The organism is Marinobacter sp. F4206, from assembly GCF_019392195.1.
Taxonomy (GTDB): Bacteria; Pseudomonadota; Gammaproteobacteria; order Pseudomonadales; family Oleiphilaceae; genus Marinobacter.
In genome coordinates, this window is the sequence record NZ_JAHXKI010000002.1 from 57,263 (window position 1) to 114,933 (window position 57,671).

A 57,671-nucleotide genomic window follows, 5' to 3' on the forward strand; every position below is an offset into this window, starting at 1 on the left:
TCGCGAATGGGACACCTTCCTCCACGATGAGGAATGGAAGAAAAAGGCCGACTACGACGATTGACGGCGGTTAAACCGGGCAGCTGGACCTGCCCCGTTAACAGGGACAGTAAACACTCGTGATCAATAGCTTCAGAAAGCGACTCTCCTTTCGGCTGACCCGCGATACGGTTCTGGTCGCCATGGCACTGGGGCTCGCTCTCAATGTCATTCAGATCACGCTGGACTATTTTAACGCCCGGGAATCCATGGAGGAGGAAATCCACGCCCTGCTCGACATCAGCGTGAGCCCCGCTTCCCAGATCGCTTATAACATCGACGTCCGACTCGCCGAAGAACTACTGGACGGCCTGCTGCGCCATCCGGCCACCATCGATGCCAGAATCATAGACAACGATGGCCAGACCATGGCGGCCGCCAGCCAGAGCAGCCCGGGCTCGCCCTATCGCTGGGCCAGCGATCTGCTGTTCGATTCAAGCCGGGTTTTCAGTCAGGAGTTGCGGGTCCCACAACTCGAAGAGCTTCCCCTCGGGCAGCTCATCGTCACCATCGACACGTACCACTACGGTCTCCAGTTTCTCGAGCGTGCCACCTACACGCTGATTAGCGGCCTCCTGAAGAGCCTGACGCTAACCGCCGCCCTGCTTGGTATTTTTTACCTGGTACTCACCCGGCCCATGCTCAACGTAATCAGCGCCCTGTCGCAAGTTAAGGCAAGTTCGCCCGAGAAAGTCCGACTCCCGGTGCCAGCCAACCATCAATATGACGAAATCGGCACCATGGTCGGCATCATCAATCATCACCTTGAGACGATTGATTCCAGTCTCGCCCAGCTTCGCACCGCCGAAAGTGCGATGAAAAACTACTCCTTCCAGTTGGAGCGTGAGGTTGAAGACCGGACCCGCGAAATATCGGAAAAAAACGATGCACTCCAGCGAGGAAACCGTGCGCTGATCAAGGCCAAGGAAGATGCCGTTCGCCGGGCCAGAGCCCGCGCCAACTTTCTTGCCAGTATGAGCCACGAAATCCGCACCCCACTCAACGGGGTTCTGGGCATGCTCGGGCTGGCTCTCGAGGGAGACCTGGACTCAACCCAGCGCAATCGGCTGGAAATTGCCTTTAATGCGGGCGAAAGCCTGCTTGGCCTACTGAACGATATCCTTGATATCTCCAAGGTCGAAGCCGGCAAGCTCAGTCTCGAAAACATTCCCTTCAGCATGCGCAATCTGATCGAGGAATCGGCCACCCTGCATGCACAGCAGGCCCGACGCAAACGGATTGATCTGGTGAGCGAAGTCGACCCGGCCCTGCCGGAGAGTTTTCTGGGCGACCCTACCCGTGCGCGCCAGATACTGAACAACCTTCTCAGCAACGCCATCAAATTCACAGACGAGGGCTCGGTTCATGTCAAGGCGACCTATTCGGCCGGCAGCCTCAGGCTGGACGTCATCGACACGGGCATCGGCATGTCAACGGAGGGACTCCACAGGATATTCTCACCGTTTTCTCAGGCCGATGCCGACACCACTCGGCTCTATGGCGGTACAGGCCTGGGACTGACTCTCTGCAGACAACTGGTCGAACGAATGCACGGGCAAATCCTGGTGGATTCCCGGGAGGGACGCGGCACCCACTTTACCGTGACCCTGCCTCTGCCAATGCATGAAGACAGCAGCCCGGATGGGCTGCCCCAGGTCGCGGCCAAGCTTCGGGATATTGGTGCTGCTCTGGCCATACCGGCGGACAATCCGCATCGGCGGGCAATCGAACGCCAGCTCGACGCTTGGCAGATCCCGATCCGGGATATCAGCGAGCCCCAGCAAGGCGTTCTCATTACGTTGTCCGAAGGTCCAGGCGAGGCGCCCCAGAGCCTTGCCCTGAACTGGCAGGGAGAAGGGGTTATCCTCGCAGACCCGACGGGTTCTGCAGTCCGCGCCAAACCTGAACATCAGATCCTGTCCCTGCCTGTGCGTCGGGACGAGCTATACCGCTGCCTCTGCCGGGCGGTCGGGATTCTACGGAACGAGGTGACGCTAAAACCGGCAAGGCCAGCCAGACAAGAGGAAGTCGAACGCCCCCTGAAGATCCTTCTGGTCGAGGACAATCAGGTCAATCAGATGGTGGCCAGCAGCCTGCTCAAGAAGCTGGGCCATCAGGTGGACCACGCCGAAAACGGGCAACAGGCGCTCGATTCCCTGCATGCCCGCAACTACGATCTGGTATTGATGGATTGCCAGATGCCGGTGATGGACGGCTATGAGGCAACCCGGCGAATCCGGAAGAACCCGGAATGGAAGGACCTGTCCATCATTGCAGTGACGGCCAATGTCATGCAGGGGGACCGCGAGGACTGTATAGCGGCAGGCATGAATGACTACGTCACCAAACCCTACAACCGGGACGAATTGCGGGCCGCCATCAGTCGTTGGGCCCCGTCTTACCCTCAAGAACCGTGAGAAGCGCCTTGAGCTCCTCGCGCAACGCCTGCAGCCGCTCTGGCTCAACACCAACCTCACAGAGCAGGCGTTCCGGGATTGATCTCGCCTTTTTCCGTAGCGTCCTGCCGGCTTCGGTCAACGTCAGTATAACCACGCGCTCATCCACCCTACTCCGCCGACGTTCCAGCAGCCCCCGATCGGCCAGCCGCTTGAGCAATGGCGTCAGGGTGCCTGAATCCAATCGAAGCCGACGCCCCAGGTCTGACACCCGCGTGGCGCCTCCCGAACTTTCCCGCTCCCAAAGCACCAACATCGTGAGGTATTGAGGGTAAGTCAGGTCAAGGTCGTCCAACAGTGGGCGGTAACGGGCTGTCACCGCCCGATTGGCCGCATAGAGGGCGAAACAGATCTGGTTGTCGAGAGATAACGCCTCGTCGGGTCCACCCATGGTTACAGCAGTTTTTCGATGTCTTTGCGAATGTCCTGAGGCTTCGCAGTCGGCGGATATCGACGAACCACCTGCCCGTCCCGACCCACCAGAAACTTGGTGAAGTTCCACTTCACCTTCTCGGAGCCCATCAGGCCCTTGGCCTCACGCTTCAGGAACTGATAGAGCGGATGCGCGCCGGAGCCATTGACCTCAATCTTCGAGAACATGGGGAAATCCACGCCGTAATTAAGGCTGCAGAACTCGCTGATGGCATCATCATTACCCGGATCCTGATTCATGAACTGATTGCAGGGGAACCCGAGCACCTCCAGACCGCGATCGCCCAGCTCCTTGTGCAGGCTCTGCAAACCTTCAAACTGTGGCGTAAAGCCGCACTTACTGGCGGTATTCACGATCAGGAGTACCTTGCCGCGGTAGTCGGCCATGTTTTTTTCATTTCCCTTGATATCGCTGACAGTGAAGTCATAAACGCTGGATTCGGACACACGACTCTCCTTGCACTTGGCTATTAATATTTTTAACGATTCAATTGTGCACAATCTTTATCAGAAAACCAAGGCTCACAGTAGTCGATTGATCCTGGTTTCAAGAGGGACTTCAGCTTTGGACGCTAAATCTGCCTGAACACGCCACAATTCATCATAATTGCCCTGTTGTCGCTGCCCCTCGCTCCGCTAGAATAAAGGGCTGTTAACCAACAGTTTTATTTTCCGAATTCAGACCAAGGAAGCCTGGGCCTTATGCAGAACTACTACAAATCCGCCAAGCTGGATAACGTGTGTTATGAAATACGTGGCGTGGTTCTGCGGGAAGCCCGTCGGCTGGAGGAAGAAGGTCACCGGGTACTGAAGCTGAACATCGGAAATCCTGCCGCATTCGAGCTGGACGTACCTGAAGAGATTCAGCAGGACGTAATATACAACATGCACCTGGCCCAGGGGTACGTTGAGTCCAAAGGACTGTTTTCGGCCCGCAAGGCGGTCATGCATTACTGCCAGCAGCGAGGCATCGATAAAGTCGACATTGACGACATCTTTCTCGGCAACGGCGTCAGTGAGCTGATCGTAATGTCGATGCAGGCGATGCTGAACACCGGCGACGAGGTGCTGATCCCCGCGCCTGACTATCCGCTCTGGACCGCCGCCGTCACGCTCTCCAGCGGCAAACCGGTCCATTACCGGTGCGACGAGCAGCAGAACTGGTTCCCCGATATCGACGACATTCGTAAGAAGATTACCCGCCGTACCCGGGCGATCGTTCTGATTAATCCCAATAACCCGACCGGCGCCGTTTATTCCAGAGAACTGCTGGAACAGGTCATCGAGTTGGCTCGCAAACACAACCTGATCGTGCTCTCGGACGAGATATACGACAAGATCCTTTACGATGGCACGGAGCACGTTTCCACTGCGTCCCTGGCAGACGATGTGCTGTTCTTCACCTACAACGGCCTTTCCAAGAACTACCGCGCAGCGGGCTACCGCTCCGGCTGGATGATCATCAGCGGGGCCAAGCACCGGGCAACGGATCTTATTGAAGGCATCGAGATGCTCTCTAACATGCGCCTGTGCGCGAACGTTCCCGCGCAACTGGCGATCCAGACCGCCCTTGGTGGTTACCAGTCGATCAATGATCTGGTCGTTCCTGATGGACGCCTTTACGAACAAAGAGAGACCGCCTGGCGTATGCTCAACGACATCCCTGGCGTAAGCTGTGTCAAACCCCAGGGGGCTCTTTACCTGTTCCCGAAGCTGGATCCGAAGCATTTCCCCATCGTCAATGATGAAAAGCTGGTGCTGGACCTGTTGTTGCAGGAGAAGATCCTTCTGGTGCAGGGCTCCGCCTTCAACATTGATGACAAACAGCACTTGCGCGTGGTTTTCCTGCCCAGGGAAGATGCCCTTGAGGACGCCATGTCGCGGCTGGGCCGCTTTCTAGGCAACTATCAGCAGTAAGGGAGTTTCCATGGCTGACATTCATGTGGAGGAATTCTACAAGGACGTTGCGATCGCTCTTGTCCAGCTCTACGGAGCTTTCCCTCGGCGCGTAAACCTGTTTGTGGAGGATATTGCAGGCCCGGACGAGCCGGATGAATTCGGGCTTCACAGCAAACGCCACATGGCGTGCTTTGGCGCGCTCCTCTGGCTGGAGGAAGAAGGCCTGCTTCGCTACGTTGACACGATCCGACAGGAAGCTCTCGACCAGGCGGTTCTGACCCATACCGCCTTTGTGCGCCTCAGCGCCCCTGCTCCGACAGCACTGACAAGGACACTGGGCCAGAGTCATGAACGCGCTGAAGAAAAACTGCCTCCATCGGTGCAAGAGGACCTTTCAACCCATATCCACCTGATTCGCACGGCGCTGAAAAGTGGCCATTCCGGACGCATCAGCCAGATTGTCCAGGCGACATTTTTCGCCGATGGCAAACATTAAACACCTGCAAAGACATTGAACTTGCGAACCGCGGCCACATAATCCGGTCTTAGGCACAGTTTTTACGTGTTTGACTCATCATTCAGGGATGTAACATGCGCATACTGTTGTTTCTGGCCACCAACCTGGCCGTTATCCTGGTCGCAAGCTTTACGCTGAGACTGCTGGGTGTAGACAGCTACCTCTCTCAACACGGCATTCAGTATGGCCCGCTGCTGGCCTTTGCGGCGGTGTTCGGGTTTGCCGGCGCCATCATCTCGCTTCTGATATCGAAGCCCATGGCGAAGTGGAGCACACGGGCGAAGATCATCGAATCCCCCCGCTCCCCAGCCGAACGCTGGCTGATGGATACCGTCGCCGAGCTGGCCAATAATGCCGGCATAGGAATGCCGGAAGTGGCCATTTTCCCGGCTTCCCAATCCAATGCGTTTGCCACTGGCTGGAACAAGAATGACGCGCTGGTCGCCGTCAGCGAGGGGCTGCTTCACCGCTTTAACAAAGATGAAATCCGCGCCGTTCTGGGACATGAAATCGGTCACGTCGCCAACGGTGACATGGTCACGCTCGCCCTGATCCAGGGTGTCGTCAACACCTTCGTGATATTCGCCTCCCGGGTCATCGGCTCGTTCGTTGACCGTGTTATTTTCAAGAACGAGAGCGGCCATGGTATTGGCTTCTTCGTCGTCAGTATTGCCGCGGAAATCGTGTTGGGCATTCTGGCCAGCACCATCGTGTTCTGGTTCTCCCGTCGACGAGAATTCCGTGCTGATATCGCCGGTGCGCAGTTGGCGGGCAGGTCCGCCATGATCAGTGCATTGGCGCGCCTGAAACAGGAAAGCGAAGTACCGGACCAGATGCCCGACACGCTGCAGGCATTCGGCATCAACCGCGGCGCCCGTGGCGGACTCAGCGCCATGTTCATGACGCACCCGCCGCTTGAAGACCGTATTCAGGCCCTGCAACAAGCCAGGCTCTAAACGCAAAAACCGGGGCAAACGCCCCGGTTTTTTAGTTCGGATGGTCGGTCAGATTTTCAGCTTGAACCCGATCGCCCGAAAGCTGTCCTGCAGGGATTTGCTGGTTCCCTTCAACTGGACTTTCAGGCTGGAGCATTCCCGGCGCACCGGATAGTCCCGCCGTAACCGGTCAAAGGCAGCAGCCCTCTCTTCGGCTGAACCGGCCATGGCCACTCGCAGACGGGCATCATCCTGCCTTGGATCATAGCACGCCCTCAAGGCAATCCGGATGGCCTCGTCCTCCTCCGCGGCGCTGGTGAACGAAACCTTACTCAGGGCGGGTTCCGGTAGGAACTGACCGGCCTTTTTCCGTATCGGCAGGCCCAGGTAGTCGCTTAGCGCCCGGTAAATCATCTCAGTACCCTGAACTTTGCCTTCAAGGCTGTAGCCCGCAATATGCGGCGTAGCAAGCCACACCCGGTCAACCAGCTCCGGATCGATGCGGGGTTCCCGCTCCCAGACATCCAGCGCCACAACCGGAGCGTTCCCCCCCTGCGCCAGACGGGCATGCAACGCCTCGGTATTGATCACTTCGCCACGACCGGCGTTAATCAGCAACTGATCCGCGGTCAACGACGCCAGCTGGCTTTCATCCAGCAAATGATACGTGGCATGTTTCTGGTCACGAGTAAGGGGCGTATGCAGTGTGATCACATCGCATTCCAGGGCCTCTTCGAGGGACACGAACTCCTGGCCGCCATCATCTTCGCGTTCGGCTCGTGGCGGGTCGCACAAACGCACCTCAAAACCCAGCCGTTCAAGCTTGTGGGCAAGTTCACCGCCGACATTTCCCACTCCGACAATGCCCACGCTCATGCGCGTCCAGTCGTCCAGCGCACGCCGTTCTGCATGGAGAGAAAGCACAGCAAGGACGTACTCGGCGACGCTGTCAGCGTTGCAGCCGGGCGCGGCAGAAAACCGGATACCTTTTTGTGCCAACCAGTCACGATCAACATGATCCGTTCCAATGGTTGCCGTACCCACAAAACGGACGCGACTGCCTTCCAACAGTTCCGGGCCGACACGGGTAACCGAACGTACCAGAAGCACATCCGCGTCACGGACATCGCTAGCTGTCATCGTCCGGCCGGATACCCGACGTATCTCCCCAAAGTCCCCGAAGAACGAATCCAGTAGGGGAATGTTTTCATCTGCTACGATCAACATGATGCTGTCCGGCCCTGTCAGTTCCTGCGCTGGCGCTGATTGCGGCCACCGGGGCCCCCGCGACCACCCTGGGGGCGTCGACCGCGCTTACGGGTAATCGGTGGATTTTCCATTGCCACCATCAGCGCCTCATCCGGCACCGCTGTTTTCAGCTTCTGGCTGATGTAGGTCTCGATGGCCGGCAGTGCGAAGGAATCATCCTCCCCGGCAAAACTGACCGAGACCCCATGCTTGCCCGCTCGTCCGGTCCGGCCAATGCGGTGCACGTAATCTTCTGCGTTGTCCGGAAGATTGTAGTTGAAAACGTGAGTCACGCCGTTGACGTGAATGCCACGCCCGGCGACATCAGTGGCAACCAGTACCTGAATGCTCCCTTTCTTGAACTGATCCAGTGTCTTCAGGCGTTTGTTCTGGGCAATCTCCCCGGACATCAACGAAACCTTGACGCCCTGGTTGCGCAGGTCCTCTTCGAGATCCCGGCACTGGTCGCGGCGATTGGCGAAAACGATGGCCTTCTCCACCTCCGGTCGCTTGAGGTAGTTCACCAGCACCGGCAGCTTTTCATCGTCACCGACCAGGTATACCGTTTGCTCGACCCGCTCTGCCGTCTTCTGTTCCGGCTCAATTTCCACAAACTCGGCGTTCTTGGTCCACATGGACGCAAGATTGAGAACATCCTGGTTAAAGGTGGCACTGAACAGCAGCGTCTGGCGATCTTCCTTGGCGGTACATTTGCGGATGATGCGTTTCACGTCGGGAATGAAGCCCATGTCGAGCATCCGATCCGCCTCATCCAGGATCAGGATGTCCAACTGATCAAGGAAGACGTCCTGGGAGCCCAGGAAATCAATCAGTCGCCCCGGTGTTGCCACCAGAATATCCACGACCTCATTCTGCAACTGGTCCCGCTGTTTGTCGTAGTTCATGCCGCCCACGACGGTCACCACATTATGGCCGGTGTGCTGACACAGTTGCTCCGCGTCCTTGGCGATTTGCATCGCCAGCTCCCGCGTGGGCGCCAGGGCGAGAACCCGGGGCTCAGAGGCAAAGCGTTCCTTCTCCGGAATTGGGGTTTCGAGCAGGGTCTGGATCGCGGTGATCAGGAAAGCCGCGGTTTTCCCAGTGCCGGTCTGCGCCTGGCCAATCAGGTCCTCACACGCAAGTGTCCACGGCAGGGTCTCCGCCTGGATTGGCGTGCAGTACTCAAATCCAATCGCCGTAATGGCATCCAGCAAACGTTTATCCAGATTCAGATCCTGGAATCGAAGATCGCCAGTGTGCTTTGGGTCAGATGTCATACAGTCTCAGTTTTCCTCGGGATGTTCAGTGCGGAACTCAGCGGAGCAATGCGTCGGGCATCCTGATACCAGGATTCGAGCACCGTATCAGCGGTTCCATAAAAGGTTCTCAGTGCGTCAAAAAATTGTCCGGCTCGTTGCGGCAACCCATCCGACAGGTATTGCCCAGCCTGCTCCCGGACCTTCCGCCGGAAGCCCCGCTCATCCGCTGGACCATCACCGGAGAGGTTATCCACACTGATATGAAACCGGGACCCGGCTGCCAGAGAGAACAGCCACTCCAGCGCCTGGGGTTTAACCTCCACCTGCTCGAACACCTGTTGCTGTTCCGGTGTTCGACCATCAGGACAGTACCAGTAACCGTAATCATGAAGCGTGCGACGGCGCTCACCGGCAATACACCAGTGGCTGATTTCATGCAAGGCGCTGGCATAATAACCGTGCGCAAAAACAATCTGCGCAAGCCCGTCCGGCGTAGCGGCAGGCAGGTATTCAGGCTCGTCACTGCCTTTGACCAGAATTGTCCGGTAGTCTTCCCGAAACAGGTCATTAAACAGCATGATAAGATCATTTGGACTGTGATTCATTGGCTCGCTATTGTGCGACTTTACAGCGATCAATACCAGAGGGAACTTTGAGGTCCCGACTTTGTCCACTGGCTTCGAAAGCCCCGGCGAGAACGGAACGGTCCGCGGGTGCACAGAACCCGAGTAAAACGAACAGCTAAAGGAATCAGAACAACCCATGACAGTATCCGCTGCGGTTTTCAAGAACTGTCGACGCGCCCTCACCCTGACCCACCTGCTGATGCTTTTGGCTCTTCTGGCGGTGACCGGAACAGCCTCCGCCCTGGGTACGAGCGGCAACTCCCTGTTTGGAGCTGACAACAACACCTTCCTGCCGGTGGACGAGGCCCTCCCGTTCAGTTACAGCACTGACACCGGCTCCGTTGTTCTGTCCTGGAACATCACACCCGGTCATTACCTGTATCGGGATCGCGTCAGTGTCACCTCGGTGACCGAGGGCGTTCAAATTGGTGAGCCCTCGTTCTCGCAGAACGGGCAGGTTGTTGAGGATGAGTTCTTCGGCGAAGTCACCGTTTTCTATGACCCAATAGAGGTGCGGCTCCCGGTTTCCCTGCCAGACGGGGTGCGCGAAGCCCAACTTCAGGTTACCTACCAGGGATGCGCGGAGGCGGGCCTGTGCTATCCGCCCCAGACTCGCGATGCACTTTACTACCCCGGCAATTCGGCCAGTCCGGACCCAACCTCTTCCCCTGCGGCGGGAACGGCGCCCCTCGGCCGGGACAGCGGCACTGCGGCTCCCGTGGACACTTCGTCAGCTACTGGCCTGGCAGGCTTTCTTTCCCGGCAATCCTCGTTCGTTATCGTAGGTGTCTTCTTCCTGCTCGGGCTCGGGCTGACGTTCACCCCCTGCGTGCTTCCCATGGTGCCCATCATCTCAACTCTGGTTTCCAGCCATAATACCCGCACCTCCGGTCACGCCCTGATGTTATCCATCAGTTATGTTCTGGGAATGGCCCTGACATACGCGGTCGCCGGGGTTCTGACGGGTTTACTGGGGGCAAGCTTCAATCTCCAGGCGCAGTTGCAGTCGCCCTGGGTCCTCGGCGTCTTTGCCACACTCTTTGTGGTTTTCGCCCTGTCCATGTTCGATCTGTTCGAAATCCAGCTGCCGCGCTTTATCCGTGAGCCGCTGGATGATGCCAGCCACCGACTGACCGGCGGCCGCGTGCTAAGCATTTTCGGTATCGGGGCACTGTCGGCTTTAATTGTTTCACCCTGCGTTTCCGCACCACTTGCCGGTAGCCTTCTCTACATTTCGACCACCCAGGACGCTCTGATCGGGGGCTCGGCGTTGTTTGCACTCGGTCTCGGAATGGGGCTTCCGCTCATACTGGTGGCCGTAGGAGGACGCAGGTTCCTGCCCAGCAGCGGGCATTGGATGACCACTGTAAAGCACTTCTATGGAGTGATGTTGCTGGCGGTTGCCATCTGGCTGGTCGAACGCCTGGTTCCGGCCTGGCTGGCGCTGACGCTCTGGGGCCTTCTGGTTGCCATTACTGGCGTTCAGCTTGGCGCCTTCGATGCAGCAAAAGCCGGTTGGGCACGTACCCGAAAGGGTCTGGGGCTGGTAATGTTCGCCTACGGACTGGCGCTGCTTGCCGGCGCCATCGGTGGCGCCAACGATCCACTTCGGCCACTGACGCCCTTTACCATAGCGTCGGGCTCCATGCCCACACTGAACAGTCCCGAGCATGCCGGATTCAAGCGGGTGGAAGCGCCGGCCCAGATTCGCGCCATGCTGGAGGAGGCGCAGGCGCAGAATCGCCCAGTGGTTCTGGATTTCTATGCCGATTGGTGCATATCGTGCAAGGTGATGGAGCGCAACGTATTCAGCGATCCTCAGGTTGCCCAGGCACTGTCTCCGTATACGCTGTTACAGATCGACGTAACGGACAATACTCCGGAACAGCAGGCCCTTCTTGATGAGCTTGGACTGTTTGGCCCGCCGGCAATCCTGTTCTATGGCCGGAACGGCGAGGAAATGTCCGGTCAGCGTGTATTGGGTGAAATGAACCGGGATGACTTCATCCGTCACCTGAACGGCCTTCGATCCGGAGCCTGATTCTATCAGGCTTGCCCTCGTCGAATCAGAAACACGAACTCCCCGCCCTGCTCCTCATCCTGGACCAGCTCATGGCCGAGGAACTGGCAGAATCGTGGAATATCCCGGGTGGTCGAGGGATCGGTCGCGCGCACTCGAAGCACCTGTCCCGGCTCTACATCATTGATACGGTTGTGCAGCATCATCACCGGCTCTGGACAAAAAAGTCCCCGGGCATCCAGCTCTGCATCGTACTCTGAAGCCGTCAAAACCTTCTCCTGTTTGAATACCTGATTTTTCCAGAAAACCTGCTAAATTATTGTTTATAACAGCGAAAAATTGGAGGCAAGCCATGATTCGGGTGCTGATTGAACGTCACATCGCCGAGACCCTTGAAGACGCCTATGAGCAACGTGCCCGCAAAGTCCTGCAGCAAGCCGTGGGCGCGCCAGGCTTTATTTCCGGTGAAACCCTGGCTGACAGCCATGATCCCAACCACCGTATCACCCTCGCCAACTGGCGTTCTGAGGCCGATTGGGATCGGTGGTACCGCTCCCCGGAACGCCGGGAACTCATGTCGGAGCTGGTCCCAATGATGGACCAGGACGAAACCATCACAGTCCTCCAGCAGAGCGCGGTCTAACCGGTCCGCTCAATAAAACAGGTGATCTCTTCCCGGTCGTGGTAGAGGTGGCGGGCCCTCAGATTATAGCCAATGCCCGCCTCTGCCAGACCGCGAACAATGATATCACGGCAGATCAGCCATTCATCGTAGCGCTTCTTCATCGGCAGCTTGAGGTTGAACACCGTATAACGGCAATATCCGCCAGTAAGCCAATCCACCGCCAGCCGCGCCGTTTTACGAGGCTGGTCGACAATGTCGCACACCATCCAGTCAATACCCCGTTTGGGCCGCCAGCTATAGCCATCGGCCTCAACGTGCTCCACCTGACCGGACGCCATCAGCTCGGGGTTCATCGGGCCGTTATCCACAGCCGTTACCAGCATACCCTGGCGCACCAGCTGCCAGGTCCAGCCACCTGGCGCAGCCCCCAGGTCGGCTGCCTTTTTGCCTCCGCCCAGGTAATCCAGCTCCCGTTCCGGCGGCAGAAAAACCTTCCAGGCCTCCTCCAGCTTGAGCGCCGAGCGACTCGGCGCCGATGCCGGCAAACGAAGCCGGGGGATCCCCCCCACATAGCGGGCCCGGTTGCCCTCGGGACTATACCCGACCACTGCCTCTGAGAAATCCGGCAACAGGATCTCGAGCCTGGCAGGGGCCGGGGCATTCTGATCGGCCTTCAGAAGGCCTGCACCACGCAAGCCCCGTGACAGCGGTGAAACCCATTTTCGGGCAAAATTGCCGAGATCGCCATCGGCGTTATTTTCTGACAGCCTGACCTCCAGTCGGGCACAGCCCGGGTAGCCCCGCTCCAGACTCCGGAGCCCATCGATCACTGCCCCCACCCGATCATGCTCCGGTAGCGGAAAGCGACCCAGCACCACGAACCAGTCCCGGACAAACACCAGATCGGCCAGCGCCAGTCGCGACAGGAGATCCTCCGCGGTCTCCGGTCCACCCAGCGAATACCAGACCATGCCCGTACCTTTATCAGGCTCAAAGAATCCGAAAAAGCCGTGCTCGGCGGCCCGATCCGTCATTTCACGGCCCGCTTCGGCTTCAAAGCCCGGCCGACAGAATGCAAGAAGCTGTTCCATTCAATACCTGTTTTCAGGGGGCCCAGTGCGACCCTTTAAATTTGAAACTGTTTAACATCAAAGTTTGTGTGCTTTAGCTACACTCTTCGCTCTACTGCTTGCGGGAAACCCCAGATGTCGCCTGTTCTGCGCCTGTTTGCCATCCTGAGTCTCAGCCTTCTACCGGCCATATCCTCACCCGCCGCCCAGGCGTCCGAGTCCGGATGCCCGGTTCTGGAGGCTATGGATACTGAATCCCGGCGATCCTTGATGCACTACATCTGTTTTTACAGCGCCGCACCCGGGGACCCGGCACACGACGCCAACTCCCCCGATGACCTCCCGGAAGATCTTGACTGGAGCCCCGCCAGGGGACACGACCTGGTATTCAGCCACACCTCATCCGTGTACTGGGTTCATCTTAACGTCAAAAACAGCGGAAACCGGGAAGCGCTCTGGTACCTGAAACTGAATTATCCCCTCCTGGACGAGGTAACCTTCTGGCAGTCCGGAAATGGCCCGAATACTCACCTTGCCACGGGAGACCAAAGACCCTTCGATGCAAGAGGCATAGACTACCGGTATTTCCTCCTTCCAGTCACGCTTGCCGAGGGAGAAACCCGGTCAATCACCCTGCGCGTTCAAAGCAGCGGCGCACTCAATGTTCCCCTGACCTTCGAAACGCCGGAAGAGGTCATCGCCCACAGCAATCACCTGACGCTGACACACGGACTTTTCTACGGCGCCCTGCTGGTTTTCGCCATATTCAACCTGCTTCTGTTTTTCAGCTCCGGCACCGCCTATTACTTCTATAACGCTTTCTACATGGCCGCCATGGGGCTCTTCATGTTCGCCATGGGCGGATTTGCCAACCAGTATTTCTGGCCTGACAGCACCGGCTTTGCCAACACCTCTATCCCACTCAGCCTGGTACTCTGCGCCCTTTCAATGACGTTGTTCGGCCGCTCCTTCCTTGAGGTCGAACAGAAAACCGTAGCCGGAACCGCCATAAAGGCACTGGCCTGGTTCTGCATCGTTTTTCTCGCCCTCACTCTGGTACTGCCCTACAACAAGACCATATTGCTCAACACGGTTCTGGCACTGACCGTTATCTGCAGCCTTTTCGTCATCGCGGTGATTCGATGGCGCCATGGCTACCAGCCAGCGATGTGGTACGTGCTTGCATGGCTGGTCATGTTGGTGGGTGGACTGATCTATGCCCTGGCGGCCTTTGGCTATCTGACGGACTTCCTCGCTCGCGAAGCCCTGATGCAGGTCGCCGTCGGGGGCCAGGTCGTTCTGCTTAACTATGCAATGGTCCAGCGCTGGCGACTGCTGAACGAGAAATTGCTTGAGGTGGAACACAGCGCCCGGACCGAACTCGAATTCAAGGTTCACGAGCGCACCTCGCAACTTCGAACCACCATGAGAGAGCTGGAAAAGGCCAACCGGCAACTGGCCACTCTGAGCCTGAACGATTCACTGACCGGCCTGCACAACAGGCGTCATATGGACAACATACTCCCGGAACTCTGTGCCGAGGCCAGACGTACCGGGCAGCCCCTGACCCTTGCCCTGGTGGACGCCGACCACTTCAAGGCCGTCAATGACACCTGGGGGCATGGTTTTGGTGACACCTTCCTGCAACTGATCGCTGACATCCTGACCCGGCACGTGAAGCGCCCCCGGGATGTGGCAGTCCGGTTTGGCGGGGAGGAGTTCGCGCTGCTGCTGCCGGGCACCGACATTGCGGGTGCACTCCGGGTGTGCGAGGCCATACTCCACGACATTGAAACCACCTCGCTGACCAGCCCGGACGGGCGCAAGGCGAAGATCACACTGAGCGCCGGTGTGGCGTCCCTGGCCCACGGCGAAGACCGGACACGTCTCTTTGACAGGGCCGACGAAGCCCTCTACCAGGCCAAGACTGACGGTCGAAACCGGGTCGTTGTCTCCGATTACTCCCCGGTGGACAGAGTCTGAGACCTGACGCGCTCGTTGATGAACACTCGCGCCTCCTGCGCAGCTGCCGCAATCAGCGCCAGCTGGCTGCTGTTCTGGCGGGCCAACGGCTGAAAATCGTGATTCCCGCCTTCCAGCCAACGCAGACGAACGCCTTCCAGCTCGGATTCGTGCCCCGTCATCTCCTCGGGTTTGCCAAACGGGTCCCGGGTTCCCTGCACAATCAACATCGGGCAACGCAACGAGCAAAAATGACCGGTTCGCCACTTGTCCGGCTTGCCCGGAGCGTGGAAGGGGTACCCGAAGCCCACCACGCCGTCGATACCGTCATACTCACTGGCCAACAGACTGGCCATCCGCCCACCCATGGATTTGCCGCCAACCACAATCAGGCAGTCGCTCCCCACTTCCCGTCGGACCTGCTCCACCACCTGGGAAAAACTCTCCAGCAACCGGGGCTGTCGATCGGGTGGCCGTTTCCGGCCGTCCTCACGTCGCTTCTGCATGTACGGAAACTCGAAACGAACGTTCGGAATGCCTTCCGCCTCAAGGTCATTGGCCAGTACCTCCATGAACGGAGAATCGGCGGGGGCCCCTGCCCCATGCGCCAGAATCATCACGATATCCGGACCGTTCTCGAAGCCTTTGGTCTTAATCAATTCCACTTCATTCACCTACCGTTTTTTAGGGACTATCATTAGAGGTCAGGCACCGGCATATGCCACACACAAAACGTCCCTTTTAGTGACCGGTGCAAGGATGCCATGTTGCTGATTTCGGCGCATTTGACAGGGTTCAGGAGTTGACCTGAGTCATTGCAAAGCGCTAATGCTTTCTCCATACTTGCGCCCGCATAATTTCTCACTCTAAACCCATTGGTAAGGCTATGAGCACAGTAAATGCAAACCTGACTTACAACTACAAGGTGGTAAGACAATTTGCCATCATGACGTTGGTCTGGGGCATTGTTGGCATGGGTATGGGCGTGTTGATCGCGTCCCAACTTGTCTGGCCAGCGATGAACCTCGACATGCCCTGGACACACTTCGGTCGTTTACGGCCGTTGCATACCAACGCCGTCATCTTCGGCTTCGGTGGAAGCGCCCTGTTCGCCACCTGTTATTACGTCGTTCAACGCACCTGTCAGGCTCGCCTGATTTCGGACGGCCTCGCTGCGTTTACCTTCTGGGGTTGGCAAGCGATCATCGTGGCCGCCGCCATTACCTTACCGATGGGTCTGACCTCGTCCAAGGAATACGCTGAGCTGGAGTGGCCAATCGACATCGCTATCACGATCGTCTGGGTTGCTTTCGCGCTGGTATTCTTCGGCACCATCATGAAGCGCAGCACGCCGCACATCTACGTGGCGAACTGGTTCTACGGTGCCTTCATCATTACCGTTGCCTTCCTGCACATCGGTAACAACCTCGCCCTCCCCGCAAGCGCGTTCAAATCCTACTCTGCTTACGCCGGTGTAACTGACGCCATGATGCAGTGGTGGTGGGGTCACAATGCGGTAGGCTTCTTCCTGACCGCCGGCTTCCTCGGCATGATGTACTATTTCGTTCCGAAGCAGGCCAATCGCCCGGTTTACTCCTATCGCCTGTCCATCGTTCACTTCTGGGCGCTGATTGCGACCTACGTCTGGGCCGGCGGCCACCACCTGCACTACTCTGCGCTCCCTGACTGGGCACAGACCGCGGGCATGGTGATGTCCCTGATCCTCCTTGCTCCGTCCTGGGGCGGCATGATCAACGGCATGATGACCCTGTCCGGCGCGTGGCACAAGCTGCGGACCGATCCGATCCTGCGCTTCCTGGTGGTATCCCTGTCCTTCTACGGCATGTCCACCTTCGAAGGCCCGATGATGGCCATCAAGACCGTCAACGCTCTGTCGCACAATACAGACTGGACCATTGGCCACGTGCACTCCGGTGCCCTGGGCTGGGTTGCCATGATCAGTATCGGCGCCATTTACCACCTGATACCCAAACTCTGGGGCCTGCAGGCCATGTACAGCACGAGCCTGATCAACGTGCATTTCTGGCTGGCAACCGTTGGTACTGTCCTGTACATCGTTGCGATGTGGGTAAACGGTATCATGCAGGGCCTCATGTGGCGCGCGGTCAACGCCGACGGCACTCTGACCTACAGCTTTGTTGAATCCCTGGAAGCTTCGTACCCGGGATATTTCGTCCGCTTCCTTGGTGGCGTCATCTTCCTGAGCGGCATGCTCATCATGGCGTACAACGTGTACATGACCATTCGCCAGAAAGATGCGGTTGCGGCAGATACCGCAGCGGCTCAGACGGCGTAAACGGAGAGAGGTCAGATGAACCACGATATTGTTGAAAAGAATATTGGCCTGATGATCGTCCTGATCATCTTGACCATCAGTGGCGGCTTTCTGGTTGAAATCGTGCCGCTGTTCTTCCTGAAAGAAACCAACGAGCCGGTGGAGGGTCTTGAGCCCTACACCGCTCTGGAACTGGAAGGCCGGGATATTTACATCCGGGAAGGCTGCCACGTTTGTCACACCCAGCAGATCCGTCCGTTCCGCGCTGAAACCGAACGCTATGGTCACTACTCCGTAGCCGGTGAGTTCGTTTACGACCGGCCGTTCCTGTGGGGCTCCAAGCGCACCGGCCCGGATCTGGCCCGTGTCGGCGGCCGCTACTCGGACGCATGGCAGCGCCAGCATCTTTACAACCCGCGCAGCGTGGTTCCGGAATCCAATATGCCAGCTTTCCCCTGGCTGTTTGAAAACCGGGTAGACCACACCGACACGGCAGCAAAGATGGAGACTCTGCAGACACTGGGCGTGCCTTACACCGACGAACAGATTGCCGAGGCATCTGCTCAGGTCGAGGGCAAGTTCGAAATCGAAGCTCTGGTCGCGTACCTGCAACAACTCGGTACCGTGATCTCAGAGAAACGGTGATCCCATGGATTTGAACGAGTTACGCGGTATTCAAACCCTTCTGGTCATGGCGGTCTTTTTCGGAATCGTCTGGTGGGCGTACAGCGCCCACCGCAAGAAGGCCAACGACGAGGCAGCGCATCTGCCCTTCGACGATGACGAAGTGGAAAAGCGTACTCTCGAACAGGAAAAAACGGAGAAGAAACAATGAGTACCTTTTGGAGCCTCTGGATCAGTGTGATCGTGCTCGGTACTGTTTTCGGCTGTATGTGGCTTCTGTGGGCGACCCGTAAGAACCAGACCACCGATACCGAAACCGACCGCACCACCGGCCATTCCTTTGACGGCATCGAGGAATACGACAATCCGCTGCCTAAGTGGTGGTTCTATCTGTTCATGGCCACCTGTATTTTCTCGCTTGGCTACCTGGCACTCTACCCAGGGCTTGGCAGCTTCAAGGGCTTCCTGGGCTGGACCTCAGCCAACCAGTGGGAAGCCGAAGTGGCCGCCGCCGAAGAAAAATACGGTGAGATCTACGCACAGTATGGCAACACCCCGGTCACTGAACTGGCAACCAACGACGACGCCCTGAAGATCGGTCAGCGTCTGTTCGCCAACAACTGTGCCGTCTGTCACGGCTCAGCGGCTCGCGGCCAGGTCGGGTTCCCGAACCTGACCGACGACGACTGGCTCTATGGCGGCTCGCCGGATGCCATCCTTGAGACCCTGCACAACGGTCGCATGGGCAATATGCCGGCAAAAGGCGTCATGCCCAACATGACCAACGAGCAGGTCGATCAGGTGGTCAATTACGTGCTGAGCTTCAGCGGTCGCGAAAAGGACGCCGAGGCAGCAGAGGCCGGCAAGGCCGTGTTTGCCCAGGGCTGCGCCGCGTGTCATGGCCCCGACGGCAAAGGCATGCAATCTGTCGGCGCGCCCAACCTGACCGACAACACCTGGCTGTATGGTTCCACTTACGAGTGGATCAAGGAAACGGTAATGAACGGTCGCCAGAACCAGATGCCCGCCCAAAGCGGTCGTCTGTCTGAAGACCAGATTCAGATTCTCGCAGCCTACGTATACAGCCTGTCGAACTGAGTCAGCCGGCCGGGGCTCCGCCCCGGCCTGGTCTTTTCCAGCCTGTGCCCTGCCCCCAGCCGGACACAGCCTGGAACAGATCAGCAGACCCTCTCCGGGCCCGCTTCGTGCTTTACCCTTTCATCGGGAGGTTTCGATGAGCAGTGAGATTCCGGTCAAACAGGTTGACCCATCCTCTGACCCCTCCGATAACAATAAAAAATCCGGAAGTGTCGAACTCTACGCCAGCCGCAAGAAAATCTATGTAAAGGAAGTCAAAGGCTTCTTTCAGCGCATCCGGAATGTCAGCCTGATGCTGCTGATGGGCATGTACTTCCTGTTTGTCTGGATAACTCTGGACGGCCAGCCACTGATCCATTTTGACCTTCCGGCCCGGGAGTTCCACCTCTACGGTCTGACGTTCTACCCGAAGGATTTCATTCTCCTGTCCGGGATGCTCATTATCTGTGCCTTTGGCCTGTTTTTCATCACCACCCTCTTTGGGCGCGTGTGGTGCGGCTACACCTGCCCGCAGACAGTGTGGACGTTTATCTTCATGTGGGTTGAGGAACGCATTGAGGGCAGCCGTAACAAACGGATGAAACTCGACAAGGCCCCGCGGTCCGGCGAAAAAATTGCGAAAAAGTCGGCCAAGCACGCGGCCTGGCTACTGATCGCCTTGGCAACCGGCCTCACGTTCGTCGGATATTTCTATCCTATCCGGGAACTGATCGCCGATCTCTTTACGCTACAAGCCAATGGCTGGGCCTATTTCTGGGTCGCCTTCTTTACCGTTGCAACCTATCTCAATGCCGGCTGGATGCGCGAGCAGGTGTGCCTGTACATGTGCCCCTACGCCCGCTTCCAGTCGGTCATGTTCGACCCCAACACCCGCGTTGTTTCATACGATCCCAACCGGGGCGAACCCCGTGGCGGACGCAAGAAGGGCATAGACCCGGCCGAAGCGGGCCTTGGCGACTGCATCGACTGCGGCCAATGCGTTCAGGTGTGCCCAACCGGTATCGATATCCGCGATGGTCTGCAGTACGAGTGCATTGGCTGTGCACTTTGCATTGATGCCTGCGACGAAATCATGGACAAGATGGATTACCCCCGGGGCCTGATTCGCTACACCACCGAGAACGAACTGGAGGGCAAGACGTCCAAACTGCTTCGCCCGAGGACCTTCGGCTACGGCGCGGTTCTGTCGATCATGATCGCCGCCATCATCGTGACTATCGCAACACGGGTACCGGCGCAGATGGATGCACTCCGTGACCGGGGCGCACTCTACAGCTTTAATGGCCAGGGCAGAATAGAGAACTCCTACACCCTGAAAATTGCCAACATGACAGAAGTGCCCCAAACCTTCTCGGTTTCGGTTCGAGGCCTGGACGACATCCAGATTTTGACCCAGACGTCGGTAACGGTGGAGAGTGGTGAAAACCGGTCATTGCCGACCGTTGTTGATGTGCCACCAGAATCCATTGCGCAGTCCAACAATGAAATTTACTTTCAGGCCAAGTCGCAAACAGACAATTCACTGATGCTGGAAACTGAAAGCCGATTTGTTGGTCCAACGCGCTGATCCGAGACTCGCGCGACGACCACCCTGTTTATACGAGAACGAGTAATATGACTGAACAAGCTCCAATAGCTCCCTGGTATCGCCAGCCCTGGTTCTGGTTCCTGACCATTTTCCCGCTGGCCGCCATCATCTGGTGTATCTTCATGATCATCGTCGCCACCAACTTGGAAGACACCATGGTCACCGACGATTACTCAAAAGAGGGCCGCGGCATCAACATGGAAATAGCCCGTGACCAGAAGGCCAAAGACCTTGGTATGGTTGCGGAGATGCGTTTTGATGACCGCACCATTGCCCTCAACCTGTCCACAGACAACGGGCCGGCGGATTTCCCGTACCTGGTCCTGAACCTGTTCCACCCGACCCTGGCGGACCTTGACCGCACGATTCAGTTCCAGAAAACAGGCACCGGGCAATACAGTGGCAAGATGCTCGAAGATATTGATGGCCGTTGGTACTACGACCTGCGAGGGCCCGATAACCAGTGGCGATTGAAAGGCGAAGCCTGGCTACCGGCGGACAACGGGATCACTGTCAGCTCGGAAGGCGCCGCTAAAGGGTGAAGGCCCTGGAGTGCTTCCACTGCGGCGAACCAGCCGATGGTGAGCCACCGATTACCCTTGAGTTGGATGGACGGATACGGCACTTTTGCTGCCAAGGCTGTAAGGCCGTGTGCGAAACCATCCACGGCGAGGGGCTGACCGGTTTCTACGACATACGCACCGAGCCTGCCGTTACACCGCGGCAACTATCCAGCTCGGAACTTGATCGCATCCGGGAACTGGATCACCCTCTGGTCCAGCAAGCGTTTGTCTCGCCGGTCAAAGGTGGAGAGGAAGCCCAGCTCTTGATAGGCGGTATCACCTGCGCAGCCTGCATCTGGCTTCTCGAAAACCACATAAAAAAGCAGCCTGGTGTGCTGTCTTTCAGTGTCAACCATACTACCCAACGTGCCCGCCTGGTCTGGGCCCAGGATCAGAGTCGACTCAGCGACCTGCTGATTGCCATTCACGAACTCGGGTATACCGCACGTCCCTACCAGCCAGACGAAGCGGAGCAGGCACTGAGATCGGAGCACCGCTCCATGCTGATCCGGCTGGTGCTCGCCGGCATTGGTTCCTTTCAGAGCATGATGCTGGCTTTTCCGCTCTACTTTGAAATGGTAAACGACCTGTCGCCGGAGTTCGTCAGCTTCTTCCGCTGGTTCAGCCTGCTGATCGCCACGCCGGTCGTTTTCTATAGCGCGCGCCCCTTTTTCAGCAATGCATGGCGTGATCTGCAAACCCACCACCTGACCATGGATGTCCCGGTCGCCATTGCCATTGGCCTCGCCTACGCAGCCAGCGCCTGGGTGACGGCATTCGGTGGGGAAGAAGTGTATTTTGAGTCAGTCTGCATGTTCACCTTTTTCCTGCTATTGGGCCGGTACATTGAGGTTCAGGCACGTTTCCGCGCCGGCCTGACCGGCAATGCCCTGGCAGGCTTCCAGCCATCGGTAGCTACCCGTGTTCAGGGCGAACACATTGAGGTGGTTCCGGCGCATGCTGTCAAACCGGGGGACGTAATTCGCGTCCGGCCCGGAGAGACTCTGCCAGTTGACGGCGAAATCGTCCACGGTCAGTCCACCCTCAATGAGGCAGCGCTGACGGGTGAATACCTGCCTGAAACCCGGTCCCCCGGCGATACCGTCCACGCCGGCTGCATTAACGGCGAAAATCCGCTGGATGTCCGGGTGGTCAAAGCCGGCTCCCAGACCAGGCTGTCAGGGATCATGCGGGTTCTCGATCGGGTTCAGGCCGAAAAACCACCGGTAGCGCTGATGGCCGACCGGATCGCCGGCAAATTCGTGGCCCGGGTGCTGGTGCTGGCCCCGGTGGTCTGGTTTGGCTGGTGGCTGGCAGGAGCGGACAACGCTTTCGACATTACCCTGTCCGTCTTGGTGGTCACCTGCCCGTGTGCACTGTCTTTGGCGACACCGACCGCCATTACCGCAGCTACCGTAAAACTCCGGCGTCTGGGCTTCCTACCGACCCGGGGGCATACCCTGGAATCAATGAACACGGTTGATACCGTTATCTTCGACAAGACCGGTACCCTGACCCGGGGCGAACTGAGTCTTGTGGCATTGAAGGTGTTAGGAGACCTGGACGAACCTGCGTGCCTCAAGTTGGCCGCAGGGCTGGAGCAACACTCGGAACATCCGATTGCCCGGGTTTTCCACAACCAGCCTTCGGCAGCCGTGGAACAGGTCAAAAACCATCTTGGCGGCGGGCTCTCGGGAACACTGGGCAATCAGCGACTCTACATCGGCCACAAGGATTTTGTGGCGTCTTCGGTCAGCCTGCCAGCACCGGTCTCGCCGGACTACAACGGCATGGAAATCTGGCTTGCATCAGACAGTGAATGGCTGGCCTGCTTCTGTCTCGACGATCAACCGAGACCGGACGCCGCGAGTGCCATCCATGCCCTCCAGGGACTTGGCATCCGTACCCTTCTGCTGAGTGGGGACCGTTCGGACCATGTCTCCCAGGTTGCCCGGGAGCTGGGCATTGAAGAGGCCATTGGCCAGGCATCCCCCGAGCAGAAATTAGACATACTGAACAAGCTGACCCGGGAAGGTCGCAACATCATGATGGTCGGGGACGGGCTCAATGACCTGCCGTCCATGGCCGGTGCAGGTATATCCGTCGCCATGGGGTCAGCCGCGGACCTGACCCAGCTTCATGCGGATGCGGTGCTGCTGAATGGCCAATTGGCGCAATTGGTCGAAGCCCTGAAAACCAGCCTTCTTACCCGCAGGGTCATACGCCAGAACCTTGCGTGGGCGCTCGTCTACAACGTCTGCGCCCTACCCCTTGCCGCGGCGGGCATGGTACCGCCCTGGCTCGCAGCTATCGGCATGTCCGTGAGTTCCCTGGTCGTCGTCCTGAATGCCCTGCGTCTGGGCGCACAGTCCCGCGGGCCGAAGAACCAGATCAATCCAGCGGTTGGCGCCCAGGTTGTGTCCTGATACCGTGTCCGAATATTTTCTCCGCGAGGTTTCGCCGTGCAAATCGTTATGATTCTGGTCCCACTGGTGTTGATTGTCGTGGCACTCGGCATTTTCCTGTTCTCGTGGGCGGTCAAAAGCGGTCAGTACGATGATCTCGAGGGGCCGGCGCATCGGATTCTCTATGACGATGACAAAGACATGATTCCGGACGACGCCCGTACGGACAAGTCGACTGCTGCCCCGGAACAGGGAACCGGGCAGGCCCCGGATTCCAACTCCGACGAGGACGCCTCGAAACGCTGATGGGCCCGGAACTCTATCTCAGTTATCCCAGCGCCTTTCTGATCGGTCTGCTGGGAAGTTCTCACTGTCTGGGCATGTGCGGTGGCATCAGCGCCTCACTGTCCATGGCCCTGCCAGTCGGTAAAGGCTTCCGAATCCGCCAGACTCTGATGCTGCTGGCCTTCAACGCGGGTCGCATTACCAGCTATGCTCTGATTGCCACACTGGTGGCACTGCTCAGCACCTCGGCCGCGAACCAGTGGTCAGAGCTCGGAGTCGTCCTTCGCTCCGTAGCAGGCCTTCTACTGATCGTCATGGGCCTGTCGATGGGACAATGGTGGCAGGGTATCCGGCACATTGAACGGGTCGGAGCGCCGGTCTGGAAGCGTTTGTCCCCGCTCACCCGCCGCTTTCTACCGGTTAATCACGTCGGGCAGGCTCTTGCGCTGGGAGCGCTCTGGGGGTGGCTGCCTTGTGGCCTGATCTACACCACTCTGGGATGGGCGGCGCTTCAACCGACCGTCGGCTCCGCGGCGCTGACCATGCTGTTCTTTGGTCTTGGCACGCTCCCCTCCATGTTGGCAACCGGTTATGCTGCAGGCTGGGTACGGGGGCTGCAGGGCCACCGGCTCTTTCGGAAGCTGACCGGCGCCCTGCTGATTGTGTTCGGTATCTGGACCCTGCCACTGACCGGCGCGCTGGCCCATTGAGGTCGAGGCCTCACCGGCGCATTCCAGACGACGAACGCTAGATATTCAGGACATCCAGACGACCGAAACTGTTCGCTTCTTCGGGCTCTGCAGTCTGTGCCGCTTGTCGCTTCCCGCCCAGGCGCTCGCCATCGCGGAAATTATAGAGGTTGGTATCGGCAAGGTGTGACGGTTCGACATTACACATGGCCCGGAACATGGTTTCCAGGCGCCCCGGATGCTGCTTATCCCAGGACTGAAACATGTCTTTGATCACCTGACGCTGCAGATTCTCCTGAGAGCCACACAGATTACAGGGAATGATCGGAAACGCGCGAAGGCCTGCGTAACGGGCAATGTCCTTCTCACGGCAGTATGCCAGAGGCCGGATCACTGTGTTTCGTCCATCGTCGCTGTGCAGGACCGGTGGCATGGACTTCAGTTTGCCGCCGTAAAACATATTCAGGAAGAGGGTTTCCAGGAGGTCGTCGCGGTGATGGCCCAGGGCGATCTTCGTTACCCCGTGCTCTTCTGCAAAATTATAGAGGATTCCGCGCCGTAGCCGCGAACACAGACCACATGTGGTCTTCCCTTCCGGCACTTTTTCCTTAACAATACTGTAGGTGTCCTTCTCGATGATGTGGTACTCGATACCCATGGTTTTCAGGTACTCGGGTAGCACTTCCTCCGGAAATCCGGGCTGTTTCTGATCAAGGTTGACCGCAATCAGCTCAAAGGAAACCGGTGCACTTTTCTGCAGATTGAGCAGAATGTCGAGCATGGCGTAGGAGTCTTTGCCACCGGAAAGGCAACACATCACCTTGTCGCCGGCTTCAATCATCGAGAAATCGGCAATCGCCTGCCCGACGTCACGGCGCAGACGCTTCTGCAGTTTGTTCAGCTCCAGTTTCTGACGGCGCCCGAACTTGGCGCTCTGGGACGGTTCGGGACTGGCGATCATTGCTTCGGACATACCAACTACGTTCATAAGGTTAATGAGCGTCGGATTATACGCGTCACATGGATTCAGGGACAGGATACCAACATGGATATGTTGCAACCGCATCACCAGATTACCGGAAAACGAGAGCTCAACCGTGCCCGTAACCGAAAGGCGATCCTCGACGCCGCCCGGGAATGCTTTCGAGAACATGGCTACGACAACTCCACGATCCGGGATATTGTCAGGCGTACGGACCTCGCCGCGGGCACCTTCTACAACTACTTTTCCAGCAAACAGGATATCTTCGCGGCGTTGCTGACCGACTTCCTGACCCAGCTGAACACGAGTCTCACCCGTAATCGCCGGGCGGCCGACTCCACGAAAGACTTCATTCATTCGGCCTATCTCGCTCTCTACACCGCCACCGCACGTGATCCACTGGTCTATGAGCTGGCTCATCGCAACGACCGGGCTCTGCGGAAACTCTTCGGTTCAGACATTCTCGGGCTGACAATGCTGTCTCTTGAAGAAGACGTTCGGGAGGCGATGACCCGCGGGCTATTACCTGAACTGGATCACGACTTTCTTTGCGCAGCGTTTTTCGGGGTCGCCTATGAAATGAGCCTGCGGGTTGCCCAGAGGGCTCATCGCGAACCCGAAACCGCCGACCGGGAGGCGCTTCGAGCGACTCATTTTTCCACGGCGCTGTTCCTGGGCGGCATACCCGAGCTTTCGAGACTTTCCTGACACGCTCGACTGCCCTACTATTGGCGCATGACTGATTCCACCTCAATCCGGCAGCGTTCAGATTCCGCCGCCCGCAGTGATAACGGTATTCTGGAACAGCAGATACAACACCTGCTGGTGGCGGTGGAGCACGAACTTCGTCAGGCGCCTGACGGGGTCAGCGAGCTGGCGCTCATCAAGGCGCTACAGCAGCCCCCTTGGGAACTGATTGGCGATGTCTGCTTCAACGATCCAGAGAAACTGTACCCGGTGCATTTTCTGCTGTTCCATACGCTTTATCGGCTTCGGGACCAGCTTTCACAGACCAGTGAAACACTGCAAATAGCCCCACTGCGGATTCGCCTTGTCCCCCAAACCGTCATTGGTGGCTCTGGCCTGCCTGATGAAAAGGACAAGCTACGGGAGTTCTATCTGGACCTGTCTCAGTACCGTCTTCCGGAGGATGCCATACAACGGATGATGGACGATTTCTGGGCCGGGAGACCCGGCAACAGGCCGGAAGCCTCCGAGACCCTCGCTGCCGCGGAAAAACTGGGCTTCAACAAGGTCCCGGACAGTTTTCCGGAGGTAAAACAGCGTTTCCGGCGAGCCGTTATGCAGGCACATCCCGACCGGGGAGGCGACACCCGAAGCATCCAGGCACTCAATCAGGCATTCGCCGTCCTCAAGGCCCACTTTCAACTTGCCACCTGAGTGTCACACTCCGAGTTATCACCGTTTGAAAGGATATTTCATGGTACAACGAACCTTATTGAAGCCAATTCTGTTGCTTGCTCTGGCCTCACTGTCCCTGCGGGCCGGCGCCGACCTTGTTGTGCTGCAATATCACCATGTCAGTGATTCCACGCCGTCCTCTACCAGCACCTCGGTTTCTCTGTTCAACGCTCAAATGGACATGATTTCGGACCTCGAACTGGCGGTTGTGCCACTGGAGAGCGGCACTCAGGAAGCCCTCGCCAGTGAGCCCGGAACGGAAAATCGATTGGCTATCACCTTTGACGACGCCTACGACTCGGTCTATTCCACCGCCGCACCGGTATTGGCGTCCAAGAACTATCCCTATACCATTTTCGTGAAAACCGAAGCGGTTGGCCGCCATGGTTATATGACCTGGGAACAGTTGAGGGAACTGGGCCAAAGGGAAGGCGTCACCCTTGCGAATCATAGCGCCGACCATGGCCACCTGGCCCGCAAACCCGCTGAGAGTGAGAGTCAGTGGGCACGGCGCATCGATCAAAGTCTGGATTCCGCCCAGGCGACCCTCCGAGAGCAACTTGATAACCCGGCGCCGTTGTTCGCCTACCCCTATGGCGAATTTGATTCGGCCCTGGAGGCGAAACTGGCTGACCGGGGGTGGTACGGATATGGCCAGCAATCCGGCGCAATTGCCCAAACCTCGGATGATACCCGGCTGCCCCGGTTCCCGATGGCAAACGCCTACGGCCAGCTCAATGGCCTCGAAAACAAATTGCGGAGCAAGGCATTTCCAGTTGACGCAAGCAGCCTGCCCGACGGGGTGATCTCCGAAAATCCGCCTGAACTGGCCTTCACCCTGCCTCCATCCATGGAATCATCTCGACTGACATGCTTCGCGTCAGGAATGGGGCGCATTGACTTCGAAGTCGATGAGGGCGAAGTCACAGTACAGGCGCCGGAGGCATTTAACAGCCGTCGCTTCCGCTACAACTGCACGTACCCGGCTGGAGGCGGCCGATATTACTGGCTGTCACAGCAATGGCTGGATCTGACTCAACCCGAAGACTGATGCGCCCTTCTCACTCCGGACCGGCCGTCATCAGCCCGATTTCCCCATGGCTCACATGGGGAATGGCCTCTGGTCCCTTGTCCGTCTCAATGACGGTTTGACCCTTCAGGTCGATGTTGCGGGTGAAGATGACCAGCCAGCGTTCGCCCTGTCCCGGAAAGACCGGCACCCAGGCCTCCAGAAACCCCCGACGGCTCCACGTCTCCGGTTCATAGGAACTGACCAGATCTGTGACCAGCCGTACCGGCTGGAACTGCCCGTCCAGAAAGACCAGCGACGGCACGAAAACGCCGTCCTGAGCGTAGGATCTGATGCGCGCGATGAAATCTGATCGACCGGACTCACTGGAAAGAGAAATCAGCTGGAACGGACTGTCTCCGGTAAGAAAATTGTGGGCTGGAGACTGTTCGTTAATATCGACACCAAACTCCCTGCCTTGCTGCCACTCCTCGTGATCACTGGTGTCCAGGCCACGACAGCAGAACTCGCTGAAGCGGGCAAAATAATTGCCATCGTCAGGTTCTATACCAAGGACGGCAAAGGCGTCTGGATCACTTCCTGTCACGGGCCGTTCCGGTTCAATGTCGGGGCCGGCGTGGTAAATACTGGCGGGCGTCAGTTCGATGGGCGGCGGAACACGCCCTTTCTCCTCGTCACTGCGGGTATCCGGCTGGAAATAACTGACCCGAACATTTCCTTCGGCGTCACGCCAGGTAAAATACGGCTGCCGCTCGCCGGGGCGAACGTAACCGTCCCTGGCGAGCTCGGTTGCGTCCGGGTAGTTCTCCAGGGTGTACTCGGTTTCCTCTTCCAGTGTCTGGGACATCTGGCGCCCATCAGCGTCGTCCCCGGCAAACTTGCCTTCCGGAGCACTAACCTCAGGCTCCACGTCCGCACCAGAGGCCTCTTCAGGGGTATCTACGATGGGTGAATAGCGGACTCTGCCCTGCTCATCCACCCACGTGAAATACCCTTCCCGTTGGGATACCGAGCCTCCGCCAACCTGGCACCCGACAACCAGACCGGCGGCTAAAAAAACAGCGACTGTTTTCACCAGAACGCGAAGCGTCATGCAATGAGTCCACCCTGCCATCGGGCTCCAACCGGTCAGAATTTGGTCCGAAAACTGAGACCCGCCATGACCACCCGAAGCGATGTTTTAATATCCAGCCCCGCATAGGGGTTGTAGATGATGTTGGTGATATTGTCGCAGTTTACGTTACAACTGGTGTCTGCCGGAATGGTCTCGATGGATTGCAGATAACTGAGATTCATGTCGATCTGGGTATCCTTGTCCCACTTGTACCCCATACCAACGCTGTAAAGGTTGGCACCACCAAACGGCGCCATGATCGAGCGTTGATCGTCCGGGATGACAGAATCCCGGATCTCGACACCCGCCCTCAGGTCCAGACGCGACGAGGCATGAAATTCGGCACCAAACGCCCAGTTCCACTGGCTCTTGAATCCCAGTGGCAGGCGTAAGGTGTTGGAGGTAGCGTTGTCCGGCGAAAGAATCTTGGCTGCATTCAGAAATTCCAGGTTTCGGTCAAACCGGAACACGAACGCATCCCACTGGGCGTAATCGGTCCAGCCGATATCCGCATTCAGGGTCAGCTTGGGGTGTACATCGACACTGATCCCGGTCTGGAAGTGCTGGGGGTACACCAGGTCCATGCTGACATTCCCCGCCTCCCGTGGGGCGCCCGAGGGCAGGCTGAGAATGGCCGAAGTAATGGCGCCGAGTACCGAGCTGTTTACACTCTGCCAGAACCCGGACCAATCATCCGTGTACTCGATTTCATAGGAGCCCTTCATGTTCATGTCGGCTTCGGAGGTATAACTTGCCCCCCAACTGAACCAATCTGTCGGCTCCCACATCACACCCACTGAATAGGTTGGCGACAAGGTTTCCTGAACATTGATGCTCAGGGCGCCGATGTCATCCCAGGGTCCGACGTTACCACCACAGAGGGCAAGCCATGGCTGAAGTGGCTCGTCACCGCTTTCACAGTTGAAGGCATCCTGAAGTATTTCCGCGACCCCCAGCAACAGGTTGGGCGCCCTCATATACTGATCGGCGGCGACCCCCATATGTGAGAGATGTATTCCCGCACCAACCGACCATTCATCATTGATTTCATAACCCACGGTCGGGGAAAGGTAGGTGGTGCGCTGGAGAGCCGTTGCCTGAGGCATGTAACGACCTGGATCGTCCTTGTCCCGGTAGTAACCGGCAACCAGCGGAAGATAGAACGCATTGGCAAAGGTCAGTTTGGACCCCGGCGGATTGATACTGATACCGGCGGAGGGAGCAACCGCGGGGCCAGGCGGCGCGCGAAGGATGCCGTAACCCGGAACGTACAATGCGGCGTTGTTGGTGTGGCTGTGAGTGTTCGCAACCGGGTCTTTCTGTTTACCTGTCAGCGGATCCGTTTCCAGACCATCAATTCCGAAGATTTCATACCCTTCGGGTGCGAAAAAATCGGCGTCGATATCCAGATAGACGCTCATCAGGTTTACTTCAAGCTGGCGATCATCGAGCTTGGTAAGACCGGCCGGGTTGTAATGGATGGCCATGATCCCCGGGGGATCCGCGGTCACCGCGTTACCGAGCGCCAGCGCCTTTGGATGAATGGTGAGATTCTGCACCAGCTGGGCCTGGGCACCACACGAGATGGTCGTGGCGATCAGCGCCGCGAGAATCTGCCTTTTGTGGCTATTGTGTCCCATGAAGTCCTTCCCTTCCCGTAAAACGTCGGCGGCACCAATCACTCTTTGAGGCCGGAGAAATTAATGGGCAGGGATACACCCAGGGAGAAGTCCGGGGCATCCTCGGTCAAACCAATACCAAGACTGGTGTTCACGATGGTGGTGTCGCTGACCCGGGTACCGAGCGACATGCTCAGGAAGCCCGTCATCTGGTCCTGAGCTACAGCCTGATCACCGTTACTGAAGGTCAACACCGTTTCGTCGCTGTAACTGAGCTGCGCAGAAATACTCAGGGAGATGTCGTAGGACAGCGAATAGGCAAAGCCGGCGGAGCCGGACAGACCGAATCCTGGATCCACTTCGGTCAGCAAGCGGGCGCCTCGGACCTGGTTGAGATCCTCTGCCGGCAGGTTATAGGTCAAACTGACCGAACCGAATACAACGACCGGATCGAGGACTTTCGAGAGGCTGGCGCCACCGGCCAGAGAGTAGTAACCACTACCGGTCGAAAGTTGCTCATTGATGTCAATCTCGTACGGACTGACGCCGGTTTTCGAGGTGAAGGTGCCGAACAGCGTGGTCGACATTTTCCCGGGGACATAAGCAAAAGGCTGCCACCGACCGGTGAACGAAATATCGCCAAAGTCATAGACGGTGAGCTCATCCTGCGAATCGTACTTCACGACCAGCGGAATCCGCGTGCCTACGGTCAGGTTATCCAGCAGGCCATAGTCATAGGAAAAAGCATTGGTGAAATTGTGGGTGGCGGAAGGAACCACATCGAGATTCCTGACCGAGCCATCGGTGATGGCAAGGTCCAGACGCTGGTCTGCCGTGTAGGAATAATCGAACGAGTAGTTAAGGGCGTGAGACCCCTTTTTCTGAAGCGAGTAATTCTTCTCGGCAGCCTGAAAAACCTCTTCCAGTTGCTGTGAAGAATCCTCATCTCCCTCCTGCTTGGCCAGGGCTTCCCGCGCCTGGTCGACATTGCCTTCCTGCGCCAGGGCCATGCCCGGAAGCAGTCCTGCCGTGGAAACAAGGATAACGCCTCGCACAAACCAACGATTCATCCTGACTCCCTTATTTTATTTGTAATTTCCTGACCCGGGTAAAACTACCCGGAGAATTAGTTACGACGGTAATGCAGTTGTTTTCTGGTGTTTTCTACGCTGCCGTCGGGATTGTTCTTCTGGCGTTCCAGCAGATTCTGGATTCGCCTTTCAGTCGCCTCGTGGAACTCCGGAATCCGTTCCAGCGCCAGCAAGGTCATGGTCTGGTCGTCTACAAATCGCAGGTCTTCCTCTTTCAACTCCAGGTTGTCCAGTGGCTTATCACTGCCGGGAAAAACGATAAAGAGCACGTTGTCATCCCACTTGTCCTCGAATTCCGCCAGGGTAAAGGAGATGTTGCCTACCGATGGATCGGCCATATAAACGCGGCCGTCACGGATTGTTCGAAGAACCACGAAGTGCTTGAAACCGGCATGATGGATGGGAACGATGGCGGGGTGGTCCAGATCTTTCAGATCATCAATGGTGGCCCTGAATCCACCCGACGGATAACCCAGTGCCGTTACCAGACGTTTAAAGTCAAGCATCGAAAACGCCCGTCGTTGAACAATCCGCTCACTCTCCCCGTAATGAAGCAGTCCTTCCATCACCTGACGTTCCGACAGTGTCCGACCCAGGTAAAAGTTCAGTACCGTGGTCAGCGCCGCGCTTCCGCAACTGTAGTCGTAGGCCTGGCGCACGATGTTCCGATATTTCTGCTCGACCAGCGGCTCCACCCGGATATCAGAGCGCAGCAGTACCGGCCCGGAATCGACATCCTGCTCAATGACAACGGTGCCTTTCTCGAAAGGCTCGACCACGGTCGCTTCCTGCACCATGGTGAATGTGAGAATGGATCCGGCGAGCACCAGCAGCATGTCAGAGGAGGTCCCTGTTCTTGTTAGCCATGACATTTATCGGGTTACATGTTGTTACGGTAAGATACCGAAAAGCCTGAGCCCTTAAAGATAACTGTGCCTCAAATCTGTCGGTGCAGAAGAGGCCTCCGGAATCGGATTTGAGAACTGGTTCAAGGCTTTCCAGAGAGGGAAGCAGGCGGTGGGTTGTCGGGAACGGAGGCCGATGGCAAGCAGCTCTAGTTAGCAAACACGAAACCAAGGAGAACGTAGCAAAGCAGTGTGACCACGCCGACACCGATCAGGTTTAAGGCAAAACCCGCGTTGATCATGTCACCGATTTTCATGTGGCCGGACGAAAACACGATGGCGTTAGGCGGAGTCGCCACAGGCATCATGAAAGCGCAGCTGGCCGCAACCGCGGCTGGCACGGCCAACAATAAAGGCGACAGCCCTTGAGACACCGCCAGCGCTCCCAAAAGAGGCAAAAATGCCGCAGCCGTGGCGGTATTGCTGGTCACTTCGGTGAGGAAAATAATCACCCCAACCACCAAGCCAATGATGACAATGGGTGGCAGGACACTGGCAGCCCCCAGGCTCTCCGCGATCCACTGCGCCAGCCCTGAACTGCTAATGACGCCGGCCATCGCCAGCCCGCCACCAAATAACAGCAGTACGCCCCAGGGAATGCCCTTGGCGGTGTCCCAGTCCAGTACAAACACCCGTTGCCGTAAATCCACCGGGAGAATAAACATCACGATGGCTGCGGCGACGGCAATCCCAGTGTCACTGAGCCAGGGCATCAACCCGTCCGAGAGCAGCGGGCGAAAAATCCAGGCGCTGGCAGTCACCACAAACACCAGCCCGACCAGCTTTTCACCCTTCGTCAAAGGCCCCAAAGCGGCCAGCTCATCGCGAATCATCTGGCCACTATCGCCTTTTCGGCCAAGCCCGAAATCCCCTCGGGTCAGCCACCACCAGGCAGCAATCAACATGACAACCGTTACCGGAACACCAAGCAGCATCCATTGTGCAAACCCCACGGACACGCCCTGACTTTCACTCAGGTAGGCCGCCAGCAATGCATTGGGAGGCGTGCCTATCAGAGTGGCAATGCCGCCGATGCTGGCCGAGTAGGCAATAGCAAGCAGCAACGCCGTGGCATACCGGCGAACGGCGTCCGGACGGTCGGTATCCATCATTGCAATCACGGACAGGCCGATCGGCAACATCATGATCGACGTGGCGGTATTGCTGACCCACATACTGAGAAACGCTGTGGCGAGCATGAAACCGCCAATCTGGCGTTTGGGCTCATCGCCCATGGCCTTGAGCGTCAGCAGTGCAATACGGCGATGCAAATTCCAGCGCTGCATCGCCAGCCCAAGAGTGAACCCTCCAAGGAACAGGAAAATAATCGGATGGGCGTACGGCGACGTTGCTTCACTGATCGACCCAAGTCCCAATGCGGGAACCAGCACGATGGGGAGCAATGCTGTTGCGGGAATGGGGATGGCTTCGGTCGACCACCAGGTCGCCATCAACAGCATCAGACCCAGGGCGGCCCAGGAATCGGACCCCATGGTTTGAGGTGGCGGCAGAATCTGTGTGGCTATCAGGAAGAACGCACCTAGTGCCAACCCGATCAGCTGGCTTTTTGGCAGCCCCGTTGGCTCCCTGTTGGAATCTGTTGCATCAGTCATGGCAAACGGACCAATTGGATGAAAAAGCCAAATCAGCGCCGGCCAAGCGCCGCAATCTGACGATCCTGGAGTTTTCCCAGGGACACCAGCGCAAGAATGGCGCCAGACAGCGCCCAGGCCATGTCCGACTGGGTGTCCCACACGTAGCCCTGAGTCCCCAGGAACGATTCAGCCGCTTCTTCACTTGCCAGCGCGACCCACCACTCGATCAGCTCGTAGAACGCACTGAAGGCCAGGCAGAAACAGACAATAAAGAAAGACCGCCAGCCACGTCTGGCGAACACTCCCAACCGGATAACCAGTTCCCGGGCAATCAGCGCCGGGACGAAGCCCTGGACGAAGTGCCCCAGCTTGTCGTAGTTGTTCCGCTCCCACCCGAACCAGTCACTAAACCAGTCAAACAGGGGCACCTCGGCATAGGTGTAATGCCCGCCCACCATGAGAATGACGGCGTGAATCAGAATCAGCCAATACAGCATAGGCGTGAGCGGAAAACGGACAACACACCAGACTACCAGGAACAAACCGATCACCGCCGGCAGCACCTCCAGTACCCAGGTGGCGCGGTCCTTGGGCCCAACACCGGACCAGATCAGCACTGCCAGAAAAACCACTGTCCAGACCAGAGCTGGTACCGGTATTCGCGCCATCACATACTTCCTGCTGTTTATTCGATTGGTTTCGTGGGTCCAAGCACCGGCGTCAGTGCTGACATCATCCCGTCGTGGCGGGCAGGAATCGGCCGAATCCGGTTTCCTTGCCCAGAGCCGGTTCAATGTGTTCATCCGTGACCGCGGGCCGGCCATTGATCAGCACATGCTTCACGCACCCTGGCACCCGGTTCACCATCCGCTCCAGGCCAAAGTTCTCCATTTCGGCCCAGGCCACCTGCTCAAGGTCCTGATTCAGGCCCTCGGGGTCAAGAATGGTAATGTCCGCGCGATCCCCCTCCCGGATATGGCCGGCATCAATGCCCAGCCAGTCGGCCTGTTCCCCGGTCAGCCGGTGGACGGCACGCTCAAGGGACATCACCGGCTGGCCACGCAGATGGCTTTCACGAACCAACTTCAGGAACCGGAGGGGCAGATTGTAGAAGGCCATGTTGCGAATGTGCGCCCCAGCATCGGAAAACGTAATCAGGGCGTGGGGATTTTTCACCATTTGCCGAAGCCGGTCCTCGCGATGGTTACCCACAACAGTAAACCATCGCAGTGCCCGGCCATGGGCAACGACCATGTCGAGGAAAAAGTCGACCACATGGATTCCGCGCTCATCGGCCAGTTCGGCGAAATTCCGACCAATCAGTGATGAATCCGGGCAACCCAGGACGATGGCATCACCGAAATCTCTCTGCCAGACCCGGGGCGACAACTTCTCCTTGTAGAATTTGCGAAAGGTTCGTCGATACTCTTCATCTTGCAGCAACTCGTTGCGCTCAATCTGGTCGCGGACATCCAGTGCCATTTCTCCGGCTCCGAATTCCTCGAACAGCACAATGTCCATGCCGTCGGCATAGATTGCAAAGGGTGTGGGTAGCAACTGCCAGCGAAAATTGCCCCGGAAAGCGTTGGCAAGCCAGCCCACCAGGTTTGCCATGGGCCGGACCGTGGGATTGCCTTTGAGATCAATCATTGCAATCAGGGTGGTTTTCAGTGGCTTCCGGAACCAACCCAGGGTTTCCCTCAGATACTGGGTTACCTGAAGCGGATTGGCGGCATTGGGCGCTCCCTGGTGCACACGCCCGTAACGGCGCAGGATCCGGTTCAGGCGGCTGACTTCACGCCACCGAGCGTAAGTGCTGGGCAGGCTCTTGGACCATTCCCGGTCACCATCCACCTTGTCCCACTTCAGGCACATGGTCGACAAGCCGAGAAACCCTACCTGTAACGCCTCCTCCAGCAACTGCTCCATCCGTCCCTGCTCTTCCGCCGTTGGCTTGATACGGCGGTCAGTCGAGCGATGGAGTCCCATGACACCGACACGCAGGTCGCTGTGCCCCAGAAAACTGATCACGTTGGGGCCGAGTGGATGTTCACGAAGAAAGCTCAGCCATCCCGAAGGCGTGCGCCAGCTTTTATGTTGCTGCAGAATCGGGAGTACTTTCTCCCTCGGCACCGTCTCCACCCGGGTAAAAATGTCCGATGCGTCCTCGGCGTCCGAGCACACCATGCTGAGCGAGCAGCTGCCGATCAACACCGTTGTGACACCATGACGTACGGACTCGGACAATGAGGGCGCGACAATCAGTTCTGCGTCATAGTGGGTGTGGGTGTCGAGGAAGCCCGGTGTAACCCAACACCCCTCGGCGTTGATCACCCGATCCGCGAGGTTGGCATCTGGCTCGGAATTGAAAACCCGCTCGATGCGACCGTCGCGCACCGCAACATGGGCGATGCGGGATGGCCCGCCGGTACCATCAAAATAGCGGCCACCGATAATAAGCGTGTCATACCGGTTCATGGAGGCTGACTCCTGTCATGTTGTTCTTCTGGGAAAACAGTCTAGCCAGACAAGCCCGACATTTCCTTGTTTTCCTGACACCGGCCACTACCTGCTCCGAATCCGCACGCCTTCCTCCAGTTGCCGGTCCGGATGGCGCACCACCAGGTCCCCCTGACCCAGGCCGTCCTTTACAACGGTATAAAGGCCATTGCTGCGACCGGTGACCAACGGTGTCAGCCTGGCCCGACCTTCGTCAGCACGAAAGACGTGACTGGCCCCCTCGTGCTGGAAGATTGCCGAAGCAGGAATACGGAGAACGTCATCGGCTTCCCACAGAACGAAGGTGGCGTCCACCCGGTAGCCGTCACCGAGCATCTTCCATTCGTCTACCGGGCTGACTATATCCGCCACCACCTGAACCCGCTGCTCCTCCACGCCAAGGGCCGATACATCCTCGAATCCAACCGGCTCAACCCGTCTCACGGTGGCCTCCAGCGTCGTGCCTCCCCAGCCCGTCAGACGGACCCTGACCCCGGGTGTCAGTTTCACTGCGTCGAAACTCAGCACCTCCACCACCACTTCCAGTGCGCCCGGATCCCCAACTTCCAGAACCGCTTCGCCTGCCTGTATCACGCCCTCACTCTTGCGGACTATTTCCAGGATGGCTCCGTTGACCGGTGATTTGACCGCAACTCGTTCAATATCGTCGTTTCCGGTTACCCTCGCCGCGGACACCTCAAGCCGAGTCCGCGCCGCACTCAGTTCGTGAGCCATCACCTCCTCGTCAAAGCGGGCGGATCGCAAAATCGCCTGCGCCCTTTCATCCGCCGCTTCCGCCTGTTGCAGACGATCCTCCGAGATAAAATGACTGTCGGTAAGTGCCTGCAATCGCCTAAGTTCCCTGGCGGCAAAGATAGCTTCCGCTTCTGCGGCCGCAACTTTCTGTCTGGCCGAATTGAGCGCTGAACGGGCCGCCCCCACCCGGGCCTCGGCCTCCGCCCTGCTGCGTGCGTCCAGTACACTGGCCGGCATCGGATCCACCTCGGTCAGCAGTTGGCCGGGTGCCACGGGATCCCCAACTTCCAGCGACACCCGATGCAGGTATCCTGCAACGGGCGAGGAAACCAGGTAGCGGTCTTTGACCCGAGTCTTACCCTCCTCGGTGATCGAGACTTCCATTGGCCCTCGACTTGCTGGCACCAGATCCACCCATACCGGATCGGAGCGGACGGTGAGGTATATGGCCCCGACGACCAGGACGGCGAACAGGCCCCAGAATAGCCATCTTCCTGTAAAACGCTTCTCTGTCATCACACTTGTCCTGCTTTACTCCCTCGTTTTCAGTACGGCCACCAGATCCAGGTGCTTGAGACGCCACCAGGCAACCGCTCCCGACGCCAGTGCCGATACCAGCACAACCGTCGCCGACATCGCCAGCGTCTGGGTTGTGATGGTCAAAGGCACCCGGTAGAGCTCGGTCTGCAAGGCGGTAACAAGCAGAAAGACCAGTCCATGCCCGATGAGCCAGCCGAAAACGATGCCGGCCACCAGCAGCAGCGCCATTTCACCAAACAGAATGTGGGCAATTTCGTTATGGGTGTACCCCAGCACCCGAAGACTAGCCAATTCGCGGCCTTTTTCCGCCAGTGATATACGGATCGTGTTGTAGATCACACCGAACGCGATGATTGCGCCCAGCAAGCTGTTGAAAAAGGTAAAAGTGAGGAACGTCCGCGCCAGCGTTTCGTAGAAGCTGTCCAACATGGCCTGCCGAATACCAATACCCAGCACACCGGGTGTTTCCCGGAGATCCCGGTATACCGTGTCTGCAAGCGCAGGATCCACGTTCAACAGGGCCTGGTTGATCAGCGGCCCCTCCCCCAATATCCGGTTCAGAGACTCCAGCTTCATGTAGGCGCCCACGCCCAAAAACTCACTGGTGGTTCCGGCCACAGGCACAGACAGGGTTCGGCGGTCACCTTCGAGAATTTCCACCGTGAGACTCTCCCCTGCAGACACCCCGAGTTCGCTGGCAAGAAAGTCCGTCAAAAGCAGGCCGTCAGCGGGCAGACTCACGGACTCAAGATCCTTGTCCACAACAAACTGCAGCTCAGCGCCCTGGGGAATTCCGGTCAAAGCGCTGCGCCACTCCCGGTGCCCATTCACCAACCTCGCGGCTACTGAACGGCGCCCCTCCACGTAACGAACGCCAGGCTGGCGCTTCAATCCGAAAAGAGCAGCGGAGTTGACCGGCTCAATCAGGGTGGCCGTCAGGTCCTGCTGCTGTACCCTGGCAAACTCGGTTTGCACCATGAGCGACACCGAATCGAACTGAAAGTTGCCTACCATGATGATCGCCGTGGACATGGCCACCCCGATCATGGACAGAAAGGATCGCAGAGGGCGTCGGGTCGTCTGCCGGACAATCATTCGGGAGGGCTGGGTAAAGCGGATTCCAGACAGCCACTTTTCGGCCAGGGTGATCCTGAATTTCGCGGGCCCTTCCGGTCGCATGGCTTCCGCTGGTGCCAGCGAGGCCGCCCGATGGATGGCCCGCCAGCCGCCAAGCCAGGCGACCACGACGGTAATCAGGGCGAGCGCCAGGAGCCAGGCCGGTTCAAGTTGGAACCGTAGCCCCGGAAACCGGTAGAAGTCCATGTACAGCTCACCCAGGCCACGCCCCAGCCAGACGCCAAAGCCGATCCCGAGAACAAGCCCGGTGGCGGCTATCGTCAGCACGAGCTGGCTGTAGTGCCAGGCTATCTGTCGATTATCGTAACCAAAGGCTTTCAGTACCGCGATGATGTCTCTCTGGGTACTCACCAGGCGACTAATGACCACATTGAGAAGAAACATGGCAACGCTCATGAAGATCAGCGGAAAGACCGTCGCCATGATCTTGAGCTGGTCGAGGTCGTCACTCAGAAACCGATGTGAAAACTGGTCTTCCCGGGCGAAGGCCCCGGTCGCGCCATACCGGTCGAGCAACCGGTCAAGCGCGTCAATCACCGACGCGACCGGATATCCGGGTTCAACCCGGGCCACCACGCTGTTGAATGCCCCCCTCATGTCCATGGCCGCCGCCAGTGATTCCGAGCTCAACCAGAGCACACCGTAGCGTTCGAAGTCCGGGAGCATGCCGCCTGGCGGGATAACATAAATGAACTCGGGCGACTCCACGGTGCCGGTAAGAGTCAGCGTCTGCTGGCGCCCATTGATGATGGCCGAGAACCGGTCACCGGGTAGAAGATCATGAGCCTCGGCAAAGGAACCGACGGCAGCGACCTCGCCGGTCCTGCCCGGGGCCGGTAAGCGGCCTTCACGCACGAACAGACGGTTGACCTCCGGTTGCCCCTCGGCGGGCAGGGACAACACTCGGGCGGAAACCGGGTCGGTGAACCCGGGAATTTCCAGTTTGGCCGCCCCTTCGACCCGCCCCGTCAGCCGACTGACCCCGGGAATCCCAGCCACCTGTTGCAACACATGGTTCGGCGCCCGCTTTACCGAAGCGAAAACCTCGGCAAATTGGTACTGCTCGTAATACTGGCCGCGCGTGGCTGACAATGAGGAATAAGCCACCAGCGACATCACGCAGACGGCGACGCCACCGGCAATCACCAGAGCAATGGCAAGCACCTGCCCGCGCATCTGCCAGAGTTCCCGGCGTACCTTGGTCGTCAACGCGGAATTCACTGCTCTACCAGCTCAGAGTATGTGGTGACTGGCGCTCGCTGTTACGCCGCTCGCCACTGATATTGCCATCCGACAGGGTAATTACCCGGTCCGCCATACCGGCGATCGACGCGTTGTGGGTGATGATCACGGTGGTGGTACCGGTTTCCCGGTTGGCGCTTTCCAGCGCTTCCAGCACCAGGATGCCGGTTTGGGAGTCCAGGGCCCCGGTTGGTTCATCACACAGCAGTACCGCCGGGCGCTTTGCAACCGCCCGGGCAATCGCTACTCGTTGCTGCTCGCCGCCGGACAGTTGGGCGGGGAAATGATGCATTCGATCCTTCAGCCCCACGAGATCCAATGCATCCTCCGGTACCATTGGCCGTGTCGCAATCTCGGTGACAACGGCAACATTCTCTCGGGCCGTCAGACTGGGGATCAGGTTATAGAACTGGAATACAAAACCAACGTGTTCGCGCCGGTACCGGGTCAGTTCCCGATCACCGGCGTTGTTCAGCTCAACATCCCGGTACCTGACTTCGCCGGAGGTGGGCACATCCAGACCTCCGAGAATATTCAGCAGTGTGGATTTACCGGAACCCGATGCCCCCAGCATAACGACAAGCTCCCCACCATAAAGATCCAGATCAACCCCGCGCAGCGCACGAACCTGAACTTCGCCCTGATCATAGGTTTTGGTCAGGCCTCGGGTATGGAAAACAGGTTGCGGATCCATCAGCGCCGTCCCTGGTGTCGATATCGCTCAGTCCTCCGCACAATCAACGCAGAGGGTGGTATACGGCAGGACCTGCAGACGACGAGGATCGATCGGCTCACCACAGGACTCGCAATCATCACCGATTCCGTTTTCGATGCGTTCGAGCGCCCGCTCAATCTGGGCCAGCTCCTCACGGGTTTCCGTCTCCAGGGAATCCACCACTTCATCATTCTGGGTCTGGCTTGCCTGTTCCTCGAAATCCTTGTCCAGGGCACCGTCTTCACGGTGTTGGTGGGCTTCAAAACGGGCCAATCTGACCTTCAAATCTGCTCTCAGGGTTTCAAGTTCTGCTTTCCGATTACTCATCAGGCGCCTCCTGCCAACAGGGAAATCAGGCATTCACACATTAATGCCACACCCTAAAGCATAAGCCGAACCTCGGCTTGACGCCTGTCAAAATTGTGCAACGCGAATTCGGGCAGAATACCCACTCAACCGTTATGCAAACAAAGGAGTTGTCAGCATGAATAATGAAATGTTCGAAAAAGCCACCCGCCTGAATGAAACCCTGATCGAGCAGTTCAGCAAGGCCGCAGAAATGCAAATGGACGCATTTCGACGCTACGCGGATGTCGCCACGGAACAGGCGAAGAAAGTCTCGGAAGTGCGAGACCTCGATGGGCTGAAGTCCCTGACCGGAGATCAGGCGGAAACCCTGAAGTCGCTGAGCGAGCAGTTCACGGCTGACTGGAAAGCATGGCAGGACTATTTTACCGAGGCCCGGGAGCAGATCCAGAACGCCGTCGACGCCCCCAAGACCGAAACGGCTAAAGCCAAACCGACAGCACCCAAGTCCGGTTCCAGCGGCAAAACCGCTGCCTGATCCAGTGTTGAAAGCGCAGCCGGTCCGGGTACCCCCGCTCCGGCTGTTTTGCCTTTGGTAACGAGAGTAATGCTATGTTCGGTCTGGATCTGCTCAGCAAAACCACCCGTCATCTGATCAACGGTTTTGAAACCAACTTCCGGCAAGGCCAGCACCAGCTGGAGAAATGGCTCGGCGACAGCGGCGTGATGGACGACGCCTCACTTTCAACACTGGCGGAAATGTCGGATGCGTACCGCACCATGGCGGAGGATCTCCTGCTGCATCCGCTACGTTTCGCCAGTGCCGAACTCGACCTTGGCCGCAAGCATGCGGCCCTGGGCTTCTACACCCTGGCCAGACTGGCCGGCAGAGAAAAGCAGCCGGTGGTGCAGCCTGAAAAGGATGACCGTCGCTTCCAGGCCGAGGAGTGGCGCAAGCATTTACCCTTTGATGTGTTGCATCAAGCCTACCTGATCAATACCCGGACCTTTCTCAACTGGGTGGAGCACATGGAGGGACTCCCCACCAGTGGTCGTGATCAGATGCTGTTCTACGCCCGGCAACTCACCAGCGCGTTGTCGCCGTCAAATTATCCTGCGACCAATCCCGAGGTACTCAGAATAACGTGGGAACGCAAGGGCATGAATCTCGTCGACGGCGGCCGCCAGTTAATCGAAGACCTGCGCCAGAACCCGTCGCTGTTCAATGTCGGAATGACCGACCGCTCGGCCTTTGAGGTGGGACGAAACCTGGCAACCACTCCGGGTAAGGTGGTCTACCAGAATGAGCTGATGCAGCTGATCCAGTACACGCCCACAACCGAGACGGTCAGCAAACAGCCCGTGCTGATTGTGCCACCGTGGATCAACAAGTATTACATTCTCGACCTGACGGCCCGCAATTCGTTCATTCAGTGGCTGGTTAACCAGGGTCAGACGGTATTTATGATTTCCTGGCGTAATGTCGGCCCTTCGCTGCGCGACAAAGGCTGGGAAGACTACATGCAAGAAGGCCCGCTTGAGGCCATGGCGGCGGTGACCGAAGCCACTGGCGAGGAGCGCATGAACGTCATTGGTTACTGCATCGGCGGCACCTTGCTGGGGTCAACCCTGGCCTGGCTGAAAAAGAAACGCCGGAATCCGGTGATCAGCGCTACCTATCTGACCACACTGCTGGATTTCTCCGATCCGGGTGGCATCGGCGTCTTCATTAACGACCATTCAGTCAGCGGTATCGAGCGGATGCTGCAACGCAAAGGCTACCTGGATGGCCGGGCCATGGCCTTTACCTTCAATCTGTTGCGGGAAAACGAGCTGTTTTGGTCATTCTGGACCAACCATTACCTGAAGGGAGAGAAGCCGGCAGCGTTCGATATTCTGTACTGGAACACCGACGGCACCAACCTCCCGGCCCGAATGCACAGTTTCTACCTGCGGGAAATGTATCTGAACAATCGGCTGATCAAGCCGGATTCCCTGACCCTGTCCGGCGAATCCATCAACCTGTCGGAAATTGATCTGCCTTCTTTCTTCCTGTCTGCCCGCCAGGATCACATTGCCAAGTGGAAGGCCACGTACAAAGGGGCCTGCGTCCATGGCGGCAACGTTCGGTTTGTACTGTCGGGCTCCGGTCACATCGCCGGTGTGGTGAACCCGCCATACAAGGAGAAGTACGGTTTCTGGACCAACGACGCCCTGCCGCCCGACGCCGACGATTGGTTTGCCGGCGCAAACCACCATCCTGGCTCATGGTGGCCGCACTGGCTGGATTGGCTGGGCCAGTATGCCGGCGAGCCGGTTCCTGCGCGCGTCCCGGGGGATGGAAATCTGAACGCTATTGAGGACGCGCCCGGCAGTTACGTCCGGGTGAAAGCCGAAGAAGCGACGAAAAACTGAAACGTGACGCCGCCCAGAGCGCCCCGGACTCGCCGCTGACAGCGGGATATGGCACTATTGCCTGCCCTGTGACCGGCGGAGATTTGGGATGTTCTACACCACCGTGGCAGCGCTAACCGCTGCGCTGCTCATTTTTACCTGGCTGGGCCTGAGAGCCCGACTCGCCGATGGCAGTCTGGACGACTACGTAACTGCTCGCAATACCCAGGGCGCGAGAGCACTGGGTCTGTCTTTTCTGGCGTCTGGCATGGGTGGCTGGATTCTGTTTGCGCCCCCGGAGGTCGGTGCGCTGGTCGGCCCCCTGGCGCTGGCGGGCTACGCCATTGGCGCGGCACTGCCGTTCATCGTGTTTGCCTATTGCGGGCCCGCCATCCGTCGGTTACTACCGGAAGGCCGCAGCATCGGTGAGTTTGCCCAGGCCTGTTACGGCCGCGGTGTTCGCCACCATGTGTCGCTGATCTCCGTACTGTACATGCTGTGCTTCCTGACCGCAGAGCTCACGGCGATCGGTGCGATCACCTCCCTGCTTTCCGGCATTAACGGCAATCTTGTGGTACTTGGCGTTGCGCTCACCACCCTGATCTATACCGCCTGGGGCGGACTGCGAGCCAGCATTGTGACCGACCAATGGCAGGCCTTCCTGCTGATTGGTCTGCTGGCCATTGTCGGCTTTGTCGGGCTCGGGCAGCTGCCCGAGGTTTCCACTTCACGTTTACCCGATGTACCCGCGACCAGCGCTCTCGGCGTCGCGCTCACCCTGATCATTGCGGTGACGGCCGCCAACCTGTTCCATCAGGGGTACTGGCAGCGACTCTGGTCGGCCCGCGATACCGGCAGCCTGAGTCGTGGTGCCGCTCTGGGTGGACTGATCACCGTCCTCGTGGTCGCCGTCGTCGGCGGACTCGGCATCCTGGCCTCGCTCAGTGGCGCCGATCTTGGCAATCCCCCGATTCCGTTCTTTGCCTTGCTGGGCGAGGCGCCAGCCTGGCTGACCCTGCCGGCCCTGATTCTGGCGATAACCCTGGTGGCATCCTCGGTAGACACCCTGCAGAACGCACTGGCCTCGCTGGCGGTGACGGAAAAGCGCGGGCTGTCCATTACCTCCGCCCGCTGGATCACTGTGGCGTTGATGGTCCCGGTAGTGCTGGTGGCGCTGCAGGGCATCTCGGTGCTCAGGCTGTTCCTCATTGCTGATCTGCTGTGTGCAACGGCGGTGCTGCCCGTGTTGATGGGGCTGTGGTCCCGGATGACCACAACCGCCGCCATTTTTGGTGGGCTGGCCGGTCTTCTGGGGGCCGTGCTCCCCGGCTGGATTGCCGGCGGCTCAGTCATGGCAGGACTGGAGGCGGCCAGCTTCCCGGGCAGCATTCCCACCCTGATGCCGTTCGTCGGCGCGCTGGCCGGCTCCGGCCTGGTCAGCCTCGGTATCGCCCTGGCCCGCCCGGCTGCTGGCCGAACCTGAATCGGCAACGAGACTGGCGTCGGTCAGGCGACCTCCGCCGAGACCTGGAACTGACCAGTCAGTCTCTGCAACTTATTGGCCGAAGCCTGAGTGCGCTCCGAACTGAGCGTCAATTGCTCAATGACGCCGTTCATGACCGACGCACTCTCGGCCACACCCGAGGTCTGGCTACTTTGCTGATGGTTGGTATCCTCGATTCCGGAAATCGCACGGAACAGCTTTTCAACCATGTGGTGAAGCGCAGAATTGTCGTCGGCAGCGGCCTCTGCCTTTTGCAGTCGCTCTTCCATCTCGGACATGCCCTCTTCCATGGTCACCACCGCCCGACGGGTTTCCTCCTGGACGCCCTCGAGCCGTTCTCCAATGTCCTTGGTGGCCTGGGCGGTTCGGCTGGCTAACTGCCGGACCTCGTCGGCGACCACCGCAAAGCCCCTGCCTGATTCTCCCGCCCTTGCGGCCTCAATGGCCGCGTTCAAAGCCAGCAGATTGGTCTGGGCGGCGATGTCGTTAATCACCAGCGCAGTCTTGCTGATTTCTTCGGTACGATCATTCGCCGCCCGAATCCCTACGGCCGACCGGTTGATCACCTCTCGGATACTCTGGGTTTCCTGGCTGACCCGGGCGAACTGCGCCCGCGCCCGCTCCACCACATCCTCCATGCCCGAGCGCATTTCCTGTGCGGTGGTGGATGCGTTGCGGATCTCATTCTCCTGCTCCGTCGCGCCTCGCACCATGTCGTCAATGTGCGTGAGAACCTCACGGATTCTTTCGTCCGCCAGCCGGTTCTGGGCCATCAGTTGATCGCTGGCCTGGCGCGAATCAGCCGCCAGCGAGATCACCTGACCCACCATGCCGTCCAGGCTGTCGATGAAACTATTGATCCAGCGGGCAAGGTCACCGGTTTCGTCCCTCCGCATACGGGAGAGGTCCATACGCTGTCGCAGGTTGCCGCCTCCCTCGGCAATATTCCGGATCACGTCCGCCATGGCGCCAAGCTTTTCAGACAGGGGCTTTGCCGCGGACACCCGGAACAGCATGATCATGGCCAGGGCCGCGAGGGCGTTCACCGCGCCCTCCAACCATAGCGGCACTCCACTCCACGCGAGGGCAAAGTTGATGGCCCAGAGTAAACTCATGAGGACCGTCATACGGGCCGAAAGACGCCAGGATATGGAGCGCCGACGGTACACCTCTTCCAGATCGCCTTCGCACATCATGCCCCATCGGTCCGGCGAGCCGGGCATCTGAAAGGTCACGCCCTTGCCAATCACCGGAATATGGCGGTAATCCGAGTAACCCGGGTATTTCACATACAAATTCTCACCGCGACTAATGGTTTCCCGGACGCCCGGGTGCAACTGCCCCGTGGCCGGGTCGGTGAAGCGAATCTCGAATTCGGTGTGTTCACGCACACCCACCGTGCCGAACCCCGTTCGAATGCCATCTTTCAGATTATCACCATGGCTGAACGTGGCGTCTTCGAAACGGGACCGGGATAACGCCGTCCCCGCGAGGATGGTGTTATCGAACTTGCTGTCAATCATGAACAGATAATTGTCACCCGATTCCTCGAACACGTGCCCCGCTTCGCGCTGGATCAGGTCGCTCATCACGTCATTGGGAATACGTGCACAGATGGCCGCTGGTCGCCCAGCGTTCAGCGTCACCGGCTGATAGAACATTAAGGTTACGGCATCGTGGAAGCGGGATGTGGTAGCACCGAGTTCCAGGGTGGCCTGATCCCTGTAAGGACCATGCAAAAGTCGCGAGCGGATACCCGCTTGAACCGCCTTCTGGGGCAAATCCCGCTTACCGCGACGCCCGGGCGCTGACGATTCCAGAACGACACCGTCCTCGTCCACCACGAACAGTTCGGAAATCTCCCGAAGTCGTTCAGATGACGCCTGAACGAGCTCCCTTGCGCTTTCCTCAGCCTGGCCATCGAGACGGGCCGCCAGCGACTCCATGAAAGCCCACTTGTGGTCGGCCCAGGCAATCAGCGCGTCTCGCCGCGTCCGGGCGATACTTTCGAAAATCTGCTCGTTGGTGCCGTACATACTCCTGTTCAGGAAACAGGACCAGCCCATGGCCAGCTTGCCCGTCGAGCCCCAAACCGGGAGCCAGCTCCGCTCCTCACCGGTCAGTTTCATGGTTTCACTTTTCAGGGTCATTCACGCGTCCTCCAATCCGTACGCCAGGACTGCACGGCACGATGCCGGTGCAGTCAAACCGGAATGCAGGAACTTTTAGCAAGGTTCAGGCCGAATACGACTGGTGGTAGGAAACTAACGTTCTCGGCTCATCCGAGGGCGTCGAAGGTCACATTAGGGAAGGAACAGGCCATAGAAACGCACCGCATTGATGCACAGCGATTATTTCCTGGCCAGGCAATGCACTATGTTGAGGCCGGGCGTTAAAGCTCCCGACCCCAACGGGTACGGCTGTTGATGTCAGTTTCCGCGATCCGCAATGTAGTCCGTGATTGCGGCGTAAAACTCCATCTCGTCGAAGGTGTCCGGACCGACACCGATCACATCGAGGTGGTCCTGGTTGATGACATAGGCCGACGAGGTCATCTGGGTGCTATTGGGGTGGTTGATATCCGAGACATAACCCAGGTTTGTTCGCTCCCAGACATAGTCCAGGCAGCCCCAGCATTCCGCGTATTCCATGCGATAACCTTGCTGCTGACTGTTGATGCCGACCACGCCGTCATCATCCCGCTCATTGGGATTGCCATCGCCCTGGCCCGCTGCGCCGTCATTGTTGCAGTCGTCGTAGCAGTAGCCGTCTCCGTCAATGTCGTAGATGAGTTCGGACAACAACCACAACGCAGGATTCACATTGCCACCATCCTGGGCAGTCATCAGCGATACCGAATTGGCGACATAGCTGGTGCTCGATGGGTATTTCTGGTTGAACGCCTTCAGACCGGTGGTAACACCGTCGTTGGCATCGTAGTCGTTGTAGACCAGTTGCTTGGCACCGGCTATGGCATCGTTGCCACTGTTGTAAACGATGTCGCCGAAGTAGTTTGCCAGGGTTTCGGTAACCGAATTGGCGTAATAATCCAGGATGTATTTTGCCGCGGGGGAACCCCGGTGCGGTGAGGAAATACTGACATGCGTTTCCACGACCCGGTAGCCTTTGCGCTCACGAAGCAGTCGCGCTGCCTTGCGGGCATCGATGCCACCCTGTGAATGCGAAACAATGTTCACTCGACTGGCTCCCGACGTTGCCATGTAACTCTCGATGTTATTGGCAAGCTGGTAGCCACGAACCTCGGAACTCTGGAACGGAGTCACTGCCGAGACAAAACTGCGCTGATTGTCATTGATATCGCCATTGCAGTTCGACTCAAACAGCTTGTCACAGGGGTCGAGGACGAAGGTGCCGTAATCGTCCCCCCAGTAATCGTAACCGAGAATGTCGTCGAAGCCGGCCATACCATGGGCGAACACCACCGGATACTGAGTCAGGTCTGCGTCGCGAGCCATGGCTTGCGGTGCGGAGAGGATGCCTGCTGCAATGAGAGCAGCCGCGCCCAGTTTTTTCAGGGTACTTGGGTTCTTCATTGTTGTTAGCCTCTTGTTTTTGTTGTGAGCCTAACCACGGTACTGCGTGTCTGGGGCCTGGCATATCGCCGACATCCCCGCGGGCAGGTGTCCCTGTCCCCATATTCGGTCCCTGAATCCTCGCGGCGCAGACGGAAAAACTACGCCGTCCAGACTACCGAGGCGTCTGCGAAATGCAGACCCTACCTTTTTATCTGATATATCGCAGGGGTTGCGTGATTGCTGTCACGTCTCTGTAGATCCGCGAGCCACGTTTAGCCAATAACGCTTGGCACGCCATCGAACTCACGGCAGGCTAGACCTCAGACTCCGACCGAACACCACAAAAATAACGGAAACGGGACAACATGACGCTGACCAAAACAAAAAGCCTGACCCTGGGTGCGCTGGCAATCGGCTTGGCTGCCGCCGCCTGGTTCATTCCGGATGCCGAGCAACCCAAGCAAAGCGCACCTCCGACCGTTGCAGCCGCCCAAACCGCAGAGACCACCTCCGCCCAGTCGGCTCCAAAGCCGGCGCCGTCGGTGGCGCCAGAGAACAGTGATCTTGATCAGGTCCGAAACCAGCTGCTCGAAAAATACGGGGCGCAATTGGCGCACCCGAAGTCCCAGATTCGCATGCTGGAAGAGCTGATGCGTTACCTTGCGCAGATAGATCCGGAGCACTGGCGTGAGAATATGCTGGCCCTGTTACAGGCCTGGTTCCCGAATCAGCATGAGGCGCTGACGCAGCGGATGACTTCCCTACTCGCCTATCAGACCTTCATGGAGCGGGAACGGTACGCTTTGAGAGCCATGACACCCGACGAACGCCGGGATTTCATCTGGTCCAAGCGGCGGGAACTGTTTGGCGATGAGGCCGAGATTATCTGGCAGGCGGAACTGCAAAACCGGGCCCTCGCCCAGTCTCTGCAGAGCATTAATTCGGATTCCGGCACCCCCGTTCGCAAAGCACAGGCTTACCACGCAGCCATCGAACAGGCTTTTGGCGAGCAGGCCAACCGGCTACTGGAAAGCCGGCGCCAGGAACTGACCGACAGGTTCCTCACTCTGTCATCGGTTCAGCAAACCCTTCATCAGCAGTCAGCCCCAGAACGTTACGACACTCTGCGTGCAATCCGGTCTGAGCTTGGCATGAAGGAAACCGCGCTGAACCGTTGGAGTGAACTCGACAGAACCCGTGACGAACGCTGGAGCCAGGGCGATCGCTATCAGGCGAAACGGGAAGCGATCATGGCCAAGTACGAAGAAGGCCCCGAGCGACAGGAAACGCTGGAACAGGCAGCGGAAGAGATGTTCGGTGAGGACATGGCCGAAGTCATCCGCTCCGAGGAAGCCGCCGGCTACTACCGGTTCGACGGCGAACGGGTCTACGGTCAGAACTGAGATGACAGGGATTGCCTGCGCGCCATTGGAATCCCACAACCCGGGGAACAACGGCCCTTTTCAGGGCCTACAATTTGTTACCCAATCTTCAACCTAAGTCCCATTGTTGACCTGTCGTTAGCCACGGAAACTTAGCTCCGGTCAAGAACCAAATAACAAAGAACCAGCCGCGCCATGCTGACCCGGTGCGGCATGCTGGAGCTAACATCCATGACTTTCAGAAAAGCAGTCTTTTCTGCCTGCCTGCTATTGCTGGCAGTAACCACCGTATCCGCTGAAACCCTGAAGATCGGACTGAATTATCCCCAGACCGGGCGCTACAAGGATCAGGGTTTGCAACAACGACTCGGCACCTTCCTCGCCGTGGACGAAATCAACCAAGCCGGCGGCGTTATGGGCCGGCAACTGGAGTTGGTCATCCGCAACACACGCGGGGAACCGGCACAAGGGGCCAAAAATACCGCCGAGATGATCGACCGAGAAGGCGCGGAGATGGTCTTCGGTGGTGTCTCAAGCGCCGTGGCCATTGCCTCCGGCAAGGCGGCCCGGGACCGTGATCGACTCTATTTCGGAACACTGACCTACTCCAACGCCACCACCGGCAGCGAAGGCCATGGGCATATGTTCCGGGAGCCCTACAATGCCTGGATGACCGCCAAGGCGCTCAGCCAATATCTCAAGCGCAACCACGCCGGTGAAAAATACTTCTACATTACCGCCGACTACACCTGGGGCTGGTCCGTTGAGGAATCAGTGCGCAAGTTCTCCGAGACCGAAAACGCCACCCATCACCCTGGCGTTAAGACTCCATTTCCGCGGGCACTGATCAATGATTTCCGGGAAGCACTGGAAAAAGCGGCGGCCAGTGACGCCAAGGTGCTGATGCTGGTCCTGTTTGGGGACGATATGGTTCGTGCCCTGAATGTCGCTTACGAGATGGGCCTGACCGACAAAGTCCAGATTGTGGTGCCCAACCTGACCCTGGGCATGGCCCGCCAGGTCGGCCCCACCATCATGGAAGGCATCGTCGGTGGCGCGCCCTGGGTCTGGAACGCGCCTTACGAGAAAAATTACCCCCGGGGCAAGGAATTCGTCGAAGCCTTCTCAAGTCGCTACGAAATGCGGCCATCCTCTGCCGCTGCATCGGCGTACAGCATCGTGTATCAGTACAAGGAAGCCGTGGAACGGGCCGGCACCACCAACACCTCCAGTGTCCGGGCCGCTCTCGAGGGGCACCGTTATACGTTCCTGAAAGACGAGCAGCAATGGCGTGAATTTGACCACCAGAACGAACAGACGGTGTATGTGGTCAAGGTCAAACCCCGCAACACGGTGGTTGCCGACCAGTACAGCTCCGATTACTTCAATATCATCGATTCGATGCCGGGAAATGAGGCAACCCAAACCCGTGCGGAATGGGAGGATCGGCGTGCTCAGGCTGGCAAGCCGCTGACACTTTGAGGATGATCAAAAGGTCGGGACCTTTGGTGAGGCCTGCCTCATCAAAGGCTGCATAACCCCCTGAAAATCACTAGACTTGAGGATTCGCTCGAAGCGGTTCGGATTTCGCGTTAGAACATTACCAAGGCAGAGGAAGTGTGAATGGCACAGCGTCGCCGACAGGACCTGATCATGGAGCTGATCCAGCAGAATGGATTCGTAACCACGGAGGAACTGGTCGATCAATTCAAGGTAACGCCTCAAACCATCCGCCGCGACCTCAACGAACTGGCCAGGGAAAAGAAGCTTCGCCGCCACCACGGTGGTGCGGGTATCGACTCGAGTACGGTCAACACGGCCTACCAGGCCCGCAAGATTATGGACCTGGAGGCCAAGGAACGGATTGCCGAAGCCCTGGTTGAAATGATCCCCGACAACGCTTCGATGTTCATCAACATTGGCACCACCACGGAGACGATCGCCAGGGCCCTACTGGCAAAGAACAATCTCCAGATTGTCACCAACAACCTGCACGTCGCCTCCATCCTCTCTGCCAAGGAAGATTTCCACGTGATCATCGCCGGTGGCGAGGTCCGGAATCGAGACGGCGGTATCGTGGGTGAGGCCACCCGTGATTTTATCAATCAGTTCAAGATGGATTTCGGCATCATCGGCATCAGCGGCATCCACGACGATGGCTCACTGCTCGACTTCGATTACCGGGAGGTCCGTGTGGCCCAGGCAATCATCGCCAATTCGGATCAGGTCCTCCTTGCCGCAGACCACACCAAATTCGGCCGCAATGCCATGGTTCGCCTGGGCAACATCACCCAGGCCGATCACGTCTTCACCGACGCCCAGCCTCCACTGGACATTCGCCAACTGCTGACCGAACACGACGTCAAACTTCACATCGTCTGAATGCGAACTCTCGCGCCCTGTGTAGCGCCCTCTGATCCAACCCAGAATGTTCGTTTATTTTCTTATTTTTCCTTTACGAATATTTCAGACTTTCGCATAATGCTCGAAATCGAATGAAAAGTGTGCAACGCAGGGTCGCACTATTACCAGAGAGGAAGGAGAAGACCAGCCATGACCAAGGAACAGGACACCTTTGACGTTGTTGTCGTCGGTGGCGGCGTGAACGGTACAGGCATCGCGATGGATGCGGCAGGGCGTGGTCTCAAGGTTCTGCTTTGTGAAATGAATGATCTGGCCTCGGCCACATCGTCCAGCAGCAGCAAACTGATCCACGGTGGGCTGCGCTACCTCGAGCATTATGAGTTCCGACTGGTCCGCGAGGCGCTTTCCGAACGTGAATCACTGCTCCGGAACTCTCCGCACATCATGTGGCCCATGCGCTTCCGGCTGCCTCACCGCCCTCACCTGCGGCCGGCCTGGATGATCCGGACCGGACTGTTTCTGTACGACCATCTGGCCAAGCGGGAGCTGCTGCCCGGCTCCCGATCAATCAGGTTCGACAGTTCCGACCCGCTGAAACCCGAGCTTACCAAAGGTTTCGAATATTCCGATGGCTGGGTAGACGACGCCCGGCTGGTCGTACTGACGGCAAAAAAGGCCCAGCAGTCCGGCGCCCGGATCATGACCCGGACCAAATGCGTGAAGGCCGAGCGAGGCACCAGCAATTGGAAGGTGACGCTCAGTGATACGCGGGACGGCACCGAACAAATGGTCACCACCCGGGCCATTGTCAACGCGTCCGGGCCCTGGGTGAGCAAACTGTTCGGTGAGACCTTTTCTATGCCTGCGCCCAGAGCCATTCGCATGGTCAAGGGCAGCCACATCGTTGTGCCCCGCCTGAACAAAGGCACCGAAGCCTACATCCTGCAAAACGAGGACGAGCGCATCGTGTTCGTGATTCCCTATGAAGACCAGTTTTCACTGATAGGCACGACGGATGTCGAGTACGAAGGAGATCCCAAACAGGCGCGAATCTCCCCGGAAGAGACCAAGTACCTTCTCGATATCGTGAACGCACATTTCAAGCGTCAACTCGACGCTGATGACGTTGTCTGGTCCTATTCCGGCGTTCGTCCCCTGATGGACGGCGAAGAGGAAAACGCACACAAAGCCTCCCGGGACTATTCCTTTGAAGTCAGCAGTGATCCGGGCAAGGCGCCCCTGATTTCGGTCTTCGGTGGAAAGATCACGACCTACCGGAAACTGGCGGAGGCGGCCACCGACAAACTCTGTCAGTTCTTTCCGCAGGCAAAGGGGCCCTGGACCAAGAACGCCGTTCTGCCGGGAGGCGATTTCGACAACCAGGAAAACCTGTCGGCCCGCCTGCAGCATGACTTCCCCTGGTTACCGGCGAACGTGATCAGCCGTTATGCGAGAACCTATGGAACCAGCGCCTACGCCTTCCTGCGCGACTGCAGCTCGATGGAGGATCTCGGCCAGCATTTCGCGGGCACGCTTTACGCCACCGAGGTTCGTTATCTCACTGAAGCCGAATGGGCCATGGACGCTGAAGACATACTGTGGCGCCGCACCAAACAGGGGCTCTACGCGACAGAGCAGGATGTCGAAAACCTCGATCACTTTCTTCAGAGGCAGCAAGGAGCGAATCCGCACGAAACAGCCATGCACCACAGCGCCTGATGATCAGGTCTCTGCCAGGATCGAGGCAATTCGCGCCCGCAGCGCCGGGACAGTGACCTCTTCAAACCAGGGATTCCTGCGTAACCACAGATTGTTGCGGGGGCTGGGGTGCGGCATTGGCACCACGTCTGGCCAGAAGCGCTTCCAGTTCTGTACATTACCCGTCACCGAGACCTCGCCATCCGGCAGATGCCAGGCATGGGCGTACCGGCCAATCACCAGCGTCAATTCAATATCCGGCAAGCGATCAAGCAGAACCTGTCGCCAGGCCGGTGCGCACTCCGGGCGCGGGGGCAGATCACCGGATTTTCCCGTCCCCGGGTAACAGAACCCCATCGGCAGAATGGCCAGTTTCTGCTCATCGTAGAAGGTGTCCCGGGTCACCCCCATCCAATCGCGCAACCGGTCACCGCTGGGATCATTGAAGGGGAGCCCGGTGTCGTGAACGCGGCGACCGGGCGCCTGTCCGACCACCAGAATGCGAGACGACTCCGACAACTGGATGACTGGCCTTGGGCCAGACGGCAGCACATCCTTGCAGATGGTACAGGCCCTTACCCGTCGAACCAGTTCCTGGAAGGGTAACTTGGCAAGATTGTCAGTCATTGATCCATCGTCGTCCCAGCGATTGCATAACTCACACTTTCCCGTAACCATAGAGCGACACGAACACAAAAGGAACCGTTATGAATGCTAAGGCAGGCGCTCTCCCGGACATCAACGTGGAAGAGTTTCGAAAAGTGGTGCGCAGCCGACGTTCGATACGTCGATTCAGGGACGAACCGGTGCCGGACGACGTCCTCGCGGACTGCCTCGATCTGGCCACACTCGCTCCCAACTCAAGCAATTTGCAGCCCTGGGAGTTTTATGTGGTTCGCACGCCGGAATTGAAATCCAGGCTGGCCGACGCCTGCCTCGGGCAGAATGCGGCCAAAACCGCACCGGTCCTGATTGCCATTGTTGCCCGCACCGACACATGGCGGAACCACGCCCGCCTCGCGGTCGAGGAATGGCCTGAAGAGAAACTCCCGCCGATTGTCGAAAAGTACTACCGCAAGATTGCTCCAATCCATTACAGCCAGGGACCACTGGGTCTTCTGGGCGTTGCGAAGAAGGCCGCCGGGTACGTGGTTGGACTGTCCCGCCCGGTTCCAAGGGGCCCCTATTCAGCCAATGAAATGAAAGTTTGGGCCACCAAATCAACCGCATTGGCCGCCGAAAACCTGATGCTGGCCCTCCGGGCCCACGGGTATGACTCCTGTCCGATGGAAGGCTTCGATGAATGCCGGGTGAAAAAACTGCTGAAAATTCCCAGGAAAGGGCTGGTCACCATGGTATTGGCAGCCGGAAAACGGGCAGAGAACGGCGTTTATAACCAGCAGTACCGGTTAGACCAGACGCAACTGATTCACTATCTGTAATCAGCGCCGAGGCCCGCCGGCATGGATTAGACCTCCGGATTCCCCAGCGCCTCAGCCGCACCCAGAAGACCGGTGTGGGGCTCGGTCACCACATAGACTGGAGTACGCTCGACCAGTGGGCGCATGCGACCCTTGTCTTCGAAGCCCACCCGAAAGGGGCTCTCAAGGAAGAAATCGAGAAAGCGGGGCAGGATGCCACCACAGAGATAGACGCCGCCGGTGCTGCCCAACGTCAGCACCGCATTGCCGGCAACCCGTCCCAGAATTTCGCAGAAATGCCGCAAGGTGTGACGTGCCAAAGCATCCGCCTGTCCCAGTGCCGCCGCGGTGACTTTGTCCGGCGCGTCCAGCGGAGCGGCAACACCCTGGATTTCCGCGTGGGCCCGGTAAAGATTCAGCAACCCCTGGCCGGACAGAATCCGTTCCACGGACACACGACCAAAGCGGGCTTTCAAGATGCGCAGGACGGCCATTTCAGTATCGTCGGTGGGCGCAAAGTCCACATGACCACCTTCGGTCATCAGGGGCACCCAGCCGTGGCTAATGGGCACCAGAGCGGAGACACCCAGGCCGGTTCCCGGGCCCATCACCAGCCGGGGCCCGCGGGCATCGCCCGGCCCGCCACAAACATGAACCAGCCTATCTGAACCAACGTGAGGCACGCCCAGCGCCATGGCCGTATAGTCATTTACAACCTTGAAAGACTGCCAGCCAAACCGGGACCGGATCTCGTCGGTGTCGAAGCACCAGTGGTTATTGGTCATCCGTACCCGGGTACCGCTCACCGGAGAGGCCACCGCAAAGCAGGCTTCGGAAACAGCTGCCACGCCGGCGCGCCTGAGGTAGTCCACCACGGCATCCTCGAAATTGCCGTAATCCCTGCATGGCAGGGCTTCAACGGCTTCCAGCCGGCTACTGCCCTGCTCGACCAGTGCAAACCGGGCGTTGGTACCACCAATATCCCCTACCAGGGCGTAATGATCTGCGGTCATGCGTTATGATTCCAGAAAAAGCTGGCGCCCTCCTCGGGGGTACTCGCAGAACGGCGCATCCAGCCGAACAACTCCCGACCGTAACCGTGATGGTATCCGCTAAGGTCAGCTTTGACCGAACCCCGTTCTACAAACTCGTGATGGTCAACCTCGACGCTCAAACGGCCAGTCTGTGCATCGAGGCAGATCAGGTCACCGTCCCGGACCCGAGCCAATGGCCCGCCATCAAGCGCTTCCGGGTAGACATGAATAGCCGCGGGCACCTTGCCTGAGGCCCCGGACATTCTGCCGTCGGTCACCAAACCGACCTTGTAACCCCGATCCTGAAGGACGCCCAGGTAGGGGGTCAGTTTGTGTAACTCCGGCATACCATTAGCCTTTGGCCCCTGGAAGCGCACAACGACGATGCAGTCCTTGTCCAGATCGCCGGCATCGAACGCTGCTTTCAGTTCGTTCTGATCATCGAAAACCACCGCCGGGGCTTCCACTCTGCGGTGTTCCTCCGCCACTGCCGACACCTTGATAACCCCCCGTCCCAGATTGCCATCCAGAACACGCAATCCCCCATCCGGGGCAAAGGGCTCAGCCGCCGAACTGAGCACTTCCGGACGCAGACTTTTCGCCGGTGCCGGCTGCCAGGCCAGGTTATCACCCTCCAGGACGGGATGCCGGGAGTACCGGTCCAGACCGTGCCCCACCACAGTCTCGACATCGTTGTGCAGATACCCGCCATTCAGCAGCTCACGAATCAGAAACGGGGTGCCGCCTGC

The 57,671-nt window shown here is 58.3% G+C and carries 53 protein-coding genes (2 of these 53 running past the window's edge); 28 read left to right on the plus strand and 25 right to left on the minus strand.

What is annotated here, in order from left to right:
- Positions 1-64: the final stretch of a hypothetical protein gene (locus KZO34_RS02550; RefSeq protein ID WP_219473089.1), read on the plus strand. It extends 710 nt beyond the left edge of the window; only the last 64 of its 774 coding nucleotides appear in the window; its start codon lies beyond the left edge, outside the window; it ends in the stop codon at positions 62-64.
- Between the two features lie 118 nt (positions 65-182).
- Positions 183-2,456, plus strand: a complete 2,274-nt coding sequence (locus KZO34_RS02555) for a hybrid sensor histidine kinase/response regulator (protein WP_257900288.1) — start codon at positions 183-185, stop codon at positions 2,454-2,456.
- Here KZO34_RS02555 and KZO34_RS02560 read toward each other — a convergent pair.
- Both KZO34_RS02560 and KZO34_RS02565 read right to left on the minus strand, forming a co-directional pair.
- Positions 2,419-2,886: a MarR family winged helix-turn-helix transcriptional regulator gene (locus KZO34_RS02560; protein ID WP_219473094.1), complete on the minus strand. Its 468-nt coding sequence runs from the start codon at positions 2,884-2,886 to the stop codon at positions 2,419-2,421. The genes KZO34_RS02555 and KZO34_RS02560 overlap by 38 nt on opposite strands.
- A gap of 2 nt (positions 2,887-2,888) precedes the next feature.
- Positions 2,889-3,374: a glutathione peroxidase gene (locus tag KZO34_RS02565; RefSeq protein ID WP_219473096.1), complete on the minus strand. Its 486-nt coding sequence runs from the start codon at positions 3,372-3,374 to the stop codon at positions 2,889-2,891.
- A 255-nt stretch (positions 3,375-3,629) separates the two neighbouring features.
- Between KZO34_RS02565 and KZO34_RS02570 the strand changes: the two genes are divergently transcribed.
- The 3 genes from KZO34_RS02570 to htpX all read left to right on the plus strand — a co-directional run bounded on the left by KZO34_RS02570 (position 3,630) and on the right by htpX (position 6,299).
- Entirely contained in the window at positions 3,630-4,844 is a 1,215-nt protein-coding gene (locus tag KZO34_RS02570) for a pyridoxal phosphate-dependent aminotransferase (protein ID WP_219473098.1), read from the plus strand.
- A 10-nt stretch (positions 4,845-4,854) separates the two neighbouring features.
- Complete coding sequence (locus tag KZO34_RS02575) at positions 4,855-5,322, plus strand: hypothetical protein (RefSeq protein ID WP_219473099.1); 468 nt, start codon at positions 4,855-4,857, stop codon at positions 5,320-5,322.
- Positions 5,323-5,417: 95 nt separating this feature from the next.
- Positions 5,418-6,299 carry a protease HtpX gene (htpX, locus tag KZO34_RS02580; protein ID WP_219473101.1) on the plus strand — a complete coding sequence of 294 codons (882 nt, stop codon included), beginning with the start codon at positions 5,418-5,420 and terminating at the stop codon, positions 6,297-6,299.
- A gap of 48 nt (positions 6,300-6,347) precedes the next feature.
- On the opposite strand, the gene pdxB is transcribed toward htpX, so the two are convergent.
- The 3 genes from pdxB to KZO34_RS02595 are packed head-to-tail and all read right to left on the minus strand — an operon-like array spanning position 6,348 to position 9,390.
- Entirely contained in the window at positions 6,348-7,505 is a 1,158-nt protein-coding gene (gene pdxB, locus KZO34_RS02585) for a 4-phosphoerythronate dehydrogenase PdxB (protein WP_219473111.1), read from the minus strand.
- A 17-nt stretch (positions 7,506-7,522) separates the two neighbouring features.
- Positions 7,523-8,803 carry a DEAD/DEAH box helicase gene (locus KZO34_RS02590; RefSeq protein ID WP_219473113.1) on the minus strand — a complete coding sequence of 427 codons (1,281 nt, stop codon included), beginning with the start codon at positions 8,801-8,803 and terminating at the stop codon, positions 7,523-7,525.
- Positions 8,800-9,390 (minus strand): elongation factor P hydroxylase, encoded by a 591-nt coding sequence (locus tag KZO34_RS02595; RefSeq protein WP_219473115.1) that lies wholly within the window; start codon positions 9,388-9,390, stop codon positions 8,800-8,802. Before KZO34_RS02595 ends, KZO34_RS02590 begins: the two co-directional genes overlap by 4 nt.
- Before the next feature lie 157 nt (positions 9,391-9,547).
- Here KZO34_RS02595 and KZO34_RS02600 point away from each other — a divergent pair, with 157 nt between their 5' ends.
- Positions 9,548-11,452, plus strand: a complete 1,905-nt coding sequence (locus tag KZO34_RS02600) for a protein-disulfide reductase DsbD (RefSeq protein ID WP_219473117.1) — start codon at positions 9,548-9,550, stop codon at positions 11,450-11,452.
- Positions 11,453-11,457: 5 nt separating this feature from the next.
- Here KZO34_RS02600 and tusA read toward each other — a convergent pair whose 3' ends face one another.
- Complete coding sequence (gene tusA / locus KZO34_RS02605) at positions 11,458-11,700, minus strand: sulfurtransferase TusA (protein WP_219473119.1); 243 nt, start codon at positions 11,698-11,700, stop codon at positions 11,458-11,460.
- Positions 11,701-11,783: 83 nt separating this feature from the next.
- Between tusA and KZO34_RS02610 the strand changes: the two genes are divergently transcribed.
- Positions 11,784-12,074, plus strand: a complete 291-nt coding sequence (locus tag KZO34_RS02610; protein WP_219473121.1) for an antibiotic biosynthesis monooxygenase family protein — start codon at positions 11,784-11,786, stop codon at positions 12,072-12,074.
- Here KZO34_RS02610 and rlmM read toward each other — a convergent pair.
- A complete protein-coding gene (gene rlmM, locus KZO34_RS02615) occupies positions 12,071-13,147 on the minus strand; it encodes a 23S rRNA (cytidine(2498)-2'-O)-methyltransferase RlmM (protein WP_219473129.1) in 1,077 nt (358 codons plus the stop codon). The two genes, KZO34_RS02610 and rlmM, sit on opposite strands and share 4 nt — an antisense overlap.
- Before the next feature lie 114 nt (positions 13,148-13,261).
- Between rlmM and KZO34_RS02620 the strand changes: the two genes are divergently transcribed.
- Positions 13,262-15,109 carry a sensor domain-containing diguanylate cyclase gene (locus KZO34_RS02620; RefSeq protein ID WP_219473137.1) on the plus strand — a complete coding sequence of 616 codons (1,848 nt, stop codon included), beginning with the start codon at positions 13,262-13,264 and terminating at the stop codon, positions 15,107-15,109.
- Here KZO34_RS02620 and KZO34_RS02625 read toward each other — a convergent pair.
- A complete protein-coding gene (locus KZO34_RS02625; protein WP_308318759.1) occupies positions 15,085-15,753 on the minus strand; it encodes an alpha/beta family hydrolase in 669 nt (222 codons plus the stop codon). The genes KZO34_RS02620 and KZO34_RS02625 overlap by 25 nt on opposite strands.
- A gap of 221 nt (positions 15,754-15,974) precedes the next feature.
- Here KZO34_RS02625 and ccoN point away from each other — a divergent pair, with 221 nt between their 5' ends.
- The 9 genes from ccoN to KZO34_RS02670 all read left to right on the plus strand — a co-directional run bounded on the left by ccoN (position 15,975) and on the right by KZO34_RS02670 (position 24,657).
- Positions 15,975-17,405 (plus strand): cytochrome-c oxidase, cbb3-type subunit I, encoded by a 1,431-nt coding sequence (ccoN, locus tag KZO34_RS02630; protein ID WP_219473139.1) that lies wholly within the window; start codon positions 15,975-15,977, stop codon positions 17,403-17,405.
- Positions 17,406-17,420: 15 nt separating this feature from the next.
- Positions 17,421-18,029, plus strand: coding sequence for a cytochrome-c oxidase, cbb3-type subunit II (ccoO, locus tag KZO34_RS02635; RefSeq protein WP_219473141.1), 609 nt, complete (start codon positions 17,421-17,423; stop codon positions 18,027-18,029).
- 4 nt (positions 18,030-18,033) lie between these two features.
- Positions 18,034-18,219 carry a cbb3-type cytochrome oxidase subunit 3 gene (locus KZO34_RS02640; RefSeq protein WP_218634708.1) on the plus strand — a complete coding sequence of 62 codons (186 nt, stop codon included), beginning with the start codon at positions 18,034-18,036 and terminating at the stop codon, positions 18,217-18,219.
- Positions 18,216-19,106, plus strand: coding sequence for a cytochrome-c oxidase, cbb3-type subunit III (ccoP, locus tag KZO34_RS02645; RefSeq protein ID WP_219473142.1), 891 nt, complete (start codon positions 18,216-18,218; stop codon positions 19,104-19,106). The genes KZO34_RS02640 and ccoP overlap by 4 nt, the downstream gene beginning before the upstream one ends.
- Positions 19,107-19,242: 136 nt before the next feature.
- Positions 19,243-20,673 carry a cytochrome c oxidase accessory protein CcoG gene (ccoG, locus tag KZO34_RS02650; protein WP_219473143.1) on the plus strand — a complete coding sequence of 477 codons (1,431 nt, stop codon included), beginning with the start codon at positions 19,243-19,245 and terminating at the stop codon, positions 20,671-20,673.
- 47 nt (positions 20,674-20,720) lie between these two features.
- Complete coding sequence (locus tag KZO34_RS02655) at positions 20,721-21,236, plus strand: FixH family protein (RefSeq protein WP_219473145.1); 516 nt, start codon at positions 20,721-20,723, stop codon at positions 21,234-21,236.
- Positions 21,233-23,683 (plus strand): heavy metal translocating P-type ATPase, encoded by a 2,451-nt coding sequence (locus KZO34_RS02660; RefSeq protein ID WP_219473147.1) that lies wholly within the window; start codon positions 21,233-21,235, stop codon positions 23,681-23,683. The genes KZO34_RS02655 and KZO34_RS02660 overlap by 4 nt, the downstream gene beginning before the upstream one ends.
- A gap of 36 nt (positions 23,684-23,719) precedes the next feature.
- Positions 23,720-23,968 carry a cbb3-type cytochrome oxidase assembly protein CcoS gene (gene ccoS, locus KZO34_RS02665; RefSeq protein ID WP_219473149.1) on the plus strand — a complete coding sequence of 83 codons (249 nt, stop codon included), beginning with the start codon at positions 23,720-23,722 and terminating at the stop codon, positions 23,966-23,968.
- Complete coding sequence (locus KZO34_RS02670; protein WP_219473151.1) at positions 23,968-24,657, plus strand: sulfite exporter TauE/SafE family protein; 690 nt, start codon at positions 23,968-23,970, stop codon at positions 24,655-24,657. The genes ccoS and KZO34_RS02670 overlap by 1 nt, the downstream gene beginning before the upstream one ends.
- 37 nt (positions 24,658-24,694) lie before the next feature.
- Here KZO34_RS02670 and ttcA read toward each other — a convergent pair whose 3' ends face one another.
- Positions 24,695-25,609 carry a tRNA 2-thiocytidine(32) synthetase TtcA gene (ttcA, locus tag KZO34_RS02675; protein WP_219473153.1) on the minus strand — a complete coding sequence of 305 codons (915 nt, stop codon included), beginning with the start codon at positions 25,607-25,609 and terminating at the stop codon, positions 24,695-24,697.
- A gap of 72 nt (positions 25,610-25,681) precedes the next feature.
- Between ttcA and KZO34_RS02680 the strand changes: the two genes are divergently transcribed.
- From KZO34_RS02680 to KZO34_RS02690, 3 genes are read left to right on the plus strand one after another with little or no spacing between them, the layout of a single operon-like run.
- A complete protein-coding gene (locus KZO34_RS02680) occupies positions 25,682-26,326 on the plus strand; it encodes a TetR/AcrR family transcriptional regulator (RefSeq protein ID WP_219473154.1) in 645 nt (214 codons plus the stop codon).
- A gap of 27 nt (positions 26,327-26,353) precedes the next feature.
- Positions 26,354-27,019, plus strand: coding sequence for a DNA-J related domain-containing protein (locus KZO34_RS02685; protein WP_219473157.1), 666 nt, complete (start codon positions 26,354-26,356; stop codon positions 27,017-27,019).
- Between the two features lie 40 nt (positions 27,020-27,059).
- Complete coding sequence (locus tag KZO34_RS02690) at positions 27,060-28,091, plus strand: polysaccharide deacetylase family protein (protein ID WP_219473159.1); 1,032 nt, start codon at positions 27,060-27,062, stop codon at positions 28,089-28,091.
- A gap of 10 nt (positions 28,092-28,101) precedes the next feature.
- On the opposite strand, the gene KZO34_RS02695 is transcribed toward KZO34_RS02690, so the two are convergent.
- The 11 genes from KZO34_RS02695 to KZO34_RS02745 form a co-directional block, all read right to left on the minus strand.
- Complete coding sequence (locus tag KZO34_RS02695) at positions 28,102-29,163, minus strand: MalM family protein (RefSeq protein WP_219473161.1); 1,062 nt, start codon at positions 29,161-29,163, stop codon at positions 28,102-28,104.
- 35 nt (positions 29,164-29,198) lie between these two features.
- Complete coding sequence (locus KZO34_RS02700; RefSeq protein WP_219473163.1) at positions 29,199-30,824, minus strand: OmpP1/FadL family transporter; 1,626 nt, start codon at positions 30,822-30,824, stop codon at positions 29,199-29,201.
- 38 nt (positions 30,825-30,862) lie between these two features.
- Positions 30,863-31,873: a transporter gene (locus tag KZO34_RS02705; protein ID WP_219473164.1), complete on the minus strand. Its 1,011-nt coding sequence runs from the start codon at positions 31,871-31,873 to the stop codon at positions 30,863-30,865.
- Positions 31,874-31,929: 56 nt separating this feature from the next.
- Positions 31,930-32,730 (minus strand): C39 family peptidase, encoded by an 801-nt coding sequence (locus tag KZO34_RS02710; protein WP_219473165.1) that lies wholly within the window; start codon positions 32,728-32,730, stop codon positions 31,930-31,932.
- Positions 32,731-32,948: 218 nt separating this feature from the next.
- The gene (locus tag KZO34_RS02715) at positions 32,949-34,412 is read right to left on the minus strand and encodes an SLC13 family permease (RefSeq protein ID WP_219473166.1); all 1,464 of its coding nucleotides are present in this window, start codon (positions 34,410-34,412) and stop codon (positions 32,949-32,951) included.
- 32 nt (positions 34,413-34,444) lie between these two features.
- On the minus strand, positions 34,445-35,062 hold the full coding sequence (locus KZO34_RS02720; RefSeq protein ID WP_219473167.1) for a DUF2238 domain-containing protein: 618 nt from the start codon (positions 35,060-35,062) through the stop codon (positions 34,445-34,447).
- 64 nt (positions 35,063-35,126) lie between these two features.
- Positions 35,127-36,872: an N-acyl-D-amino-acid deacylase family protein gene (locus tag KZO34_RS02725; RefSeq protein WP_219473168.1), complete on the minus strand. Its 1,746-nt coding sequence runs from the start codon at positions 36,870-36,872 to the stop codon at positions 35,127-35,129.
- An 87-nt stretch (positions 36,873-36,959) separates the two neighbouring features.
- A complete protein-coding gene (locus tag KZO34_RS02730) occupies positions 36,960-38,165 on the minus strand; it encodes an efflux RND transporter periplasmic adaptor subunit (protein WP_219473169.1) in 1,206 nt (401 codons plus the stop codon).
- A 15-nt stretch (positions 38,166-38,180) separates the two neighbouring features.
- Positions 38,181-40,547 (minus strand): ABC transporter permease, encoded by a 2,367-nt coding sequence (locus KZO34_RS02735; protein ID WP_308318760.1) that lies wholly within the window; start codon positions 40,545-40,547, stop codon positions 38,181-38,183.
- A gap of 4 nt (positions 40,548-40,551) precedes the next feature.
- Positions 40,552-41,262 carry an ABC transporter ATP-binding protein gene (locus KZO34_RS02740; protein ID WP_219473170.1) on the minus strand — a complete coding sequence of 237 codons (711 nt, stop codon included), beginning with the start codon at positions 41,260-41,262 and terminating at the stop codon, positions 40,552-40,554.
- Between the two features lie 27 nt (positions 41,263-41,289).
- Positions 41,290-41,610, minus strand: coding sequence for a TraR/DksA family transcriptional regulator (locus KZO34_RS02745; protein ID WP_219473172.1), 321 nt, complete (start codon positions 41,608-41,610; stop codon positions 41,290-41,292).
- Positions 41,611-41,767: 157 nt separating this feature from the next.
- Here KZO34_RS02745 and KZO34_RS02750 point away from each other — a divergent pair, with 157 nt between their 5' ends.
- The 3 genes from KZO34_RS02750 (at position 41,768) to KZO34_RS02760 (ending at position 45,466) form a co-directional block, all read left to right on the plus strand.
- Complete coding sequence (locus tag KZO34_RS02750; RefSeq protein ID WP_219473175.1) at positions 41,768-42,127, plus strand: phasin family protein; 360 nt, start codon at positions 41,768-41,770, stop codon at positions 42,125-42,127.
- Between the two features lie 74 nt (positions 42,128-42,201).
- Entirely contained in the window at positions 42,202-44,004 is a 1,803-nt protein-coding gene (locus KZO34_RS02755) for a PHA/PHB synthase family protein (RefSeq protein ID WP_219473177.1), read from the plus strand.
- A gap of 88 nt (positions 44,005-44,092) precedes the next feature.
- Positions 44,093-45,466 (plus strand): sodium:solute symporter family transporter, encoded by a 1,374-nt coding sequence (locus KZO34_RS02760; RefSeq protein ID WP_219473179.1) that lies wholly within the window; start codon positions 44,093-44,095, stop codon positions 45,464-45,466.
- Between the two features lie 23 nt (positions 45,467-45,489).
- Here KZO34_RS02760 and KZO34_RS02765 read toward each other — a convergent pair whose 3' ends face one another.
- Together KZO34_RS02765 and KZO34_RS02770 are read right to left on the minus strand one after the other, a co-directional pair.
- Positions 45,490-47,637 (minus strand): methyl-accepting chemotaxis protein, encoded by a 2,148-nt coding sequence (locus KZO34_RS02765; protein WP_219473181.1) that lies wholly within the window; start codon positions 47,635-47,637, stop codon positions 45,490-45,492.
- A 279-nt stretch (positions 47,638-47,916) separates the two neighbouring features.
- Positions 47,917-49,041 (minus strand): esterase/lipase family protein, encoded by a 1,125-nt coding sequence (locus KZO34_RS02770; protein WP_219473182.1) that lies wholly within the window; start codon positions 49,039-49,041, stop codon positions 47,917-47,919.
- Positions 49,042-49,388: 347 nt separating this feature from the next.
- Here KZO34_RS02770 and KZO34_RS02775 point away from each other — a divergent pair, with 347 nt between their 5' ends.
- From KZO34_RS02775 to glpD, 4 genes are all read left to right on the plus strand, one after another.
- The gene (locus KZO34_RS02775; protein WP_219473184.1) at positions 49,389-50,426 is read left to right on the plus strand and encodes a hypothetical protein; all 1,038 of its coding nucleotides are present in this window, start codon (positions 49,389-49,391) and stop codon (positions 50,424-50,426) included.
- Between the two features lie 210 nt (positions 50,427-50,636).
- Positions 50,637-51,887, plus strand: coding sequence for an ABC transporter substrate-binding protein (locus KZO34_RS02780; RefSeq protein WP_219473185.1), 1,251 nt, complete (start codon positions 50,637-50,639; stop codon positions 51,885-51,887).
- 141 nt (positions 51,888-52,028) lie between these two features.
- Positions 52,029-52,787, plus strand: coding sequence for a DeoR/GlpR family transcriptional regulator (locus KZO34_RS02785; protein WP_219473187.1), 759 nt, complete (start codon positions 52,029-52,031; stop codon positions 52,785-52,787).
- A 171-nt stretch (positions 52,788-52,958) separates the two neighbouring features.
- The gene (glpD, locus tag KZO34_RS02790) at positions 52,959-54,488 is read left to right on the plus strand and encodes a glycerol-3-phosphate dehydrogenase (protein ID WP_219473189.1); all 1,530 of its coding nucleotides are present in this window, start codon (positions 52,959-52,961) and stop codon (positions 54,486-54,488) included.
- Between the two features lie 3 nt (positions 54,489-54,491).
- On the opposite strand, the gene KZO34_RS02795 is transcribed toward glpD, so the two are convergent.
- The gene (locus KZO34_RS02795) at positions 54,492-55,094 is read right to left on the minus strand and encodes a uracil-DNA glycosylase family protein (protein WP_219473191.1); all 603 of its coding nucleotides are present in this window, start codon (positions 55,092-55,094) and stop codon (positions 54,492-54,494) included.
- An 80-nt stretch (positions 55,095-55,174) separates the two neighbouring features.
- Between KZO34_RS02795 and KZO34_RS02800 the strand changes: the two genes are divergently transcribed.
- A complete protein-coding gene (locus tag KZO34_RS02800) occupies positions 55,175-55,909 on the plus strand; it encodes a nitroreductase family protein (RefSeq protein ID WP_219473194.1) in 735 nt (244 codons plus the stop codon).
- A gap of 26 nt (positions 55,910-55,935) precedes the next feature.
- Here KZO34_RS02800 and glk read toward each other — a convergent pair whose 3' ends face one another.
- Both glk and edd read right to left on the minus strand, forming a co-directional pair.
- Positions 55,936-56,901, minus strand: coding sequence for a glucokinase (gene glk, locus KZO34_RS02805; protein ID WP_219473195.1), 966 nt, complete (start codon positions 56,899-56,901; stop codon positions 55,936-55,938).
- On the minus strand, positions 56,898-57,671 hold the final stretch of the coding sequence (edd, locus tag KZO34_RS02810) for a phosphogluconate dehydratase (RefSeq protein ID WP_219473196.1). Its footprint extends 1,047 nt past the window's final position; the window shows 774 of its 1,821 coding nt (coding positions 1,048-1,821); its start codon lies beyond the right edge, outside the window — the gene reads right to left on this strand; its stop codon occupies positions 56,898-56,900. The genes glk and edd overlap by 4 nt, the downstream gene beginning before the upstream one ends.

Coding starts and splice junctions, on each gene's coding strand:
- ccoG (WP_219473143.1), top strand. CDS start 19,243: ATGAGCAGTGAGATTCCGGTCAAACAGGTTGACCCATCCTCTGACCCC.
- KZO34_RS02575 (WP_219473099.1), top strand. CDS start 4,855: ATGGCTGACATTCATGTGGAGGAATTCTACAAGGACGTTGCGATCGCT.
- KZO34_RS02610 (WP_219473121.1), top strand. CDS start 11,784: ATGATTCGGGTGCTGATTGAACGTCACATCGCCGAGACCCTTGAAGAC.
- KZO34_RS02795 (WP_219473191.1), bottom strand. CDS start 55,094: ATGACTGACAATCTTGCCAAGTTACCCTTCCAGGAACTGGTTCGACGG.
- KZO34_RS02755 (WP_219473177.1), top strand. CDS start 42,202: ATGTTCGGTCTGGATCTGCTCAGCAAAACCACCCGTCATCTGATCAAC.
- htpX (WP_219473101.1), top strand. CDS start 5,418: ATGCGCATACTGTTGTTTCTGGCCACCAACCTGGCCGTTATCCTGGTC.
- KZO34_RS02775 (WP_219473184.1), top strand. CDS start 49,389: ATGACGCTGACCAAAACAAAAAGCCTGACCCTGGGTGCGCTGGCAATC.
- KZO34_RS02745 (WP_219473172.1), bottom strand. CDS start 41,610: ATGAGTAATCGGAAAGCAGAACTTGAAACCCTGAGAGCAGATTTGAAG.
- KZO34_RS02715 (WP_219473166.1), bottom strand. CDS start 34,412: ATGACTGATGCAACAGATTCCAACAGGGAGCCAACGGGGCTGCCAAAA.
- pdxB (WP_219473111.1), bottom strand. CDS start 7,505: ATGTTGATCGTAGCAGATGAAAACATTCCCCTACTGGATTCGTTCTTC.
- KZO34_RS02690 (WP_219473159.1), top strand. CDS start 27,060: ATGGTACAACGAACCTTATTGAAGCCAATTCTGTTGCTTGCTCTGGCC.
- KZO34_RS02720 (WP_219473167.1), bottom strand. CDS start 35,062: ATGGCGCGAATACCGGTACCAGCTCTGGTCTGGACAGTGGTTTTTCTG.
- KZO34_RS02730 (WP_219473169.1), bottom strand. CDS start 38,165: ATGACAGAGAAGCGTTTTACAGGAAGATGGCTATTCTGGGGCCTGTTC.
- KZO34_RS02710 (WP_219473165.1), bottom strand. CDS start 32,730: ATGCTGCTGGTGCTCGCCGGATCCATTCTCACATTCACCATGGTGCAG.
- KZO34_RS02670 (WP_219473151.1), top strand. CDS start 23,968: ATGGGCCCGGAACTCTATCTCAGTTATCCCAGCGCCTTTCTGATCGGT.
- KZO34_RS02700 (WP_219473163.1), bottom strand. CDS start 30,824: ATGGGACACAATAGCCACAAAAGGCAGATTCTCGCGGCGCTGATCGCC.
- KZO34_RS02785 (WP_219473187.1), top strand. CDS start 52,029: ATGGCACAGCGTCGCCGACAGGACCTGATCATGGAGCTGATCCAGCAG.
- KZO34_RS02760 (WP_219473179.1), top strand. CDS start 44,093: ATGTTCTACACCACCGTGGCAGCGCTAACCGCTGCGCTGCTCATTTTT.
- KZO34_RS02800 (WP_219473194.1), top strand. CDS start 55,175: ATGAATGCTAAGGCAGGCGCTCTCCCGGACATCAACGTGGAAGAGTTT.
- KZO34_RS02705 (WP_219473164.1), bottom strand. CDS start 31,873: ATGAATCGTTGGTTTGTGCGAGGCGTTATCCTTGTTTCCACGGCAGGA.
- ccoO (WP_219473141.1), top strand. CDS start 17,421: ATGAACCACGATATTGTTGAAAAGAATATTGGCCTGATGATCGTCCTG.
- KZO34_RS02555 (WP_257900288.1), top strand. CDS start 183: ATGGCACTGGGGCTCGCTCTCAATGTCATTCAGATCACGCTGGACTAT.
- KZO34_RS02685 (WP_219473157.1), top strand. CDS start 26,354: ATGACTGATTCCACCTCAATCCGGCAGCGTTCAGATTCCGCCGCCCGC.
- KZO34_RS02695 (WP_219473161.1), bottom strand. CDS start 29,163: ATGACGCTTCGCGTTCTGGTGAAAACAGTCGCTGTTTTTTTAGCCGCC.
- ttcA (WP_219473153.1), bottom strand. CDS start 25,609: ATGTCCGAAGCAATGATCGCCAGTCCCGAACCGTCCCAGAGCGCCAAG.
- KZO34_RS02725 (WP_219473168.1), bottom strand. CDS start 36,872: ATGAACCGGTATGACACGCTTATTATCGGTGGCCGCTATTTTGATGGT.
- KZO34_RS02780 (WP_219473185.1), top strand. CDS start 50,637: ATGACTTTCAGAAAAGCAGTCTTTTCTGCCTGCCTGCTATTGCTGGCA.
- rlmM (WP_219473129.1), bottom strand. CDS start 13,147: ATGGAACAGCTTCTTGCATTCTGTCGGCCGGGCTTTGAAGCCGAAGCG.
- KZO34_RS02655 (WP_219473145.1), top strand. CDS start 20,721: ATGACTGAACAAGCTCCAATAGCTCCCTGGTATCGCCAGCCCTGGTTC.
- KZO34_RS02595 (WP_219473115.1), bottom strand. CDS start 9,390: ATGAATCACAGTCCAAATGATCTTATCATGCTGTTTAATGACCTGTTT.
- KZO34_RS02680 (WP_219473154.1), top strand. CDS start 25,682: ATGGATATGTTGCAACCGCATCACCAGATTACCGGAAAACGAGAGCTC.
- KZO34_RS02750 (WP_219473175.1), top strand. CDS start 41,768: ATGAATAATGAAATGTTCGAAAAAGCCACCCGCCTGAATGAAACCCTG.
- KZO34_RS02765 (WP_219473181.1), bottom strand. CDS start 47,637: ATGACCCTGAAAAGTGAAACCATGAAACTGACCGGTGAGGAGCGGAGC.
- KZO34_RS02740 (WP_219473170.1), bottom strand. CDS start 41,262: ATGGATCCGCAACCTGTTTTCCATACCCGAGGCCTGACCAAAACCTAT.
- KZO34_RS02640 (WP_218634708.1), top strand. CDS start 18,034: ATGGATTTGAACGAGTTACGCGGTATTCAAACCCTTCTGGTCATGGCG.
- KZO34_RS02620 (WP_219473137.1), top strand. CDS start 13,262: ATGTCGCCTGTTCTGCGCCTGTTTGCCATCCTGAGTCTCAGCCTTCTA.
- ccoN (WP_219473139.1), top strand. CDS start 15,975: ATGAGCACAGTAAATGCAAACCTGACTTACAACTACAAGGTGGTAAGA.
- KZO34_RS02570 (WP_219473098.1), top strand. CDS start 3,630: ATGCAGAACTACTACAAATCCGCCAAGCTGGATAACGTGTGTTATGAA.
- KZO34_RS02560 (WP_219473094.1), bottom strand. CDS start 2,886: ATGGGTGGACCCGACGAGGCGTTATCTCTCGACAACCAGATCTGTTTC.
- KZO34_RS02770 (WP_219473182.1), bottom strand. CDS start 49,041: ATGAAGAACCCAAGTACCCTGAAAAAACTGGGCGCGGCTGCTCTCATT.
- KZO34_RS02590 (WP_219473113.1), bottom strand. CDS start 8,803: ATGACATCTGACCCAAAGCACACTGGCGATCTTCGATTCCAGGATCTG.
- ccoP (WP_219473142.1), top strand. CDS start 18,216: ATGAGTACCTTTTGGAGCCTCTGGATCAGTGTGATCGTGCTCGGTACT.
- KZO34_RS02600 (WP_219473117.1), top strand. CDS start 9,548: ATGACAGTATCCGCTGCGGTTTTCAAGAACTGTCGACGCGCCCTCACC.
- glk (WP_219473195.1), bottom strand. CDS start 56,901: ATGACCGCAGATCATTACGCCCTGGTAGGGGATATTGGTGGTACCAAC.
- glpD (WP_219473189.1), top strand. CDS start 52,959: ATGACCAAGGAACAGGACACCTTTGACGTTGTTGTCGTCGGTGGCGGC.